This window comes from Roseateles toxinivorans, assembly GCF_004362525.1.
In the GTDB taxonomy this organism is placed as follows: Bacteria; Pseudomonadota; Gammaproteobacteria; order Burkholderiales; family Burkholderiaceae_C; genus Paucibacter; species Paucibacter toxinivorans.
The window spans coordinates 564,008-620,072 of sequence record NZ_SNXS01000004.1; the positions used below are offsets into that span (position 1 = coordinate 564,008).

At 67.2% G+C, this 56,065-nt stretch carries 53 protein-coding genes (2 of these 53 cut by a window edge); 22 read left to right on the top strand and 31 right to left on the bottom strand.

Features of this window, described 5'->3' with window-relative positions; genetic code table 11:
• Both DES47_RS17690 and DES47_RS17695 read right to left on the bottom strand, forming a co-directional pair.
• Positions 1-915 carry the 5' portion of a glutamine synthetase family protein gene (locus tag DES47_RS17690; RefSeq protein WP_133702038.1) on the bottom strand. The gene continues 465 nt to the left of window position 1, outside the view, so the window shows 915 of its 1,380 coding nt (coding positions 1-915); the start codon lies at positions 913-915; the stop codon falls past the left edge of the window.
• 149 nt (positions 916-1,064) lie between these two features.
• The gene (locus tag DES47_RS17695) at positions 1,065-2,426 is read right to left on the bottom strand and encodes an amino acid permease (RefSeq protein WP_243748358.1); all 1,362 of its coding nucleotides are present in this window, start codon (positions 2,424-2,426) and stop codon (positions 1,065-1,067) included.
• A gap of 156 nt (positions 2,427-2,582) precedes the next feature.
• Here DES47_RS17695 and DES47_RS17700 point away from each other — a divergent pair, with 156 nt between their 5' ends.
• Positions 2,583-3,518, top strand: a complete 936-nt coding sequence (locus DES47_RS17700; protein ID WP_166652052.1) for a helix-turn-helix domain-containing protein — start codon at positions 2,583-2,585, stop codon at positions 3,516-3,518.
• Positions 3,519-3,524: 6 nt separating this feature from the next.
• Here DES47_RS17700 and DES47_RS17705 read toward each other — a convergent pair whose 3' ends face one another.
• From DES47_RS17705 to DES47_RS17720, 4 genes are all read right to left on the bottom strand, one after another.
• Entirely contained in the window at positions 3,525-4,628 is a 1,104-nt protein-coding gene (locus DES47_RS17705; RefSeq protein WP_133702040.1) for a 2-aminoethylphosphonate--pyruvate transaminase, read from the bottom strand.
• A gap of 55 nt (positions 4,629-4,683) precedes the next feature.
• Positions 4,684-6,390 carry a putative 2-aminoethylphosphonate ABC transporter permease subunit gene (locus tag DES47_RS17710; protein WP_133702041.1) on the bottom strand — a complete coding sequence of 569 codons (1,707 nt, stop codon included), beginning with the start codon at positions 6,388-6,390 and terminating at the stop codon, positions 4,684-4,686.
• Positions 6,387-7,466, bottom strand: coding sequence for a putative 2-aminoethylphosphonate ABC transporter ATP-binding protein (locus DES47_RS17715; RefSeq protein WP_133702042.1), 1,080 nt, complete (start codon positions 7,464-7,466; stop codon positions 6,387-6,389). The genes DES47_RS17710 and DES47_RS17715 overlap by 4 nt, the downstream gene beginning before the upstream one ends.
• 138 nt (positions 7,467-7,604) lie before the next feature.
• The gene (locus DES47_RS17720) at positions 7,605-8,645 is read right to left on the bottom strand and encodes a putative 2-aminoethylphosphonate ABC transporter substrate-binding protein (RefSeq protein WP_133702043.1); all 1,041 of its coding nucleotides are present in this window, start codon (positions 8,643-8,645) and stop codon (positions 7,605-7,607) included.
• 160 nt (positions 8,646-8,805) lie between these two features.
• Here DES47_RS17720 and DES47_RS17725 point away from each other — a divergent pair, with 160 nt between their 5' ends.
• The 11 genes from DES47_RS17725 (at position 8,806) to DES47_RS17775 (ending at position 21,973) form a co-directional block, all read left to right on the top strand.
• Positions 8,806-9,540: a phosphonate utilization associated transcriptional regulator gene (locus DES47_RS17725; RefSeq protein WP_133702044.1), complete on the top strand. Its 735-nt coding sequence runs from the start codon at positions 8,806-8,808 to the stop codon at positions 9,538-9,540.
• Positions 9,537-10,757, top strand: a complete 1,221-nt coding sequence (gene phnA / locus DES47_RS17730; RefSeq protein ID WP_133702045.1) for a phosphonoacetate hydrolase — start codon at positions 9,537-9,539, stop codon at positions 10,755-10,757. The genes DES47_RS17725 and phnA overlap by 4 nt, the downstream gene beginning before the upstream one ends.
• 75 nt (positions 10,758-10,832) lie before the next feature.
• The gene (gene phnY / locus DES47_RS17735) at positions 10,833-12,269 is read left to right on the top strand and encodes a phosphonoacetaldehyde dehydrogenase (RefSeq protein ID WP_133702046.1); all 1,437 of its coding nucleotides are present in this window, start codon (positions 10,833-10,835) and stop codon (positions 12,267-12,269) included.
• A 32-nt stretch (positions 12,270-12,301) separates the two neighbouring features.
• A complete protein-coding gene (locus DES47_RS17740) occupies positions 12,302-13,963 on the top strand; it encodes a Na/Pi cotransporter family protein (RefSeq protein ID WP_133702047.1) in 1,662 nt (553 codons plus the stop codon).
• Positions 13,963-14,511, top strand: coding sequence for a phosphonate degradation HD-domain oxygenase (locus DES47_RS17745; protein WP_133702048.1), 549 nt, complete (start codon positions 13,963-13,965; stop codon positions 14,509-14,511). Before DES47_RS17740 ends, DES47_RS17745 begins: the two co-directional genes overlap by 1 nt.
• Positions 14,511-15,398: an EamA family transporter gene (locus tag DES47_RS17750; RefSeq protein ID WP_133702049.1), complete on the top strand. Its 888-nt coding sequence runs from the start codon at positions 14,511-14,513 to the stop codon at positions 15,396-15,398. Before DES47_RS17745 ends, DES47_RS17750 begins: the two co-directional genes overlap by 1 nt.
• A 23-nt stretch (positions 15,399-15,421) precedes the next feature.
• A complete protein-coding gene (locus DES47_RS17755) occupies positions 15,422-17,845 on the top strand; it encodes a GcvT family protein (protein ID WP_133702050.1) in 2,424 nt (807 codons plus the stop codon).
• Positions 17,846-17,855: 10 nt separating this feature from the next.
• Positions 17,856-18,662, top strand: a complete 807-nt coding sequence (locus DES47_RS17760; RefSeq protein WP_166652053.1) for an NUDIX hydrolase — start codon at positions 17,856-17,858, stop codon at positions 18,660-18,662.
• Positions 18,649-19,770 carry an NAD(P)/FAD-dependent oxidoreductase gene (locus tag DES47_RS17765; RefSeq protein WP_133702052.1) on the top strand — a complete coding sequence of 374 codons (1,122 nt, stop codon included), beginning with the start codon at positions 18,649-18,651 and terminating at the stop codon, positions 19,768-19,770. The genes DES47_RS17760 and DES47_RS17765 overlap by 14 nt, the downstream gene beginning before the upstream one ends.
• Before the next feature lie 113 nt (positions 19,771-19,883).
• Complete coding sequence (locus DES47_RS17770) at positions 19,884-20,867, top strand: SGNH/GDSL hydrolase family protein (RefSeq protein ID WP_133702053.1); 984 nt, start codon at positions 19,884-19,886, stop codon at positions 20,865-20,867.
• Between the two features lie 62 nt (positions 20,868-20,929).
• Positions 20,930-21,973: an LLM class flavin-dependent oxidoreductase gene (locus DES47_RS17775; RefSeq protein WP_133702054.1), complete on the top strand. Its 1,044-nt coding sequence runs from the start codon at positions 20,930-20,932 to the stop codon at positions 21,971-21,973.
• Here DES47_RS17775 and DES47_RS17780 read toward each other — a convergent pair.
• Positions 21,928-22,851: a peptidoglycan-binding protein gene (locus DES47_RS17780; RefSeq protein WP_133702055.1), complete on the bottom strand. Its 924-nt coding sequence runs from the start codon at positions 22,849-22,851 to the stop codon at positions 21,928-21,930. The genes DES47_RS17775 and DES47_RS17780 overlap by 46 nt on opposite strands.
• Before the next feature lie 78 nt (positions 22,852-22,929).
• The gene (ppk2, locus tag DES47_RS17785) at positions 22,930-23,856 is read right to left on the bottom strand and encodes a polyphosphate kinase 2 (RefSeq protein WP_133702056.1); all 927 of its coding nucleotides are present in this window, start codon (positions 23,854-23,856) and stop codon (positions 22,930-22,932) included.
• Between the two features lie 72 nt (positions 23,857-23,928).
• Here ppk2 and miaA point away from each other — a divergent pair, with 72 nt between their 5' ends.
• Together miaA and DES47_RS28770 are read left to right on the top strand one after the other, a co-directional pair.
• Entirely contained in the window at positions 23,929-24,882 is a 954-nt protein-coding gene (gene miaA / locus DES47_RS17790; RefSeq protein WP_133702057.1) for a tRNA (adenosine(37)-N6)-dimethylallyltransferase MiaA, read from the top strand.
• Positions 24,883-24,948: 66 nt separating this feature from the next.
• Positions 24,949-25,116: a hypothetical protein gene (locus DES47_RS28770; RefSeq protein WP_166652054.1), complete on the top strand. Its 168-nt coding sequence runs from the start codon at positions 24,949-24,951 to the stop codon at positions 25,114-25,116.
• A gap of 61 nt (positions 25,117-25,177) precedes the next feature.
• Here the strand turns inward: DES47_RS28770 and DES47_RS17795 are convergent, their stop codons facing one another.
• Positions 25,178-25,648 carry a CreA family protein gene (locus DES47_RS17795; protein ID WP_243748359.1) on the bottom strand — a complete coding sequence of 157 codons (471 nt, stop codon included), beginning with the start codon at positions 25,646-25,648 and terminating at the stop codon, positions 25,178-25,180.
• Between the two features lie 154 nt (positions 25,649-25,802).
• Between DES47_RS17795 and DES47_RS17800 the strand changes: the two genes are divergently transcribed.
• Positions 25,803-26,225 (top strand): universal stress protein, encoded by a 423-nt coding sequence (locus tag DES47_RS17800; protein ID WP_133702058.1) that lies wholly within the window; start codon positions 25,803-25,805, stop codon positions 26,223-26,225.
• An 8-nt stretch (positions 26,226-26,233) separates the two neighbouring features.
• Here the strand turns inward: DES47_RS17800 and DES47_RS17805 are convergent, their stop codons facing one another.
• Together DES47_RS17805 and DES47_RS17810 are read right to left on the bottom strand one after the other, a co-directional pair.
• A complete protein-coding gene (locus tag DES47_RS17805) occupies positions 26,234-27,001 on the bottom strand; it encodes an arginyltransferase (RefSeq protein ID WP_133702059.1) in 768 nt (255 codons plus the stop codon).
• A 6-nt stretch (positions 27,002-27,007) separates the two neighbouring features.
• The gene (locus DES47_RS17810; RefSeq protein ID WP_133702060.1) at positions 27,008-27,745 is read right to left on the bottom strand and encodes a leucyl/phenylalanyl-tRNA--protein transferase; all 738 of its coding nucleotides are present in this window, start codon (positions 27,743-27,745) and stop codon (positions 27,008-27,010) included.
• Positions 27,746-27,857: 112 nt separating this feature from the next.
• Between DES47_RS17810 and DES47_RS17815 the strand changes: the two genes are divergently transcribed.
• The 3 genes from DES47_RS17815 (at position 27,858) to DES47_RS17825 (ending at position 30,328) form a co-directional block, all read left to right on the top strand.
• Positions 27,858-28,214 carry an ArsC family reductase gene (locus DES47_RS17815; RefSeq protein ID WP_133702061.1) on the top strand — a complete coding sequence of 119 codons (357 nt, stop codon included), beginning with the start codon at positions 27,858-27,860 and terminating at the stop codon, positions 28,212-28,214.
• Positions 28,215-28,380: 166 nt separating this feature from the next.
• A complete protein-coding gene (locus DES47_RS17820; protein ID WP_133702062.1) occupies positions 28,381-29,583 on the top strand; it encodes an ammonium transporter in 1,203 nt (400 codons plus the stop codon).
• 37 nt (positions 29,584-29,620) lie between these two features.
• Positions 29,621-30,328 carry a riboflavin synthase subunit alpha gene (locus tag DES47_RS17825; protein ID WP_133702063.1) on the top strand — a complete coding sequence of 236 codons (708 nt, stop codon included), beginning with the start codon at positions 29,621-29,623 and terminating at the stop codon, positions 30,326-30,328.
• A gap of 5 nt (positions 30,329-30,333) precedes the next feature.
• Here DES47_RS17825 and DES47_RS17830 read toward each other — a convergent pair whose 3' ends face one another.
• Positions 30,334-32,271 carry a sigma-54-dependent Fis family transcriptional regulator gene (locus DES47_RS17830; RefSeq protein WP_133702064.1) on the bottom strand — a complete coding sequence of 646 codons (1,938 nt, stop codon included), beginning with the start codon at positions 32,269-32,271 and terminating at the stop codon, positions 30,334-30,336.
• 274 nt (positions 32,272-32,545) lie between these two features.
• Between DES47_RS17830 and exaC the strand changes: the two genes are divergently transcribed.
• Positions 32,546-34,066, top strand: a complete 1,521-nt coding sequence (gene exaC, locus DES47_RS17835; protein WP_133702065.1) for an acetaldehyde dehydrogenase ExaC — start codon at positions 32,546-32,548, stop codon at positions 34,064-34,066.
• A gap of 125 nt (positions 34,067-34,191) precedes the next feature.
• Here the strand turns inward: exaC and acnA are convergent, their stop codons facing one another.
• The gene (acnA, locus tag DES47_RS17840; protein WP_133702066.1) at positions 34,192-36,939 is read right to left on the bottom strand and encodes an aconitate hydratase AcnA; all 2,748 of its coding nucleotides are present in this window, start codon (positions 36,937-36,939) and stop codon (positions 34,192-34,194) included.
• Positions 36,940-37,020: 81 nt separating this feature from the next.
• On the bottom strand, positions 37,021-37,479 hold the full coding sequence (locus DES47_RS17845) for a DoxX family protein (protein WP_133702067.1): 459 nt from the start codon (positions 37,477-37,479) through the stop codon (positions 37,021-37,023).
• A gap of 116 nt (positions 37,480-37,595) precedes the next feature.
• Between DES47_RS17845 and DES47_RS17850 the strand changes: the two genes are divergently transcribed.
• Both DES47_RS17850 and DES47_RS17855 read left to right on the top strand, forming a co-directional pair.
• On the top strand, positions 37,596-37,877 hold the full coding sequence (locus DES47_RS17850) for a hypothetical protein (protein ID WP_133702068.1): 282 nt from the start codon (positions 37,596-37,598) through the stop codon (positions 37,875-37,877).
• A gap of 180 nt (positions 37,878-38,057) precedes the next feature.
• Entirely contained in the window at positions 38,058-38,315 is a 258-nt protein-coding gene (locus DES47_RS17855; RefSeq protein WP_133702069.1) for a hypothetical protein, read from the top strand.
• Positions 38,316-38,380: 65 nt separating this feature from the next.
• Here DES47_RS17855 and DES47_RS17860 read toward each other — a convergent pair whose 3' ends face one another.
• The 9 genes from DES47_RS17860 to DES47_RS17900 are packed head-to-tail and all read right to left on the bottom strand — an operon-like array spanning position 38,381 to position 48,206.
• On the bottom strand, positions 38,381-39,202 hold the full coding sequence (locus DES47_RS17860) for a ProQ/FINO family protein (protein WP_243748360.1): 822 nt from the start codon (positions 39,200-39,202) through the stop codon (positions 38,381-38,383).
• A gap of 60 nt (positions 39,203-39,262) precedes the next feature.
• Positions 39,263-40,702, bottom strand: coding sequence for an N-acyl-D-amino-acid deacylase family protein (locus tag DES47_RS17865; RefSeq protein WP_133702070.1), 1,440 nt, complete (start codon positions 40,700-40,702; stop codon positions 39,263-39,265).
• Complete coding sequence (locus DES47_RS17870) at positions 40,702-41,598, bottom strand: MurR/RpiR family transcriptional regulator (RefSeq protein ID WP_133702071.1); 897 nt, start codon at positions 41,596-41,598, stop codon at positions 40,702-40,704. Before DES47_RS17870 ends, DES47_RS17865 begins: the two co-directional genes overlap by 1 nt.
• Before the next feature lie 7 nt (positions 41,599-41,605).
• A complete protein-coding gene (locus DES47_RS17875; protein ID WP_133702072.1) occupies positions 41,606-42,868 on the bottom strand; it encodes an amino acid deaminase in 1,263 nt (420 codons plus the stop codon).
• A complete protein-coding gene (locus tag DES47_RS17880) occupies positions 42,865-43,842 on the bottom strand; it encodes an ABC transporter ATP-binding protein (RefSeq protein ID WP_133702073.1) in 978 nt (325 codons plus the stop codon). Before DES47_RS17880 ends, DES47_RS17875 begins: the two co-directional genes overlap by 4 nt.
• Positions 43,839-44,864: an ABC transporter ATP-binding protein gene (locus DES47_RS17885; RefSeq protein ID WP_425057449.1), complete on the bottom strand. Its 1,026-nt coding sequence runs from the start codon at positions 44,862-44,864 to the stop codon at positions 43,839-43,841. Before DES47_RS17885 ends, DES47_RS17880 begins: the two co-directional genes overlap by 4 nt.
• Positions 44,864-45,697: an ABC transporter permease gene (locus DES47_RS17890; RefSeq protein ID WP_425057450.1), complete on the bottom strand. Its 834-nt coding sequence runs from the start codon at positions 45,695-45,697 to the stop codon at positions 44,864-44,866. The genes DES47_RS17885 and DES47_RS17890 overlap by 1 nt, the downstream gene beginning before the upstream one ends.
• Positions 45,697-46,638 carry an ABC transporter permease gene (locus DES47_RS17895; RefSeq protein WP_133702074.1) on the bottom strand — a complete coding sequence of 314 codons (942 nt, stop codon included), beginning with the start codon at positions 46,636-46,638 and terminating at the stop codon, positions 45,697-45,699. The genes DES47_RS17890 and DES47_RS17895 overlap by 1 nt, the downstream gene beginning before the upstream one ends.
• A 14-nt stretch (positions 46,639-46,652) precedes the next feature.
• Positions 46,653-48,206 carry an ABC transporter substrate-binding protein gene (locus DES47_RS17900; protein WP_133702075.1) on the bottom strand — a complete coding sequence of 518 codons (1,554 nt, stop codon included), beginning with the start codon at positions 48,204-48,206 and terminating at the stop codon, positions 46,653-46,655.
• 153 nt (positions 48,207-48,359) lie between these two features.
• On the opposite strand from DES47_RS17900, the gene DES47_RS17905 reads away from it, so the two are divergent.
• The gene (locus DES47_RS17905; RefSeq protein WP_133702076.1) at positions 48,360-48,746 is read left to right on the top strand and encodes a RidA family protein; all 387 of its coding nucleotides are present in this window, start codon (positions 48,360-48,362) and stop codon (positions 48,744-48,746) included.
• Positions 48,747-48,782: 36 nt separating this feature from the next.
• Here the strand turns inward: DES47_RS17905 and DES47_RS17910 are convergent, their stop codons facing one another.
• From DES47_RS17910 to DES47_RS17940, 8 genes are all read right to left on the bottom strand, one after another.
• Complete coding sequence (locus tag DES47_RS17910; protein ID WP_133702077.1) at positions 48,783-49,262, bottom strand: BON domain-containing protein; 480 nt, start codon at positions 49,260-49,262, stop codon at positions 48,783-48,785.
• A gap of 24 nt (positions 49,263-49,286) precedes the next feature.
• The gene (locus tag DES47_RS17915) at positions 49,287-49,832 is read right to left on the bottom strand and encodes a hypothetical protein (protein ID WP_133702078.1); all 546 of its coding nucleotides are present in this window, start codon (positions 49,830-49,832) and stop codon (positions 49,287-49,289) included.
• A 143-nt stretch (positions 49,833-49,975) separates the two neighbouring features.
• Positions 49,976-52,060, bottom strand: a complete 2,085-nt coding sequence (locus tag DES47_RS17920) for an AsmA family protein (RefSeq protein WP_133702079.1) — start codon at positions 52,058-52,060, stop codon at positions 49,976-49,978.
• Positions 52,061-52,120: 60 nt separating this feature from the next.
• Entirely contained in the window at positions 52,121-53,023 is a 903-nt protein-coding gene (locus DES47_RS17925) for a YihY/virulence factor BrkB family protein (RefSeq protein ID WP_133702080.1), read from the bottom strand.
• Positions 53,024-53,026: 3 nt separating this feature from the next.
• Entirely contained in the window at positions 53,027-54,343 is a 1,317-nt protein-coding gene (locus DES47_RS17930; protein ID WP_133702081.1) for an AI-2E family transporter, read from the bottom strand.
• The gene (locus DES47_RS17935) at positions 54,340-55,716 is read right to left on the bottom strand and encodes a phospholipase D-like domain-containing protein (RefSeq protein WP_133702082.1); all 1,377 of its coding nucleotides are present in this window, start codon (positions 55,714-55,716) and stop codon (positions 54,340-54,342) included. The genes DES47_RS17930 and DES47_RS17935 overlap by 4 nt, the downstream gene beginning before the upstream one ends.
• Positions 55,717-55,720: 4 nt before the next feature.
• Entirely contained in the window at positions 55,721-55,897 is a 177-nt protein-coding gene (locus tag DES47_RS28775; protein WP_166652056.1) for a hypothetical protein, read from the bottom strand.
• 23 nt (positions 55,898-55,920) lie between these two features.
• A protein-coding gene (locus DES47_RS17940; RefSeq protein ID WP_243748361.1) for a ferritin-like domain-containing protein crosses the window boundary here: on the bottom strand, positions 55,921-56,065 show its 3' end. Its footprint extends 368 nt past the window's final position; 145 of the gene's 513 nt are visible here — the last part of the coding sequence; its start codon lies off the right edge, out of view — the gene reads right to left on this strand; it ends in the stop codon at positions 55,921-55,923.

Genomic DNA, 56,065 nt, shown 5'->3' on the forward strand with positions numbered 1-56,065 from the left:
CTCCATCAGGCACTGCACCTGGCCGGCCAGATAGCTTTCGAACAGCTGACTCATGCCCCTGCTGGCCTTGCCTCGATGGGCATCGAAGAAGACGTTCTGCTTGCCGTCCGACAGGCTCTGGTGGATGTGGCCGCTGCAGCCGGGGTAGTCCTTGCTCCACTTGGCCATGAAGCTGGGCATGATGCCGAAGCGCTGGCCTATCTCCTTGGCGCCGGTCTTGAACAGGATGGCGCGGTCGGCCTGCTCCAGCGCCTCGCTGAAGGCGATCGCCGCCTCATAGACGCCCGGTCCGGTCTCCGTGTGCAGACCCTCGATCGGCACGTTGAAGGCGGCCATCTGGTCCATCAGCGCATTGAAGAAATCGCGGTTGCCGTTCATGCGCAACAGCGAATAGCCGAACATGCCCGGCGTCAGGTTGGTGGGGCCTACGCCCTTCTTGTCGGCCCAACTCTGCGGTGTTTCGAGGAAGTTGAACCACTCGAACTCCATGCCGGTCATGACCTGCAGCCCCAGGGCCTCGGCACGTTTGAGCACGCGCTTCAGGATCTGGCGCGGGCACACGGGGAAGGGCGTGCCGTCGGCATTGATGAACTCGCCGAGGAAGAAGGGCACGCCATCGTCCCAGGGCACGTGGCGGGCGGTGTTCAGGTCGATGCGGGCCAGTGCATCGGGGAAGCCATGCTGCCAGCCGGTGACCTCCGTGTTGTCGTAGCACTGGTCGCCCGAGTCCCAGCCGAACACGACGTCGCAGAAGCCGAAGCCGGATTCGGCCGCGCCGAAGAACTTGTCGCGATGCAGCAGCTTGCCGCGCAGGACGCCGTCGATGTCGCTGACGGCGACCTTGACCTTGCCGGTGTTGCTGGCGCGCACGGCGGCCAGGGCCGGGTGCTCGGAGGGGGAGTTGCGTGTTGCCATCTGATCCTGCCGATGTCAGTGTTGAAGGGACTTCAGGCCTGCGTTTGGCGGGCCAGCTGCTGGGCGAACTCTTCCTCGGGCGAGAGTATCAGGTGCTTGCGGCCGACCAGTGCAAAGTAGGTGATGCCGATCGCAAACCACAGCGCCACTCACAGCACGCCATCGCGGTACAACGGATCACTGAGCTGAAAATACAGGGTCACGACGGCGATGGCAACCGTCAGCGCTGCGCCGGGCACGCCCAGCGGGCTGCGGTAGGGGCGCTCCATCTGCGGCAGCTTGCTGCGCAGCCGGATGAAGGACAGGGCCTGCATGATGTAGGAGAACATCGCGCCGAACACCGCCATATTCAGCAGTGTGCCGCCGATCACCGCCGCGCCCTTGTCGGCGCCGAGGGTGAACCACAGTACGAACATCACCGCCAGGGCCAGCACCGAGCCCAGCATCATCGCCAGGTGCGGCGTCTTGCGGCTGCCGTGCGTGACCGACAGCACCGAGGGGAAGTAGCCGGCGCGGCTCAGCGAATAGATCTGCCGCCCCTTGGCGAAGATGATGGTGTGAAAGCTGGCCACCAGGCCCAGGACGGCCACCAGGGCCAGGGCCTTGGCGATGCCGTCGCCATAGATCGCCTTGAAGCCGTCCAGCAGCGGCTCGCCCGATTTGGCCAGCTGGTGCGATCCAATGCCGGCCACCGAGGGGTTGAGCCACAGAATCATGAAGGCCGAGACGATCAGGGTGAAGATGCCGGCCAGGATGCCGCGCGGCATATCGCGCTTGGGGTCGACCGACTCTTCGGCGGCCAAGGGCAGCTGCTCGATGGCCAGGAACAGCCAGACGGCAAAGGGCAGGCAGGCCAGCACACCGCTCAGGCCCAGCGGCAGCAGCGGCCCGCGGCCCTCGGGCAGCAGCGCGCCGCCTTCGCCCACATTCATTGCCCAGCGCGCGAAATCGATATGGGGCAGGGCACTGACCCAGAACACCACCAGGCAGGCCAGGGCCAGCAGGGTGATGACCACGGTGACCTTGAACGACAGCTCGACGCCGACGATGTTCAGGCCCACGAAGACGATGTAGAAACCCACCCACCACAGCGGCAGATAGGCTGGCGCGGTGCCGAAGATGCCGGCCATATAGCTGCTGATGAAATAGACGATCACCGCCGGCGTCAGCACGTATTCGACGTTCTCCGACAGCCCGGTCAGAAAGCCGCCCCAGGGCCCCATCGCGGTGCGCGCGAACGAATAGGCACCGCCGGTGTGCGGCAGGGCTGGCGACATCTCGGCCAGCGAGAAGGTCAGGCCCAGGTACATCACGGCAATGATGATGGTGGCCATCAGCATGCTGCCCCAGCCATTGGCCAGGCCCAGGTTCCAGCCCGAGAAATGGCCGGAGATGACGGCGCCGACCCCCAGCGCCCACAGCGACCAGACACCGGCATAGCGGCGCAGACCGCGCTTGTCGAAATAGCCCTGATCGACCTTGTTGTAGCTCACTCCCTGTGTGTCCGACATGCAAGCCTCCTTGGCGTTTTTAGCAAATAGGAATCGTGTCCGGGTCAGTTTGGGTCGTCGTGGCGGCCGGCGCTATCCCATTTCGGCAATCGACTCGGCAACTCGGTGTAAACACTGCGCACGATGCCTCCCCGCTGTTCGCACAATGGCGCTCTTATGCACGCAGCTCAGCTTCAGCAGGCACGACCCGGCACCGTGGCGCCGCTGCGGGAGGCCGTGTATGGCGATGTGGATGAGCAGGCGGCGGCGCTGAGTGGTTGGAACCAGAGCTATCTGCAGCTGCAGGCCGGCGGTTTCAGCGGCCGCATCCGCCGCATCGATCTCGGCGGCATGCGCCTGTTCATCGAGGATCTGCAGGCCTCTGTGCTGCAGACCGGCTGCCTGGCCGAGGGCGTGCTGGCCCTGGGCGTGCCACTGCGCAGCAGCGCGCCAGGCCTGTTCTGCGGGCGGCCCAGTGGCGAGGATGCGCTGCATGTGTTCTCGGGCCGCTCCGGCTTCGAGTTTCGCTGTGCGGGTGATCACCAGATGCTGGGCATCGAGTTGACGCCGACCGAGCCGGGCCTGAACTTCGGCAGCCAGGCCGGTTTGCGCAATGCTGCACCGCATGCGCTGCGCAGCCTGCTGCTGAGTGTGTTCGAGACGGCGCAGGCACGGCCCCAATCGCTGGCCGAGGCCGCCGTGCGCGCGCGCATGAGCGACGCCTTGCTCGATCGCATCAGCGTGCTCAGCGATGCGCCTGCCGACGAAGACGCCTTGCCCGACAGCCACTGGCTGTGGGTCAGCCGGGCCCGCGAGCTGATCGCCGCCGACCTGCAGCAGCCGCCGACGGTGGCCGAGCTGTGCGAGCAACTGGGTACCAGCCGCCGCAGCCTGCAGCTGGCCTTCCAGCGCGTGCTGGGGGTCAGCCCCCTGGCCTATCTGCGTGCGGCCCGGCTGGGCGCCGCCCGGCGCAGCCTGAAGACCGCTGCATCGGTGACCGAGGCAGCCACCCAGCTGGGCTTCTGGCACTTCGGCCATTTCGCCAAGGACTACCAGGCGATGTTCGGCGAGCTGCCATCGCAGACCCACCGGCGGCATCAGCTGCCGGATTGACGAGTATCAGCTTGCGATACCCATCTCGGCCAGCACCTCGGCCACCGCATTGACCGCCTGCTGCATCTCCATGCGGCCGATGGCCCCGATACAGCCGACGCGGAAGGTCTCCACCTGGGTCAGCTTGCCCGGGTAGAGCAGAAAACCCCGGTCCTTGGCCGCCTGGTAGAAGCGCTTGAAGTCATAGGCCGGATGCTGCGGCGCGTGGAAGGTGACGATGATGGGCGCCTGCACCTCGGGCGCCAGGAAGGGCTTCAGACCCAAGGCCTTCATGCCGGCGATCAGCGTCTGGTAGTTGTCGACATAGCGGGCCAGGCGGGCAGGCTGGCCGCCTTCCTCCCGGTACTGCTCCATCGCCTCGGCCAGCGCCACCAGCACATGGGTGGGCGGGGTGAAGCGCCACTGGCCGGTCTTCTCCATGTACTGGTACTGATCAAACAGGTCCATCGCCAGCGACTGGCTGTTGCCGGCGCATTGCTCCAGCACCGCCTTGCGCAGCAGCACAAAGCCCATGCCGGGCACGCCCTCCAGGCACTTGCCGCTGGCGGCGATCAGCGCGTCGATGCGGCTGCTGCGGCAGTCGATGGGCAGGGCGCCGAAGCTGCTCATCGCGTCCACGATCAAGCCCTTGCCGCGCTTCTCGCACACGGCCGCCACCTCGGGCAGCGGGTTCAGCACGCCGGTGCCGGTCTCGCAGTGGATGAGGATCACGTGGGTGATGCTGGTGTCGGCCTCCAGCCTGGCTTCCAGCGCCTGTGGGGACACGGGAGACTCTTCCGGGAACTCCAGCACCGTGGCGCGGCGGCCCATCAGCTGGGTCAACCTCGCGGCGCGTTTGCAGTAGGCGCCGTTGTCCAGTATCAAGACATGGCCCTCGCGCGGCACGACGGTGGCCACCGCGGCCTCGACGCTGAAGGTGCCGCTGCCCTGCAGCGGCACGACGACATGGCTGTCCTGGCCATGAACCACGTCCAAGAGACCGGCGCGCACCTTGGCGGTGACGGCGATGAAATCACCGTCCCAGGAGCCCCAGTCCTTGAGCATGGCCAGCTTGGTGCGCAGGGTGGTGGTCAGCGGGCCGGGGGTGAGGAGAATGCGGTCTCGGTCCATCGATGTCTCCGAATGGGGTAGGTAGCCCGGATGAAATCCGGGATGCAAAGCGGGTTCAAGCTCTCCACGCCTGAGTACGCCTGTTGACGAACCAGCCCAGCAGCATGAACAGCAGGGTGGCGGTGGCGCAGACGATGGCAATCAGCACCGCCATCGCGGCGGCGGCGCCGGTCTCGCCGGCCTCGTCGAGGTTCAGGATGGCGATGGACGCCACCTTGGTCTCGGGCGAGTACAGGAACACCATGGCCGAGATCGTCGTCATCGCATTGACGAAGAAGTAGCGGGCGATGTCGATCAGGGCCGGCGTGCAGATCGGCAGCGTGACGCGCCAGAAGGTCGTGTAGAAGGGAACCTTCAGCGAGGCCGAGACCGATTCGAACTCGCCGTCCAGGCTCTTCAGCGCCGTCACCGCCGTCAGGTGGCCGGTGGTGTAGAAGTGGACGATGGTGGCCAAGGTCATCAGCGCCAGCGACTGGTACATCCAGTTCAGCGGATTGCCGGGCTTGTTGAAGAAGAAGATATAGCCCAGGCCCAGCACCAGGCCGGGCACGGCCATCGGCAGCATGGCCAGCAGGCGCACGACGCCGCGCACGCTGTCCAGCCCCTTGGTCTTCTCCAGCATATAGGCGGCGACGAAGACCAGGGCCGTGCCGAAGAACGCCGTGCCCGCCGCCACCTTGAGGCTGTTGATGAAGCCCACGCCGACCTCGGCGTCCACCAGGCCCATCACATAGTGGCGCCAGCTGGGGCTCAGGTCGTAGGGCCAGAAGGTGGCGAACGAGGCGAACACCGCCATGCCCAGCACGGCCAGTATCAGCAACGAACTGCCCGTGCAGTAGGCCGTCATCAGCGCATCGAACACCGGTGCCTTCTTGGGCTTGTAGGGCACGGCGCGGGCGCTGAGCATGGCCGTCTGCTTGCGCTGGATGAAGTGATCGACACCGAAGGTCAGGAAGGCCGGGGTCAGCAGCAGCAGGGCGACGACGGCGCCGCGCTGGAAGTCCTGCTGGCCTATCACCAGCTTGAACACATCGGTGGCCAGCACATTGAAGTTGCCGCCGATGACCTTCGGTATGCCGAAGTCGGTGATGACCAGGGTGAAGGTCACCAGGCCCGCCGAGATCAGCCCGTATTTGGCGCCGGGCAGGGTGATGGTGAAGAACTTGCGCCGTGCCGAGGTGCCCAAAGCATCAGCGGCCTCGTAAAGGCGCGCGTCGGCCAGGCTCAAGGCGGTGATCAGAATCATCAGCGCATGGGGGAAGACGCTGAACACCTCGGCCAGGACAATACCGGTGGCGCCGTAGATCTGATCGATTCCAACCGCCGTGAGCCAGCTCTTCAACACGCCCTGGTTGCCGAACCAGTAGATCAGCGAGATGGCCGACAGCAGCGAGGGCGCCAGCAGCGGCACCAGGGTGATGGTGCGGAAAAGCGGCTTGAATCGCATGCGGCTGCGCGTCAGCGCGTAGGCGAACAAGAAGGCCAGCGGCAGTGTGATCAGCGTGACAAGACCCGACACCCAGAGGCTGTTCCACAGCGAGTCGAGCAGGGCGGGCGTCTGCGCGTAGGCGATGAAGTTGGCCAGGCCGACATACTTTTCGCTGGTGTCCTGCACCGACTGAAGCAGGATGGTCAGCAGCGGTGCGGCCAGAAAGGCCAGCAGCAGCAGCAGCACGAGCAAGAGCGTCAGGTGGGCAATGCGCTCGCTCCAATGCGTGCGCTGCCGCACCTTCGGCAGCAAAGGGCTCAGGCTGGCGCTCATTGAAAAACCCGCATCCGCTCGGGCAGCAGGCGCAGCGGCAGGCGGCCACCGACCTCCAACTGCTGCTCGGCCAGGAAGTTCAGCGACAGATAGACCGTCAGCCGGTGTTCGCCCAGGGCGGCACTCTTCACCCGCACCAGACAGAACGAGCCCATGAACTCGATCTTGTCGATCTCGGCGTCGAAGACATTCGAGTCGCCCGCTGCAATCGGCCGCGCCAGCACATCCTCGGGCCGCAGATAGATCTTCACCTCATGGCCGCCGGAGCCATTGATGTCGCCTTCATGCCGGCACTCGAAGCTCTGCTCGCCGATGCGCACGCGCCCCGGGCCTTCGAGTCGCGCGGGCAGGGCGTTGATGCGGCCCACAAAGTCGGCCACGAATAGCGAGCTCGGGTCGCGATACACATCCATTGGCGTGCCAACCTGCTCGATCGCACCATGCTTCATCACGACGATGCGGTCGGCCACCGACAGCGCCTCCTCCTGATCGTGCGTCACCATGATGGTAGTCACGCCCAGCTTGCGCTGCAGGCTGCGGATCTCCTGGCGCAGGCGCACCCGCTCCAGCGCGTCCAGCGCCGACAGCGGTTCGTCCAGCAGCAAGAGGCCCGGTGCGGTGGCGAGAGCACGGGCCAGCGCGATGCGTTGCTGCTGGCCGCCCGACAGCTGGCTGGGATACTTGGCTTCGCTGCCCGGCAGGCCGACCAGCTTGACCAGCTCGGTGACGCGCTCGCGTATCTGCGCCCGTGGCTGGCGGCGGTTGACCAGGCCATAGGCCACGTTGTCGGCCACGCTCAGGTTCGGAAACAGCGCGTAGGACTGGAACACGATGCCGTAGTCGCGCCCCGCCGGTGGCAGCAGCGAGATGTCGCGCCCGGCCTGGGTGATGGTGCCGGCGCTCTGCACCTCCAGCCCGGCGATGATGCGCAAGAGGGTCGTCTTGCCGCAGCCCGAGGGGCCGAGAAAGCAGATGAACTCACCCTTGTGGATGTCGAGATTGACGCCCTGCAGGGCGGTGAAGGCGCCGAATTCCTTGCGAATGCCGGACAGGCGCAGATAGGGTTCTGGGTTCAAAGGGCGGGCCCGGAAAAACAACGATCAAAGGCGTAGCCCGTATGGAGGCCGCAGGCCGCAATGCGGGGTCTGCCGGCTTCACACAAACCCCGGATTGCGCTGCGCTTCATCCGGGCTACGACTGGCTGGCGAAGAGACTTACTTCTTCGGCTCGGACTTGGCGTTGTAGCGGCGGGTCCACTCGGCCAAGATGCGCTCGCGGTTGCTGGCGGCCCAGTCGAAGTCCATCTTCACCAGTCGTTGCTCGTAGTCCTTGGGCACATTGGCCAAGGGCGCTGCCACGCCCGGCTGGGCGGTAATGGCGAAGTTCTTGCCGTAGAGCAGCATCGCGTCCTTGCTCGAGGCCCAGTCGGCCAGCTTCTTGGCGGCGTCCAGCTTCTTCGTGCCCTTGTGAATCGCGAAGGCCTCGATGTCCCAGCCCAGACCCTCCTTGGGGAAGATCAGCTCGATCGGCGCACCCTTGGCCTTGTTGGCATTGGCACGGTACTCGAACGAGATGCCTGCCACGAACTCGCCGCTGGCTGCCATATTGCAGGGCTTGGAACCGGAGTGGGTGTACTGCGCGATGTTCTCGTGCAGCTTGTCCATGTACTCCCAACCGCCGCCCTTGCCGTCCTTGTCGCCCCACAGGGTCAGCCAGGCGGTGACGTCGAAGTAACCGGTGCCGGAGGACGCCGGATTGGGCATCACGACCTGACCCTTGAACTCGGGCTTCAGCAGGTCCTTCCAGGTCGTCGGCACCGGGATGTTGCGCTTCTTGGCCTCTACCGTGTTGAAGCACACGGTGGCGCCCCAGATGTCCATGCCGAACCAGGCCGGCGGGTTCTTCTTGTCACGGTACTGACTCATGATCGCGTCAAGATTCAGCGGGCGGTAGGCCTCCAGCATGCCCTGCTTGTCCATCAGAGCCAGGCTGGTGGCCGCCACACCCATCACCGCATCGGCCTGGGGGTTGGCTTTTTCGGCCAGCAGCTTGGCGGTGATGACACCGGTGGAGTCGCGCACCCAGCGGATGTCGATGTCTGGATAGGCCTTGTTGAAGCCTTCCTGGTAGGCCTTGAGCTGGTCGGTCTCCAGCGCGGTATAGACCAGCAACTGGGTCTTTTGCGCCTGGGCTGCGCCCGCAATGGCCAACAGGGCGGCCAGCGTGATCAGCTTCTTGTAACCCGGTGTCTGCATGGAGAACTCCTAGCGATGTTGTAGTGGGACAGAGAAACAGCGAGCGTGCCAAGGCGTTGTGACATGGCGATGACGCGAATCTATGCTTGACCACAATTGACTGTCAATCGTATTTTCCAGATTGTTGACAATTTACATTCCATCCGATTCAATCCGGTGCATGAACATGGATCCCCACCACAAGATCGCCCTGTTGCAGTCCAGTTCGCTCACCACCGTGGTGCAGCAGGAGATCGAGCGCACCATACTGAGCGGGGAGCTGGAGCCGGGCGCCAAGCTGATCGAGGCGGCGCTGGCCGAGCGCCTGGGCGTGTCGCGCGGGCCGGTACGCGAGGCCTTTCGCATGCTCGAGGAGGCCGGCCTGGTGCGCCAGGAGAAGAACCGCGGTGTGTTCGTGCGCCATATCCCACTCGACGAGGCGATGGAAATCTTCGAGATGCGCGCGATGATGGACGAGGCGGTGGGCCGCAAGCTGGCCGCCGCCGTGACGCCCGAGCAGATGAAGCAGATGAGGGCCATGGTCGACGAGATGGAGCGGGCGGTGAAGGCCGGCGACGTCGATGCCTACCACCTGCTGAACCTGCAGTTCCATGACCGCCTGGTCGAGTTCTCCGGCAACCGCAAGCTGATCGCGCTGTACCGCAAGCTGATCAACGAGCTGTCGCTGTTCCGCCGTCTGAACCTGTCGGACGGCAAGCAGCTGCCGCAGTCGGCCCAGGAGCACCGCGCCATCCTGAAGGCCATTGCCTCGGGCGACCCCGACCTGGCCGGCCAGGCCATGCGTGCCCATGTGCAGGACAGCCAGCAGCGCACGCTCAAGAACAACAGTCACCACACCGAGACCGCGGCCCCCGCCAAACGCCGCGCTCCAGCCAAGAAAGCGACCCCAGCATGACGATAGAAGTCAACCAGCGCAGCTACAAGCTGCCCAGCCACCCGACCGTGGTGGTCTGCATAGACGGCTGCGAGCCCGACTACTTCGCCCAGGCCGTGGCCGCGGGCGACATGCCCTGGCTCAAGCACACGCTGCACGATGACACGGCGCTGATCGCCGACTGTGTGATCCCCAGCTTCACCAACCCGAACAATCTGTCCATCGTCACCGGCGCGCCGCCGTCGGTGCACGGCATCTGCGGCAACTATCTGTTCGATGTCGAGAGCGGCACCGAGGTCATGATGAATGACCCCAAATGGCTGCGCGCGCCCAGCATCCTGGCGGCGCTGTCCAAGGCCGGCAAACGCTGCGCTGTGATCACCGCCAAGGACAAGCTGCGCAAGCTGCTCGGCCACGGCATGCAGGGCGGCATCTGCTTCTCGTCGGAGAAGTCCGATGCGGTGACCATGGAGGAAAACGGCATCGCCGACGTGCTGGGCCTGGTCGGCCGGCCGGTGCCCGATGTGTACAGCGCCGAGCTGTCGGAGTTCGTGTTCGCCGCCGGCGTGCAGCTGATGCGCCAGCAGCGGCCTGACTTCATGTACCTGTCGACCACCGACTACATCCAGCACAAGCATGCGCCGGGCACGCCGGGGGCCAACGCCTTCTACGCGATGATGGACGGCTATCTGGCCGAGCTCGACGAGCTGGGCTGCGTGATCGTGCTGACCGCCGACCATGGCATGAATGCGAAGACGCGCATGGATGCCAAACCCGATGTGATCTATCTGCAGGACCTGCTGGACGGCTGGCTGGGCGCGGCCGCGACCCGCGTGATACTGCCCATCACCGACCCCTACGTCGTCCACCATGGTGCGCTGGGCTCGTTTGCCACCGTCTATCTGCCCGCCGGCACCGACGACCAGGCGCTGTGTGATCGCTTGCTGAAGCAGCCCGGCATCGAGCTGGCCCTGCCGCGTGCGGAAGCGGCCGAGCGCTTCGAGCTGCCGGCCGACCGCATCGGCGACATCGTCATCGTCTCGGAGCGCTCCACGGTGCTGGGCACCTCGGCCGCGCGCCACGACCTGACGGCGCTGGAGGTGCCGCTGCGCTCGCACGGCGGCGTGTCCGAGCAGCGTGTGCCGCTGATCATGAACCGCAAGGCCCCGGGCCTGGATCCGCTGCGCCGCTGGCGCAATTTCGATGCCTTCGAGCTTGCGCTGAACCATGGCCAATGAGTTTCGTAGCCCGGATGCAATCCGGGTGCAATTGATGACGGAACCCCGGATTGCATCCGGGCTACCTGAGGGGAAATGACTGTGCGGATTGAATCCTTGCGCATCGGTGGCGAGAAGGTCGGTGCAGACCGTCGCGGCGACCGCGTCATCGCGGTGCGCAACCCCTATAGTGGCGCGATTGTCGGCACCGTCCCGAAGGCCACGCTGGAGGAAGTGCGTCAGGCCTACGAGATCGCCCATGCCTACAAACCGAAGCTGACCCGCTTCGAGCGCGCCAACATCCTGAACAAGGCCGCGGCCCTGGTGCGCGAACGCACGTCCGATATCTCGGCGCTGATCACCTCCGAGGCGGGTCTGTGCGTCAAGGACTCGACCTACGAGGCCGGCCGTGTAGCCGATGTGCTGACCTTCGGCGCGATCGAGGTTCTGAAAGACGACGGTCAGACCTTTTCGTGCGACCTGACGCCCCACGGCAAGAAGCGCAAGGTCCACACGCTGCGCGAGCCACTGCTGGGTGTGATCACCGCCATCACCCCGTTCAACCATCCGATGAACCAGGTGGCGCACAAGGTCGTGCCGTCAATTGCCACCAACAACCGCATGGTGCTCAAGCCATCGGAGAAGGTGCCGCTGTCGGCCCTGCTGTTCGCCGACATCCTCTATGAGGCCGGCCTGCCGCCCGAGATGCTGGCCGTGATCACCGGCGACCCGCGGGAGATCGCCGACGAGATGCTGACCAATCCGCGTGTCGATCTGATCACCTTCACCGGCGGCGTGGCGATAGGCAAGTACATTGCGTCCAAGGCCGGCTACCGCCGCGTGGTGCTGGAGCTGGGCGGCAACGATCCCATCATCGTGATGGAAGACGCCGACCTGGATGAGGCCTCGACCCTGGCCGTGCAGGGCTCGTACAAGAACTCGGGCCAGCGCTGCACAGCCGTCAAGCGCATGCTGGTCCATGCCAGCGTGGCCCAGCGCTTCACCGATCTTGTGGTGGACAAGACCCGGGCCTGGCGCTTCGGCGACCCGGCCGATGCCAAGCAGGACATGGGCACGGTGATCGACGAGGCGGCCGCGCGCTTCTTCGAGTCCCGCGTTGACGAGGCCATCGCCCAAGGGGCGCGGCTGCTGCAGGGTCACACGCGCGTGGGTGCGCTGTTCGCACCGACGGTGCTGGACCGTGTCGATCCGTCCATGTTGCTGGTGCACGAGGAAACCTTCGGCCCGGTCTCGCCCATCATCAGCTTCGCCAACATCGAAGAAGCCATTCAGATCAGCAATGGCACGGCCTACGGTCTGTCGTCGGCTGTGTGCACCAACCGGCTCGACTACATCACCCGCTTCGTCAGCGAACTGCAGGTGGGCACCGTCAATGTGCGCGAGGTCCCTGGCTACCGATTGGAGCTGACCCCATTCGGGGGCATCAAGGACTCGGGTTTGGGGTACAAGGAGGGGGTTCAGGAAGCGATCAAGAGCTTCACGAATACCAAGACCTACTCGTTACCTTGGTGACGAGACCTGTCCCCGATAGCCTCGAGAGCTGAATGCAACATCTGCTGAATTTGCTGGCCGCAATTGCCCTGCTGGTGTGGGGCACGCATATCGTGCGCACCGGGGTGTTGCGCCTTTTTGGCGCCAACCTGCGCCAGGTCTTGCGCCAAAGCGTCAGCAATCGTTTGTATGCGGTGCTCGCCGGCATCGGCGTGACCAGCGTCGTGCAGTCCAGCACGGCCACCTGCCTGATCGTGGCCTCCTTTGTCGGCAGCGGGCTGATCTCCACCGCGTCTGCGCTGGCGGTGATGCTGGGTGCCGATATGGGCACCTCGCTGATGGCGGTGGTGTTCTCGTTCGACCTGTCCTGGCTGTCACCGCTGCTGATCTTCGTCGGCGTGGTGATGTTCATCTCTCAGGAGAAGAGCACCTCGGGGCGGCTGGGTCGGGTCTTGATCGGCCTGGGTGTGATCACCTTGGCCCTGCAGCTGATCGTCGGCGCCACCAAACCCCTGACCGCCTCGCCGGCGGTGCAGACGCTGCTGAAGGCGCTGCCCAATGAAATCCTGCTGGACATCATCGTCGGCGCCGTTCTGGCCGTACTCAGCTACTCCAGCCTGGCCATCGTGCTGCTCAGCGCGGCGCTGGCCGGCTCGGGCATCCTGCCGGCCACGGTGGGCCTTGGCCTGGTGCTGGGCGCCAATCTGGGCAGCGGCATTCTGGCCGTCATCACCACCTCGCAGGCCAATATCGCCACCCGGCGCCTGCCGTTGGGCAATCTGCTGTTCAAGATCACCGGCTGCATGATTGCCATCCCGCTGCTGCCGGCCGCCCATGTGCTGCTGCAGGAGTACATAGGCACGGTGCACCAGCAGGTGGTGGTGTTCCACCTGGTCTTCAACACCGCCCTGGCCCTGCTGTTCATCTCCTTCACCGCGCCGGTGGCCTCGCTGCTGGAGCGCTTCATGAAGGCTCCCGCGGCGCCGCCGTCGAGCCGCCCGCGCCATCTGGACCCGCTGGCCTTGGGCACGCCGTCGCTGGCCATCAGCTGCGCCACCCGCGAGGCCCTGCACCAGGCCGATGTGGTGGAGACCATGCTGCGCGGTCTGCTGACGGTGATCAAGACCAATGACCTGGCCCTGGCCGAGCAGCTGCGCAAGCTGGACGACACCGTGGACGAGCTCTACTCGGCGATCAAGTTCTACCTGACGCAGATCTCGCGCGAGGCGCTGTCAGAGAAGGAGGGCCGGCGCTGGGCCGACATCGTTTCGTTCACGATCAATATGGAGCAGATCGGCGACATTGTCGAGCGGCTGATACTCGATGTGGAAGACAAGGCGATACGCAAGAACCGCAAGTTCTCCGAGGCCGGCATGGGCGAGATCTCGCACCTGCACGAACGCCTGTTGGCCAATCTGCGCCTGGGCATGAGCGTGTTCCTCGACGGCCATGTGCGCGACGCGCGCAAGCTGCTGGAGGAGAAGGCCCACTTCCGTGACCTGGAGCGCGAGTACGCCAACTCGCACATCACGCGCTTGCAGGACCACACCGCGCAGAGCATTGAAACCAGCGCGCTGCACCTGGACATGATCAGCGATCTGAAGCGCATCAACGGCAATATCTGCTCGATCGCCTATCCGATCCTGGATGCCGCAGGGGTGCTGGCACAAACACGGATTCGTCCTTCGCAAATGATGGGTTTGGATGGCAACTGATGGCACTGACTCTTGCTGATATCTCCAAGCTGTTCCACGAAAAAGGCGGCGAGCAGTACAGCGGCGAGCCGGTCACCCAGCTGGAGCATGCGCTGCAAAGCGCCGAGCTGGCCGAGGGCGAGGGCGCCGACGATGCGCTGATCACCGCGGCCCTCTTGCACGACCTCGGCCACCTGCTGCACGACCTGGGCGACACCCCGTCGCTGCGCGGCGTCGACGACGTCCACCAGTACTTCGCGTTGCCCTTTCTGCGCGGCCTGTTCCCGGACCGTGTGCTCGATGCGATCAAGCTGCATGTGGACGCCAAGCGCTATCTGTGCGCCACCCGGCCCGGCTACTGGGAGGCCCTGTCGGCCGACTCCAAGCGCAGCCTGGTCCTGCAGGGCGGGGTGTTCGAAGGCGAGCAAATTACCGCCTTCGAGGCCCTGCCGCACGCGCAGGACGCGGTCCGCCTGCGCCTGTGGGATGACCTGGCCAAGCAGGCCGAACATCGGACGCCCGCGCTGGAGCACTACATGACCATCGCGCAGCGCTGTGCGTTGAAGTGATGTCGGGACCCGAACTCGCACTGACCTGGCCCATCGTGCTGCTGGTGCTGGGTGGGGCGGTGCTCCATGCCTCCTGGAATGCCCTGGTCAAGTCCAGCGGCGACAAGGAGGTGGATACCTCGCTGGTACATTTTCTGGGCGCGCTGGTGGCCCTGCCGATGCTGCTCTACACCGGTCCGCCGCCCTGGGCCGCCTGGCCGTACATCGCCGGCTCGCTGTTCATCCACATCGGCTACTACATCGCCCTGGTCGGCGCCTACAAGCACGGCGACCTCGGCCTGACCTATCCGATCATGCGCGGCTTCGCGCCGCTGCTGGTGGCGCTGGGCAGCGGCTTTTTCATCGGCGAGGCACCCCCCGCCATGGCCTGGTTGGGGATTGCCGGCATCACGGCCGGTGTTGCCCTGGTGGGCCTGTCCAGGCCCGGCGAGGCGCTGCACCATGGCAAGGCCCTGGTGTTCGCCTTCAGCAACGCGGCCATCATCGCCATGTACACCATCGTCGACGGCATGGGGGTGCGCAGCGCCACCCAGGGTGGGGCGCTGGCGATGCAATACGTGCTGATGCTGTTCGTGCTCGACGGCATTCCCTATCCGACCCTGGTGCTGCTGAGGCGAACCTCGCAGCAGCGCCGCGAGATCTGGGCCTATGCCAAGAAGCGCTGGCCCTTGGCGGCCCTGGGCGGCAGTGCCTCGATAGGCTCTTATGCCATTGCGCTGTGGGCGATGACCAAGGCGCCGGTGGCCTCGGTTGCGGCCCTGCGCGAGACCTCGGTGCTGTTCGCCGCGCTGCTGGGCTGCTGGTTGTTGAAAGAGAAATTCGGCAAGCAGCGCGCGCTGGGCACCATCGTCATCGTGGCCGGGGTGATGGCCCTACGTCTGGCTTAGTCTTGCCTATTACCAAGAAAACCATGTCACTTCCGACCCACGCTCAAACCATCATCATTGGCGGCGGCATCGTCGGCTGCTCCACCGCCTACCACCTGGCTCAGATGGGCCGCAGCGATGTCCTGCTGCTGGAGCAGGGGCGCCTGACCTGCGGCACGACCTGGCACGCCGCCGGCCTGGTCGGCCAGCTGCGACCCAACCGCAATATGACGCGGATGAGCCGCTACGGCATCGAGCTCTACAGCCGGCTGGAGGCCGAGACCGGCCTGGCCACCGGCTGGAAGCAGTGCGGCAGCGTCACCGTGGCGCGCACCGTTGAGCGGATGCAGGTGCTGCGCAAGCAGGTCGGCCTGGCGCGGGGCTTCGGCGTCGAGTGCGAGCTGATCACCCCGGCCGAGGCGGGCAAGCTCTATCCGCTGATGCGTACCGATGACCTGCAGGGCGCGGTCTGGATTCCCGGCGACGGCAAGGCCAATCCGGCCGACTTGACGATGTCGCTGGCCAAGGGCGCGCGCAACCGTGGCGTGAAGATTGTCGAGGGCGTCGAGGTGCTGGACGTGCTGGTGGAGCAGGGTGCCTCCGGCCCGCGCGTGGTGGGCGTATTGACGAACCAGGGCGAGGTGCGCTGCGAGGTGCTGGTCAACTGCGCCGGCCAGTGGGCGCGCCAGCTGGGCGCCAAGGCCGGTGTCAATGTGCCGCTGTACTCGGCCGAGCACTTCTATCTCGTCACCGGCCAGATCCCCGGCGTGCATCCGATGCTGCCGGTGCTGCGCGACCCCGATGGCTACATCTACTACAAGGAAGAGGTCGGCGGCCTGGTGATGGGTGGCTTCGAGCCGGTGGCCAAGCCCTGGAAGATGGACACCATTCCTTCGACCTTCCAGTTCGAGCTGCTGGGCGAGGACTGGGACCAGTTCGAGATCCTGATGACCAACGCCATGCACCGCACGCCCTGCCTTGACACGGCCGAGATCAAGATGCTGCTCAACGGGCCGGAGAGCTTCACGCCGGACGGCAACTTCATCCTCGGCGAGGCGCCCGAGCTGCGCAATTTCTTCGTCGCGGCAGGCTTCAATTCGGCCGGTATTGCCAATGGCGGCGGCGCCGGGCGCTTGATGGCGGAGTGGATCATCGGCGGCGAGGCACCCACAGATTTGTGGGATGTGGACATACGCCGCTTCGGCCCGTTCACCGCCAACAAAAAGGCGCTGCACGACCGCACGGCTGAAACCCTGGGCCTGCACTACGCGATGCGCTGGCCGCGCCAGGAGCTGCAGGCGGCGCGCCCGCTGCGCACCTCGCCACTGTACGACGCGCTGCAGGCCAAGGGCGCCGAGTTCGGCAGCAAGAACGGCTGGGAGCGGGCCAACTACTTCAGGCCCGAGGGCGCGGCCGCGCCGGCCTACGGCCTGGGCAGGCCCGCCTGGCTGCCCTGGATGCAGGCCGAGCAGCGGGCCACCCGCGAGGCGGTGGCGCTGTACGACCAGAGTTCGTTTGCCAAGTTCTTGCTGCAGGGGCGCGACGCCCTGGAGGTGCTGCAGCGCCTGTGCGCCAACGAGATGGACGTGCCGGTCGGCAAAATGGTCTACACGGCCCTGCTCAACGAGCGTTGCGGCTTCGAGAGCGATCTGACGGTGATACGCGAGGCGTCGCAGCGCTTTCTGATCGTCACCGGCTCGGCGCAGAGCGTGCGCGACGCCGACTGGATCAGGCGTCACATTGCCGCGGACGAGCACGCGATGCTGACCGACGTCACGGCGATGACCTGCGTGCTGTCGCTGATGGGGCCGCATGCCCGTGAGCTGCTGGCGCGGGTCAGCCCGGCCGACCTGTCGCCGCAGGGCCTGAAGTTCTCGTGGACCGTCGAGATCGACCTCGGCCATGCCCGGGTGCGCGCCGCGCGCATGAGCTATGTCGGCGGGCCCGGCTACGAGCTCCATGTGCCGGTGGAGATGACGCGCCATGTCTACCAGACCCTGATGGCGGCCGGCGCCGATCTTGGCCTGCGGGATGCCGGCTACTACGCGCTCGATGCGCTGCGCATCGAGGCGGGCCGCCGCGCCTGGGGCGCCGAGCTGGGGCCGGACGAGACACCGTTCGAGGCCGGGCTGGAGTACGCCGTCAAGCTCGACAAGCCGACCGACTTCATCGGCAAGGCGGCCCTGCTGGCCGCCCGTGGCCAGCCGCTGCGCAAGAAGCTGGTGACCCTGGTGCTGCAGGACGAGCGGGCCTACGCCTGGGGCGGCGAAGCGATCGTGCTGGGCGGCGAGACGGTCGGCGAGATCTCGTCGGTGGGCTGGAGCCCGCGCGCCGGTGCCTGCGTGGCGCTGGGCTATGTGCGCGGCGCGGCGGCCCAGCAAGCCCACGCCGGCACGCCGGCCAGCATCGACCTCTGGGGCCAGGCTACCGCGGTGACGCTCCATGACACTTGGCCACCCAAGCCCTGAGCAACGGGCATTGCTGATTCAGCTGCTGGCCGGGGCACGCCGCCCGGTGCCAGGCGACTGGCTGCCGCTGCATTTGGGCGGGCAGGCCATAGGCGTGCTGGCACCGCAACGCGTTGCTCCGCTGCTGGCGGTGCTGCAGGGTTGCAGCGTGCAGGGCCGGCGCCTGGTCTGGGCGGCACAAGGGCTGACCCCGGAGCAGCGCTCGCAGCAGATCCAGCAGGCGGCCGAGCGGCTGCGCGAGCTGGGCTTGATCACCGGCTGGCGCAACGAGGCCTATCGCTGCGAGGTGCCGGTCGGTGATCCGCTGCTGGAGCAGGGCACCGAGTTGTTCCGGCTTGAACGAGCCGCCTTCCGCTTCTTCGGTCTGCGCAGCCGGGCCGTGCACATCAACGGCTTCAGTGCCGAGGGTGGTTTGTGGTGTGGACGGCGCGCGCTGAGCAAGGCCACCGACCCGGGCCGGCTGGACAATCTTGCCGCGGGCGGCCTGCCGGCCGGCGAGGCATTCGAGGACTGCGCCGTCCGCGAGCTGGGCGAGGAGGCCGGCGTGGCCGAGGCTGTCGCGCGTGGCATCGTCGCGGGTGGTGCAGTGCGTTGCACCCGGGTCGAGCCCGAGGGCCTGCATGACGAGGTCGTGCACATCTACAACCTTGCCCTGCCGGCGGGCTTTCAGCCACGCAACCGGGATGGTGAGGTGGCCGAGTTCCTCCACCTTCTCCCGGATGAGCTGATGACGCGGCTGCAGGCCGGTGAATTCACCGAGGATGCGGCCGCCGTCATCGCCACGGCCGGGGCAGAATATCCCGATGGAACAAATTGATGTCGCCGTGATCGGTGCCGGTGTGGTGGGCCTGGCCGTCGGGCGGGCGCTGGCGCGGCGGGGCCTGGAAACCATTGTGCTCGAGCGCGCCAATGCGATCGGCACGGGGGTGAGCTCGCGCAACAGCGAGGTCATACACGCCGGGCTGTACTACCCGGCAGGCTCGCTGAAGGCCCGTCTCAGCGTACGTGGCAAGGCGCTGCTTTACGCCTATTGCGAGCAGGCCGGCGTGGCTCACCAGCGCTGCGGCAAGCTGGTCGTGGCCACGCAGGAGGCACAGTTGCCGGGCCTACAGCAATTGCTGGCCAAGGGCCAGGCCAACGGCGTTGACGATCTGCTCTACCTCAGCCCCGCCGAGGCCCTGACCCTGGAGCCGGCGCTGCGCTGCGTCGGCGCGTTGCTGTCGCCGTCCACCGGCATCATCGACAGCCACGGCCTGATGCTGGCCCTGCAGGGTGATCTGGAGCGGGCCGGCGGCATGTTGGCGCTGTGCTCGCCGGTCGAGTCCATTTTCACCGGCCCTCAGGGCCACCGCCTGCAGGTCGGCGGCGATGAGCCCATGGAGTTGCAGGCCCGGCATGTGATCAATGCGGCGGGACTGTACGCGCCGCAGCTGGCCGCGCGCACGCAAGGTCTGGCCCCGGCACACCAGCCACGTGCCTACTTCAGCAAGGGCAACTACTTCGCCTTGGCCGGCCGCGCGCCGTTCAGCCGCCTGATCTATCCGGTGCCGCAAGACGCCTGGCTGGGCGTGCACCTGACCCTGGACCTGGGCGGCCAGGCCCGCTTCGGCCCGGACGCCCAGTGGCTGCCCGAGGTCAGCGAGCCCGGACAGATCGACTACACGGTGGATCCGCGACGGGCCGATGGCTTCTATGCCGATGTGCGCCGCTACTGGCCCGGCCTGGCCGACGGCGCACTGCAGCCGGCCTACAGCGGTGTGCGGCCCAAGCTGCATGGGCCTGATCAGAGTGCACCGGACTTTCGCATCGACGGCCCGGCCGAGCATGGGGTGCCAGGACTTGTCAATCTGCTGGGCATCGAATCTCCCGGGCTGACCAGCTGTCTGGCCCTCGCCGACGAGGTGGTGCAGCGGCTGGGCGTTTGAGCCGATTGACAGGCCGGTGACCACGCAAGCATGCTTGCGTCGCCAAATGCACGGTGGGCCGCACCAATCTGCCCTGGTCACCGCGCAATGGCTCATACAACAGGGAGTAATGAATGAAATCGACGCATTGGTTCGCCGGCCTTGTGGCCTCGGCAATGATCATGCTTGCGCCCGCGGCGCAGGCCTACTCCAGTCTCTACATCTTCGGCGACAGCCTGTCGGACAGCGGCAATAATGCGGTGGCCATAGGGGCCACCTTGCCGCCGCAGCTGCTGCCGGGGGGCGGGTGGTTCTCGACCATTCCCTATGCCTCCGGCACCTACAGCAACGGCCCGGTCTGGTCCAGCAGCTTTGCCGCCTCGCTGGGGCTGAGCGCCGCACCGTCGCTGCTGGGCGGTGGCAACTATGCGTTCGGCGGCGCGCAGACCGCGGCACCGGGCGTGGAGACGTCCGATGGCTTCCCGTACAGCCTGAAGCGGCAGACGGAGTTCTTTCTTGCGGCGCACGGGGGCGCGGCGCCCAGTGACGCGCTCTATGTGCTCGAGAGCGGCGGCAACAATGCCCGCGACGCGCTTGGCGCGATGCTGCTCGGGGCCAATCCGTCCACTGTGATTGGCGCGACTGCGCAGCAATATGCGATCGACACCGGCATGCTGATCGACAGCCTGCAGGCCAAGGGCGCCCAGCACATCGTGGTTTGGAACACGCCCAACCTTGGCCTGACGCCGCTGGCCGCCAGCTACGGCGCGATGGGCATGAGCCTGGCCAGCGATCTGAGCGCCAGCATGAATGCGGCTTTGGCCGCTCAGCTTCAGGGCCGCAGCGGCGTGACCCAGTTCAATGTCTTCGACCTGATGACACAGGCCACGCTGAACCCCGCCGCCTTCGGCCTTGGCAATGTCACCGATGCCTGCGGCGCGGTGCTGGGCTGTGATGCCAACAGCTATCTGTTCTGGGACGGCATACACCCGACTGCCCGTGGCCACGAGTTGCTGGCGGCAGGCATGCTGGCCGCTGTGCCCGAGCCGGCCAGCTATCTGCTGCTGCTGGCAGGGCTGCTGCTGCTGTCCGGCGCTGCGCGCCGTCGCCGGTACTGAAGGCTCCTAGCGCACAAGCCCTTGCCGCAGCACGGGGCGGGTTCATGTCCTAGGATCAGGGCATGAACCTGCCCCTTTCCGTCCTTGATCTCGTTCCCGTCAGCTCCGGCGGCAGCGCCGCCGCCTCAGTGCATCGCAGTGGCGAGCTGGCCCAGCTGGCCGAGCGCCTGGGCTACCGGCGCCTGTGGTACGCCGAGCACCATGGCATGCCCTCGGTGGCTAGCGCTGCGCCGGAGGTCTTGATCGCCCACGCGGCGGCGCTGACCCGCAGGCTGCGCATCGGTTCCGGCGGCGTGATGCTGCCCAACCATGCGCCGCTGCGCGTGGCCGAGGCCTTTCGCACCCTGTCCGCGCTGTACCCAGACCGCATCGACCTGGGCCTGGGCCGGGCGCCCGGCTCGGATGTGCAGGCCTCGCGGGCGCTGCGTGCCTTCGACGGCGAGCAGTTTCCGCAGCTGCTGTCCGAGCTGCTGACCTGGTCGGGTGTCACGCCGCTGCCCGACGGTCATCCGATGAGCGCGCTGAAGGCCATGCCCGACGACGCGCCCTTGCCGCCGATCTATATGCTGGGCTCCAGCGGCGCCAGCGCGCAGATGGCGGGAGCGGCCGGCATGGGTTACTCCTTTGCCAGCCACTTCAGCCCGACGCCCGCCGCGCCGGCCTTCGAGGCTTATCGCCAGGCCTTCGTGCCCTCGGCGCAGTTCGAGCGGCCACACACCATCCTCGGCGTGTCCGCCGTCTGCGCGCCGACCGAGGAGGAGGCCCAGTTCCTGGCCGCGACGATGGACCTGGCCTGGGTGCGCATACGCAGCGGCCGCTTTGCCCCGCTGCCCAGCCCCGAGGAAGCGCTGCGCTATGCCTACAGCGACGCCGAGCAGGCCCTGGTACGGGGCTTTCGCCGCCTGGTGGTGGTGGGCACGCCGGCTTCGGTGCGCGAGCAGATAGCCGCCAAGGCCGAGGCCTGCGAGGCCGACGAGGTGATGATCACCTCCAATATCCACAGTCACGCGGCGCGGCTGCGCTCCTATCAGCTGGTGGCTGAAGCGTTCGGGCTCGTCCCTCAGGCGGCGGGTACCTCGGCCAGCCCCCAGGACGCCAGCGTGTAGTTGGCCCCATTGGCCAGGCCCGTGCCCTGGGCGATGGTGGTCTTGCGCCTGCGCACGTTCTCCTGCCAGCGGGGCAGGGCGCTGTCGGCCACCGCATTGGCCAGCAGCAGGCGGCGCTGTGCCTCCGGGGTATCGGCCTGCAGGCCGGCAGCCAGCGCAAAGGCCTTGGGCTTGAAGCCGCCGTTTTGCACATGCACATCGAAGGCCAGGGCGACACCCAGCTCGGAGGTCAAGCCCAGCCTGCGGGCGGACGCCGCGGCCGGTACAAAGTATTTGTCGAATGCCCGCTGCATCTGGATGCGCTTGATGATGGGTTCGTCGCCGAGTCGGGCAAAGGCCTTCAGCCAGGCGTCCGGCACCCGCTCCTTGGTCGGGCCGCTGCTGATGCTGTCGGCCCAGGCGATCTGCTCTTTCAGCGGCTTGGCGCAGACGCCCAACCAGACCGGCGCCAGATCCTGGAAGGTGCGCGCCAGCACGCCCGGTGCCAGGGCCTCGGCCTCCTTGGTGATGGCCTGGATCTCGCCATTGCTGAGGGTGAAGCCTATCACCCCCCAGGTCAGGCCGGCACCGTCGAAATTGCCCTGCACCAGGCCGAAGCCATGGCCCTCGAAGGCGGCGGTCAGTCCCAGGCAGCGCTCGTACAACGAGGGCAGGGGGTCGGGCGTCAGCTGCGACCAGGTGGCCTCATCCACCGAGCCGGTGACGGGCAGCGAGCGCCGTTGCTGCAGCGCCTGCAGCGCGGCCGTCGTGTTGCCGCCGAAGTCACCATCGACGAACTTCTCGGCCGCGCCGGCAAAAATGCCCTGGCGCAGCAGATCGGTCTGGATGCGGCGGGCAATCATGCCCTTCAGTCCCTTGGCGAAATAGACACGGCCCATGGCGGCTCCCGGCGGTTGGATGGCGCAATCTACGCCCGCGGGTGACGGCTGGCTACTCTGCTCCTTAGGGATGCGGGGTCAGTAGATCTCGGGCACCAGCATCTGCGGCGGCACCGGCTGGCGCGCATAGTCCTCGCTGCGCTCGCGCGCGGGCAGGGTCACCGGCGCGTGCTCGACCTCGTGATAGGGCATCTGCGCCAGCAGGTGCGCCATGCAGTTCAGGCGCGCCTTCTTCTTGTCATCGGCCTGCACCACCCACCAGGGCGCCTCGGCGATATGGGTGCGCTCCATCATCACTTCCTTGGCCTTGGTGTAGTCCTCCCAGCGGCGGCGCGACTCCAGATCCATCGGGCTGAGCTTCCACTGCTTGAGCGGGTCGTGGATGCGGCCCAGAAAGCGGGTGTGCTGTTCCTCGTCCGAGATCGAGAACCAGTATTTGATGACCTGGATGCCGGCGCGCACCAGCATCTTCTCGAACTCGGGCACGGTGCGGAAGAATTCCTCGTACTCGGCGTCCGAGCAGAAGCCCATCACGCGCTCGACGCCGGCGCGGTTGTACCAGCTGCGATCGAACAGCACGATTTCGCCGCCGGCCGGCAGATGCGAGGCATAGCGCTGGAAGTACCACTGCGTGCGCTCGCGGTCGTTCGGCGCGGGCAGGGCGGCGACGCGACACACGCGCGGGTTCAGCCGCTGGGTGATGCGCTTGATCACGCCACCCTTGCCGGCGGCGTCGCGGCCTTCGAAGATGATGACGGCCTTGTGCTTGCTCGCCACCACCCAGTCCTGCAGCTTGACCAGCTCGCCCTGCAGACGGAACAGCTCCTGGAAATAGGCGCGGCGCTCGCGGCGCTGCGCCTCGCTGCGCGCCGCGGCGGGGTCGTCGAAGGCGCGGTCATCGATCTCCATCTCCAGCTCTTCGTCATAGCTGTCGATCAGATCGGCCTGCAGGCGTTGCAGCAGCTCGGCCTGCTCCTGGGCGTTGTCGGGTGGGTTGAGGCTCATGGGCGCAGAGCGTGCCTGGGGCCGGTGACAGGCCCATGACAGACAATGCCGGCCATGACGACGCCTGCCGCTATGGACTCAGCTTCTCCCTTGCCCTGCATCTGCCTGGCCGGCCCCACCGCCTCAGGCAAGACGGCGGCATCGCTGGCCATCGCCGAGGCCTTGCAGGCGAGCCGCCCGGTCGAGATCGTCAGCGTCGATTCGGCTCTGGTCTACCGCGGCATGGACATCGGCACGGCCAAGCCCAGTGCCGCCGAGCAGGCCCTGGTGCCCCACCATCTGCTGGACCTGATCGACCCGCTGCAGAGCTACTCGGCGGCCCGCTTCGTGGCCGATGCCACCCGGCTGATCGGCGAGATCCGTGCCCGTGGCCACACGCCGCTGCTGGTGGGTGGCACGATGCTCTATTTCAAGGCCCTGTTCGAGGGCCTGGACGAGATGCCGGCGGCCGACCCAACAGTGCGTGCCGAGCTCGACGCGCTGGCACAGCGTGGGGGCCTGGCCGCCCTGTACGCCGAGCTGGCCCGGGTGGACCCGCCCACCGCCGCCCGGCTCAAGCCGGCCGATAGCCAGCGCATACAGCGGGCGCTGGAGGTCTACCGCATCAGCGGCAAGCCGCTGTCTGCCTGGCACAGTGACAAACCGGTGCGCGCCACACCCGCGCTGATTTCACTGGAGCCGCAGGACCGCGCCTGGCTGCACCAGCGCATTGCCCAGCGCTTCATGCAGATGCTGGACATGGGGCTGGTGGACGAGGTCAAGGGCTTGATGGCGCGTGGCGACCTGAACCCCGATCTGCCTTCGATGCGCTGTGTCGGCTACCGCCAGACCTGGGAGGCGCTGGAGGCTGGCGATCTGTCCGCACTGGCCGAGCGCGGCATCGCCGCCACCCGCCAGCTGGCCAAGCGCCAGATCACCTGGCTGCGCAGCATGCCGCAGCGGCAGGTCGTGGCCTGCGATGCGGCCGATGCGACCAGCCGGGCGGTGCACCTTGCGGTGGCGGCGGCCAGGGATTTGCCACCCTGAATCCGGCCCGGTCTGGATGTGCGGGATAATCGGCGCCGTTTTCATCCACATTCACCGGAGTCATCCATGGCAAGAGCCCCCCGTACCGAAGCCGAGCGCCGAGCAACCCCGCGTCCCGTCGCCCCCAAGGGCGTGACCTTCACCGCCCCGCGCGGCCAGATGCGCAGCCTGGAACGTGGCACGGCCACCAACAACAAGAAGAACCCGGGCAAGCGCGCCAAGAAGGGCGGTTGAATCCGGTCAGCTCGCTTCACCAGCAGCAGCGGCGCCTCGGCGCCGCTATTTTTTTGTCGACTCACTTCACCGGAATGGCCGTTGCCCGGTCGACGGCCACCGCCGTCACGCTGTTCTGCGGCGAGCCTTCGATGACGCGGTCGGCATAGGTCAGATACACCAGCGTGTTGCGTTTGACGTCCACCATGCGCACGATGCGCAGCTTCTTGAACACCAGCGAGATGCGCTCGTTGAACACCTCCTCCTGCTGCGCTATCGGCTTGGCGAAGGAGATCGGCCCCACCTGGCGGCAGGCGATCGAGGCCTCGGACTTGTCCTCGGCCAGGCCCAGGGCGCCCTTGACGCCACCGGTCTTGGCTCTCGACACATAGCAGGCCACTCCCTGCACCTTGGGGTCGTCATAGGCATCGACGACGATCTTGTGGTCGGGGCCGATGAACTTGAATACCGTGTCCACCTCGCCGACGGTTTCGGCATGGGCCGTGGCGGTGATCAGGCAGGAGGCGAGGGTCAGGGCGAGGCGATTCTTCAATGAGGGCTCCCGGATGCAGGTAAATGGCGATGGGGGCAAGCCTACCCGAATCGGTCTGTGCCCCCTGGGCCGGCGACTTGATGACCGTCAAGCCAGGACCCGTTTCCTGTGACAGACTGTGGGCTCATGCAAGCAGAGTTCAACAGGAGTGCAAATGAAGATTCTCGTCGCCGTTGATGGCAGTTCGTTCACCAAGCGCATGCTGGCCTACCTGACGGCGCATGACGAATGGCTGGGTGGCACCCATGCCTACACCATCCTGCATGTGGTGCCCGCGATTCCGCCGCGCGCCGCCGCCGCCGTGGACAAGGAAACCTTGAAGGCCTACTACGATGACGAGTCGGAGAAGGTGCTCAAGCCCATCCGCAGCTTTTTCACCAAGCAGGGCATCAAGGCCGACTACGTCGGCAAGGTCGGCCACGCCGCCGATCTGATCGCCGCCACCGCCGACAAGGGCAAGTTCGACCTGCTGATGATGGGCTCGCACGGCCACAGCACGCTGGGCAATCTGGTGATGGGGTCGGTGGCCACCAAGGTGATGGCACATTGCGGCGTGCCGGTGTTGACGATCCGCTGAGCTGACGCTCAGGCCGAGGCCAGTGCCGCCAGCATCTCATCGCTGGTGCGCTGCCAGCGCCCGTCCACCAGCAGCTCGGCCGGCCGGAACTGTGCCTTGTAGGCCATCTTGCGGCTCTGCCCTATCCAGTAGCCCAGATACAGATGCGGCAGGCCCAGCTCTTTCGCCTGGGCAATCTGCCACAGCACGTTGTAGGTGCCGTAGCTGGCTTCGTCGCCGGGCTCGTAGAAGGTATAGACCGCCGACAGGCCGTCGTTGAGCACATCCAGTATCGACACCATCTTCAGCACGCCCAGCGTGCCGTCGGTGGCGGGCTCGCGGAATTCGACCAGGCGCGAGTTGATGCGGCTTTGCAGCAGGAACTGGGTGTATTGGTCGACGCTGTCGTGGTCCATGCCACCGCCTACGTGACGGCTGGCCTGGTAGCGCAGATAGAGCTCGTAATGCTCGGCCAGAAATCCCAGGCGCAGCACACGCACCTGCAACTGCTGATGGGCTTTTTGCGCGCGGCGCTGGCTGCGCCTTGGCGTGAATTCCTCCACCAGCACACGCAACGGCATGCAGGCCTTGCAGGCATCGCAGTGCGGCCGGTAGGTGAACAGGCCGCTGCGCCGGAAGCCGGCCGCCACCAGGTTCGAGTAGGTGTCGGCGTGTATCAGATGGCTGGGCGTGGCCACCTGCGAGCGGGCCAGGCGGTCCGGCAGATAGCTGCACGGGTAGGGCGCCGTGGCATAGAACTGCAGGGATGACAGCGGAAGCTCTTTCGGATGCGTCACGTGGGCTCAATCGGAGGACTTCAGGCCCAGATGCTGCCACAAGCTCGGTTCGAAGGCCCAGTGCTGAGGCGCCGGCTGCGGCACGGATTCGGCCAGATGCCGCTCGAACGCATCGCGCGTGACCTCGAAGGCGCCCATCGACGCCAGGTGCTTGGTGTTCTGCTGGCAGTCGATCCAGCTGATGCTCATCTCGCGGCACAGGCAGATCAGCGCCGCGAGCGCGATCTTCGAGCCGTCGCTGCGGCGGCTGAACATCGACTCGCCGAAGAACATGCGGCCCAGCGAGATGCCGTACAGGCCACCGGCCAATTCGCCGTCGACCCAGGTCTCGATGCCGTGCACGCAGTTCCAGCCGGTATAGGCCTCCAGCATCTCGGGCACGATCCAGGTGCCGTTCTGGCCCTCACGCTGGGCGCCGGCGCAGCAGCGCATGGTGTCGGCGGGGTCGCGATCGACGCGGATCTCGCAGCCTGGCGTGCGGGCAAAGCGGGCCACCGTCTTGCGCAGCGAGCGCGACAGCTTGAAATGCGCCGTCTGCAGCACCATGCGGGGGTCGGGGCTCCACCACAGCACCGGCTGGCCCGGCCCATACCAGGGGAAGATGCCACGCGAATAGGCTTCGCGCAGCCGCCACAGGGTCAGCTCGCCTCCGGCGGCCAGCAGGCCCGGCGCGTCGGAGTCCTGTCCCAGCGCCTTGGCCGTGGGCGGAAAGGGCTCTTGCGGGTCTTGCAGCCAGGGAACCATGGAGCGGGTGAGATCAGCCTTGAGTGTGCGCAATGTTAAGGCTTGCCATCGCCCGGGCATTGGGCGCAGCATGACAATCCGTTCATCAGCGACTTCTGCTCCTACCTTCACCATGATCAAGCTCTACGGCATTCCGAATTGCGACACCGTCAAGCGCGCCCGCCAGTGGCTGGACCAGCAGGGCCTGCCCTATGAATTCCATGACTACAAGAAGGCCGGCGTGCCGGCCGCCGAGCTGCCCCGCTGGATGGCCGAACTGGGCTGGGAGCGCCTGGTCAACCGCGCCGGCACGACCTGGCGCAAGCTCGACGAGGCCACGCGCGAGGCGGTGGTCGATGAGGCCAGCGCCGCCGCGCTGATGCAGGCCCAGCCCAGCGTGATCAAGCGGCCGCTGGTGCACTGGTCCGACGAGCGCCTGAGCGTGGGCTTCTCGGACGAGCTGTTCACCAACCATCGTCCGCGGGCCTGAGTCGGCCGGCATCGCCATATTGGTGCGCTTGACGCACCAACAGCGCGCGTTGCGCCGCATGGCGGTGCGCGCACCTGCCGTTTCACCGCCCCGTGTTGGGCACTGTTCTTGCTGTTCTGGTGCGCGCCGGCCTCATGCCGGTGCGCCGCAAAAGCAAAGGACGGTCGTGGAGAACTTCAAGCAGGGCGCTGACGCGCTCTTTATCTTGCTCGGCGCCATCATGGTGCTGGCCATGCATGCGGGCTTTGCCTTTCTGGAACTGGGCACGGTGCGCAAGAAGAACCAGGTCAATGCCCTGGTCAAGATCCTGGTGGACTTCGCCGTGTCCACCGTCGCCTACTTTCTGATCGGCTACACGGTGGCCTACGGCACACACTTCTTCACCGGCGCCGAGACGCTGGCGGCAAAGAACGGCTACGAGCTGGTCAAGTTCTTCTTCCTGCTGACCTTTGCGGCGGCGATTCCGGCCATCGTCTCCGGCGGTATTGCCGAGCGGGCCCGCTTCGGCCCGCAGCTGGCGGCCACGGCGGTGATCGTCGGCCTGATCTATCCGGTCTTCGAGGGCCTGGCCTGGAACCAGGCCTTCGGCTTCCAGCCCTGGCTGAAGGCGCGGTTCGGCGCCGAGTTCCATGATTTCGCCGGCAGTGTCGTCGTCCACGCCGTGGGCGGCTGGATAGGCCTGGCCGCCGTGCTGCTGCTGGGCCCGCGGTTGAACCGCTACCGCAAGGATGGCGCCATCAGCGCCCATCCACCGTCCAGCATCCCCTTTCTGGCCCTGGGCGCCTGGGTGCTGGCGGTGGGCTGGTTCGGCTTCAATGTGATGAGCGCGCAGACGCTGGACAAGCTCAGCGGCCTGGTGGCCGTCAATTCGCTGATGGCCATGGTCGGCGGCACGCTGGTCGCCACGCTGCTGGGCCGCAACGACCCCGGTTTTGCCTACAACGGCCCGTTGGCCGGCCTGGTGGCCGTCTGTGCCGGCTCGGACCTGATGCACCCGGTCGGCGCGCTGGTCGTGGGCGGCGTGGCCGGTTTCATCTTCGTCAAGCTGTTCACCTTGACGCAGAACCGCTGGAAGATCGACGACGTGCTGGGCGTCTGGCCCTTGCATGGCCTGTGCGGTGCCTGGGGCGGCATCGCCTGCGGCATCTTCGGCCAGTCGGCGCTGGGCGGGATCGGCGGGGTCAGCCTGTGGTCGCAACTGCTGGGCACGCTGGCGGGCGTGGCCTGGGCCTTTGCCGGCGGGCTGGTCGTCTATGGCCTGCTGAAGAAGGCGGTGGGCCTGCGCCTGAGTCAGGAGGAGGAGTTCGAGGGTGCCGATCTGTCCATACACAAGATCGGCTCGACACCGGAGCGCGAGGTCAGCTGGTAAGCTGTCCGGCTTCTCCGCATTTGCATCCAGACCGTCCATGTTCACCGGCATTGTTCAAGGCGTGGCCTCCGTGGCCGCCATCACCGACCGCCCCGGCCTGCGCAGCTTCACCTTGCAGTTTCCGGCGGGCTTTTGCAGCGGCCTGGAGATCGGCGCCAGCGTGTCCTGCGACGGCGTCTGCCTGACCGTCACGGCCTTGCATGAGGGCGAGCGCGCCGATTTCGACGTGATGCAGCAAAGCCTGTCGCTGACCACCTTGGCCGGGCTGGGCCAGGGCAGCCCCCTCAATGTCGAACGGGCCGCGCGCGACGGCGCCGAGATCGGCGGCCATCCGCTGTCGGGCCATGTGGATTTCATGGGCACCATCGCTGAGATCCGCCGCCCCGAGAACAACCATGTGCTGCGCATCGCCGTGCCGCAGCGCTGGATGCGCTATATCTTCGCCAAGGGCTATATAGCCATCAACGGCGCCAGCCTGACGGTGGCCGAGGCCGACCGTAAGGCCGGTTGGTTCGAGGTCTGGCTGATCCCCGAGACCCTGCGCATGACGACCTTCGGCGACAAGGCCGAGGGCGCGAGCCTGAACATCGAGATCGAGCGCCAGACGCAGGTGTTCGTGGATACCGTGCGGGATGCCATCGACGAGCGACTGGGGCCCCTGTTGCCCGCGCTGCAGGCGCTCCTGGCCCAGCAGGGTCTGAGTGTCGAGGACCTGGCGGAGCCGGTGCAGCTGCCGCGCAGCTGATTGGTTCAGGCGGCGGCAGTCTTCAGCTTGCGATACAGCGTGTTGCGGCTGATGCCCAGCCGCCGCGCCGCCTCCGACAGATTGCCGGCGCAGGCCTGCACCGTGCGGGTGATCAGCTGATCCGACTGCAGGCGCAGATCGGCGTCGGTGTCTGCCACGGCTTTTGAAGGCGCGTCGGCGCTCAAGTCTTCCGCCAGATCATCCGGCAGATGGCCCCAGCCCAGCTCGGTCTCGTCATCGGCCATCAAGGCGCAGGCGGTCTGCAGCGCGTTGTGCAGCTGGCGCAGATTGCCGGGCCAGCGATGGCCGGCGAAGGCGCGGGCCAGATCGGGAGCCAGGGCAATGCCGCGGCCGGGCGCGATGCGGGCCAGCATGGACTCGGTCAGCGCGGGCAGGTCCTGGCGCTCGCGCAGCGCCGGCAGCTGCAGGATCAGGCCGTTGATGCGGTAGTACAGGTCTTCGCGAAAGCGTCCGGCCTGCATCTCGTCGCGCAGCCTGCGGTGGCTGGCGCAGATCAGCGCAAAGTCCACCGCCACCGGCTTGCCGCCGCCCAGCGGCGTGACCTGGCGCTCCTGCAGCACGCGCAGCAGCCGGCCCTGCACGGCCAGCGGCATGTCGCCGATCTCATCGAGAAACAGCGTGCCGCCCTGGGCCTCGCGGATGCGGCCGGGCGCGCCATCGCGATGGGCACCGGTGAAGGCGCCGGCGCGGTAGCCGAACAGCTCGGCCTCGATCAGGCTCTCGGGCAGCGCGGCGCAGTTGACTGCTACCCAGGGCGCGTCACGCCGTGGGCCGCTGGCGTGGACGGCGCGCGCGAACACCTCCTTGCCGACACCGGTCTCGCCCTGCAGCAGCAGGGCGATGGGCTTGCCCAGCACGCAGCGGGCGCGGGTGATGGCGGCTTGCATCAGCGGATCGCCGCTGTCGAGCTCGGCCAGCGCGTCGCGGTGGACGACCGTTGCCGGTTTGGCTGACAGCGGCGCGCGGCCAGGCATCTGCCGGCCCGGCTCGATGCGTGCCCAGACCGCGCGGCCGTCGCCGAGCTTCAGACTGCGCGGCGCGCTGCTGGGACGCAGACACCAGCCGTGCAGCGTGTCGGCGTCGAGCGCCAGCACGCGGTCCACCATGATCTGGCCGATGTCGGCCTGGTGCAGTCCCAAAGAGCCCAGCTGGGTCAGCGCCTGGGCATTGGCGCCGACGATCCAGCCCTCGGGCGACACGGCCAGCAGCATCTCGGTCAGGGTGCCTATGCCCTCGGCCTGGCTGTGCAGTCGAAGGCGCAGGCCGCCGCCGTGGCGGGTGTCGAACAGCCGGTGCTCGATCATCCGTGCCGCCGAGCGCACCAGGCCCAAGGTGTGCGGGTGATAGCCGCGATGGTCGCCCGAGACATCGAGCACGCCCAGCAGCCGGCCGGTCGAATCGACGATGGGCGCGGCGGTGCAGGTCAGAAAGCCATTGCGCGCCAGATAGTGCTCGCCGCCGTGGACGACCACCGCGGCCTGCTCGGCCAGCGCCGTGCCGATGGCATTGGTGCCGCGCCATTGCTCATGCCAGATGGCACCGGGCCGCAGCGCGACCCGCTCGGCACGGTTGACGAAGTGCGCATCGCCCAGCGCCTGCAAGAGCATGCCCTGCGAATCGGCCAGGATGACCATGCTGTCCGAGTCGCGGGTCTGCTCGAACAGGAATTCCATCACCGGACGGGCATGGCTCATCAGCTCGCGCTGCGCGGCCTGGGCCCGCTGCAGCTGGGCCGCCGAGGCATGGGGCGCATCGGCCACACGGCCGGTGCTGGGCAGGCCGTAGCCCAGGCTGCGCTGCCAGGAGCGCAAGAGGCCCTGGTGGCCGGGGCCGTCGATGACGGCGCCGGACTCCAGCAGGGCTCGACGCGCCTCGCGCAGCCAGGCGGGCGTGGCGCGTGCCGCCACCGGTGATGCAGCCATGGTTGTCTCCAGATGGCGGTTGCTTCTGCTTTGCTGTTCAGCTTAAGGGCGGGCCGCAGCCCCGCAAGCGCTTCAGCATAAACAGCGCAGCTGACTGTCCTCTTTCGTGACAGTGCACTGCGCGCGGTACAGCGCCGTGACAGCGCGGTGCCGTCTCGGCCGCCCATTCGCCCCGGGAAATGGCGCTTTCCGGGCCGAACCGCGCTGGCACAGGCCGTGCGAAGGGCGGGCAGGGGCAACCCTGCACAAACCACCCACCGGAGACAGAAAAATCATGCTTTACGCCAACCCGAACACCCCCGAGGCCAAGGTCCAGTTCAAGGCCCGCTACGACAACTTCATCGGCGGCCAGTTCGTGCCCCCGGTCAAGAGTCAGTACTTCGACGTCATCACGCCTATCACCGGCAAGGCCTACACACAGGCCGCCCGCTCGGGCGCCGAGGACATCGAGCTTGCACTGGACGCCGCCCACAAGGCCGCGCCGCAATGGGGCCGCACGGCGGCCGGCGAGCGCGCCAACATCCTGCTGAAGATTGCCGACCGGCTGGAGCAGAACATCGAGAAGCTCGCCTATGCCGAAACGGTGGACAACGGCAAGCCGATGCGCGAAACGCTGAACGCCGATGTGCCGCTGACCGTCGACCATTTCCGCTATTTCGCCGGCTGCCTGCGCGCGCAGGAAGGCGCTTTAAGCCAGATCGACGAGAACACGGTGGCCTATCACTTCCACGAGCCGCTGGGCGTCGTCGGCCAGATCATTCCCTGGAACTTCCCGCTGCTGATGGCCGCCTGGAAGCTGGCGCCGGCCATAGGCGCGGGCAACTGCGTGGTGCTCAAACCGGCCGAGAGCACACCGATCAGCATCCTGGTGATGGCCGAGCTGATCGCCGACCTGCTGCCTGCGGGCGTACTGAACATCGTCAACGGCTACGGCCGCGAGGCCGGCATGCCGCTGGCAGAGAGCAAGCGCATTGCCAAGATCGCCTTCACCGGCTCGACCGCCACCGGCCGGGTGATCGCCCAGGCGGCGGCGACCAACCTGATTCCGGCCACCTTGGAACTGGGCGGCAAGAGCCCCAATATCTTCTTCGAGGATGTGGCCGCGGCCGACGACGCCTTCCTCGACAAGGCCATCGAGGGCCTGGTGCTGTTCGCCTTCAACCAGGGCGAGGTCTGCACCTGCCCCTCGCGTGCGCTGATACAGGAATCGATTTACGACAAGTTCATCGAGCGCGCCCTCAAGCGCGTGGCCGCCATCAAGCAGGGCAGCCCGCTGGACACCGAGACGATGATGGGCGCCCAGGCCTCGGCCCTGCAGATGGACAAGATCATGACCTATATGGCGCTGGGCAAGGAGGAGGGCGCCAAGCTCTTGATCGGTGGCGACCGTGCCCAGCTGCCCGGTGATCTGGCCGGCGGCTACTACATCCAGCCCACGCTGTTCCAGGGCAATAACCAGATGCGCATCTTCCGCGAGGAGATCTTCGGCCCAGTGCTGGCCGTGACCACCTTCAAGGACGAGGCCGAGGCGATGCAGATCGCCAACGACACGCCCTACGGCCTGGGTGCAGGCGTCTGGACCCGCGACGGCAGCCGCGCCTACCGCTTCGGCCGCGGCATCCAGGCCGGCCGCGTCTGGACCAACTGCTACCACGCCTATCCGGCCCACGCGACCTTCGGCGGCTACAAGGAGTCGGGCATCGGTCGCGAGACCCACAAGATGATGCTGGACCACTACCAGCAGACCAAGAACCTGCTGGTCAGCTACTCGCCGGACAAGCTGGGGTTCTTTTGATGAGTGCCTGACCGCGTTCGGGGTGGCATTGCGAGCCGGTGTCGCCGCCACCCCGAACGGCGCGCCGCACTGAAGCCCGGCGGCTGGCGGGGCTGGGCCTGCGCCGCCACCAACCGTGAAGCACCTCAAGCCGCCAGCAACTGCCTCAGCACAAACGGCAGGATGCCGCCGTGGCGGTAGTACTCGACCTCGATCGCCGTGTCGATGCGCAGGCGCAGGGTCACGGTCTTCACGCTGCCATCGGCGCGGGTGATGCGCAGCAGCGCGTCGGCCTGCGGCCTGATGTCGTCGCCGACCTCGATGTCTATCAGCTCGTTTCCGGTCAACCCCAGCGTCTCCCAGCTGTCGGAGCCCAGGAACTGCAGCGGCAGCACACCCATGCCGACCAGGTTGGCGCGGTGGATGCGCTCGAAGCTGCGCGCCACCACGGCCTTGATGCCCAGGAGCTGCGTGCCCTTGGCGGCCCAGTCGCGGCTGGAGCCGGTGCCGTATTCCTCGCCGCCGAAGACCACCGTCGGTGTGCCATCGGCGATGTACTGCATCGCGGCGTCGTAGATGAAGCGCTTGTCGCCGGTGGGCTGGAACAGGGTGTAGCCGCCTTCCTCGCGGCTGCCGTCCGCCTTGGGTGGGATCATCAGATTCTTCAGCCGCACATTGGCGAAGGTGCCGCGCATCATCACCTCATGGTGGCCGCGGCGCGAGCCGTAGCTGTTGAAGTCGGCCTTGGCCACGCCGCGTGACAGCAGGTACTGGCCGCCGGGCGAGGCCTCCTTGATCGCGCCGGCCGGGGAGATGTGGTCGGTGGTGATCGAGTCGCCGAACAGGGCCATCAGGCGGGCGCCGGTGATGCGGGCCGCGCCGCCTTTGGGCTGCATGTCGAAGCCCTGGAAGAAGGGCGGCTCGGCGATATAGCTGCTGACGGGCCAGTCATAGACCTGGCCTCTGGTGCTGTTGATCTGCTGCCAAAGCTTGCCGGGCTTGCTGGCCACGCGGGCGTAGTTCTCGCGGAAGGCCTTGGGCCGCATCGCAAAACGCATCAGCTTGTGCACCTCCTCGCTGCTGGGCCAGATGTCACCCAGGTACACGTCGCGGCCGCCCTTGCCCTTGCCGATGGGCTCGGTCATCAGATCGCGGGTCACGCTGCCGGCCAAGGCATAGGCCACCACCAGCGGTGGCGAGGCCAGGAAATTGGCCTTGATGTTCGGGTGGATGCGGGCCTCGAAGTTGCGGTTGCCCGACAGCACGGCGGCGCAGACCAGGTCGTGCTGGACGATCGCCTCATTGAACTCCGGTATCAGGTCGCCGGCATTGCCGATGCAGGTGGTGCAGCCGTAGGCGGCGACGTTGAAGCCAATCTTTTCCAGATAGGGCAGCAGGCCGGCATTCTCCAGGTACTCGGTGACGATGCGCGAGCCCGGCGCCAGCGAGGTCTTGATCTTGGGGGAGACCTTGAGCCCGGCCTCGACCGCCTTCTTGGCCAGCAGGCCGGCGGCCAGCATCACGCCAGGATTCGACGTGTTGGTGCAGGAGGTGATGGCAGCGATCAGGATGTCGCCGTGACGCAGCTCGATGCCGTTGCTTGTCGTGACCCTGGTCTGCAGCGCGTCGGCTGGCTGGTTGAAGCCATTCTCGGCGGTGGGCTTGCTGAGCAACTCGCCGAACTGCCTCGACAGATTCGTGATCTCTATCCGGTCCTGCGGGCGCTTCGGCCCGGCCAGCGAGGGCACGACCGTGCCCAGATCGAGGCTGACCACGCGGGTGTAGTCCACGGTGCCCTTGAATTGCGGTGTGCCCGGAATGCCGAACAGCTCCTGCGCACGGAAATAGGCCTCGAAGGCCTCAATCTCGCGCTTGGTGCGGCCGGTGCCCTCGAAGTACTCGATCGTCTTCTCGTCGACCGGGAAGAAGCCCATCGTCGCGCCGTACTCGGGCGCCATATTGCCAATCGTCGCGCGGTCCGGCAGGCTCAGGCGGGCCACGCCGGGGCCGAAGAACTCCACAAAGCTGCCCACCACCTTCTCGCGGCGCAGGATCTCGGTCACCGTCAGCACCAGGTCGGTCGCGGTGACGCCCTCGCGCAGCGCGCCCGTCATCTCGAAGCCCACCACATCGGGCGTCAGGAAATAGACCGGCTGGCCCAGCATGCCGGCCTCGGCCTCGATGCCGCCCACGCCCCAGCCGACCACGCCAATGCCATTGATCATCGTCGTGTGGCTGTCGGTGCCGACCAGGGTGTCGGGGTAATAGGTTTTGTCTTTCGACTTGTGCACGCCGCGGGCCAGATACTCCAGATTGACCTGGTGGACGATGCCGAAGCCCGGGGGCACGACGCCGAAGGTGTCGAAGGCCTGCATGCCCCATTTCATGAATTCGTAGCGCTCGCGGTTGCGCTCGAATTCCAGCTTCATGTTCAGGTCCAGCGACTTCTTCGTGCCGAAGTGGTCGATCATGATCGAGTGGTCGACGACCAGATCCACCGGCACCAGCGGCTCGATGGTCTTCGGATCCTTGCCCATGCGGGCGGCCACATTGCGCATTGCCGCCAAATCGGCCAGCAGCGGCACGCCGGTGAAGTCCTGCAGCACCACGCGGGCCACGACGAAGGGGATTTCCTCGGTGCGCTCGGCCACCGGCGCCCAATTGGCCAGCTGCTGCACATGCTCGGCCGTGACCTTCTGGCCATCGCAATTGCGCAGCACCGACTCAAGGACGATGCGCAGCGACACCGGCAGGCGTTTGATGTTCGGGAACTGCTGGGCCAGCAGCGGCAGCGACCAGAACTGCCCTTTTTGCCCCGCGGCCGGTGCAAACGAGGCCAGCGTGCTGGCAAAGGCGTGGGGCACTACCGGGCTTGCTGATGGCTTGGCGGGCATGGCTGGACTCCTGACGTTGCGCTTGGATCGGCCATTGTGTCAGGGCGTTGTTGACACAGGCAAGACAAAGGTCAACAGCGGTCAGGCCAGGCGCTTGGCCCACCAATGGTCCAGGGTCAGGACTGAAGGGCGGGTGACCATCATCACGGCCAGCATCAGGCCCCAGACCAGGTGCTGCTCCAGCGCGGCCGGCGCATCCTTCAGCACATGGTAGTAGGACAGCACGGCGACGACGTTCAGCACCGACAGGCCGGCGGCCGAGAAGCGCGTGGCCAGGCCCAGCAGCAACAGCACCGGCAGCACCAGCTCGCCGCCCGTGCCGCCGAGTGCCGCCAGGGCCGGCGGCAGCAGGGGCACCTGGTATTCGTCGGTAAACAGCCCGATGGTGCTGTCCCAGTCACGGATCTTGGTCAGGCCGGACAGGAAGAACACCTTGGCGAGGTAGACACGCATGGCCAGATCGGCCAGCGGCGCCAGCGCATCGAACAGGCGGGCTATCGGCGCCCAGAGTCGGTTGAGGGCTTGCAGAGGCTGGGTCATGGGGCGTCCTGGCTTTGTTGGATGGAGGACAGTCGCGCCGGGCGCCGTAAAACTTACAGTGCTTTCGCTGCTGCTGGCTCCGCGCGACAATCCCGCCCTTGTTCGCAGGAGTTGGAATGATTGTTCGAATCGATATCGATGGCAATGACATCGCGCTGTATGACTACCGGGTCAGCTATCAGTCCGAAGACCTCTACGCCGACAGCGGCCTGAGTTCGGTGCTGGAGGCCCTGGTGGCCGCCGTCGAGGGCCTGGCGCCCAGTGTGGTGGGGGTCGAGGTCTGGTACCGCGGCGTGGTCTCGGGCACCTATCCGCTGACCGTGGTGGCGATGAGCCCCGACCAGATCACCGAGCACGCGCAGAACACGACGGCGGCGATTGAGGAGGCGATGCAGTGACCGCCAGCAAGGCGCTGGCTTGTCAACCACTCAAACCAATGTGGTAAAAATTGCAAATACTGCGCTAGATCACCCCCTTTTGGGGGTGTCGAGTCATACTGAAGGGGGATGTTGCAGAGCGGCGCCAAAGCAGAAGATCCGCTCCAGCTGGCTGCGGTAGGCCAGAACAAGGATGACTCCATGCATTTCGATGAACGTAACGAAGGTGACTATCGGATCTATGCCGGTGCGATCGAGGCACCCTCTGGCGATGGCTATCTGGCCGCCGTGGTCGTGAAACGCATCCGCGGCGAAACCACGCACACGGGGGCCGAGGCCTATCGCGATGAAAGCCTGGCGTGCGGCCATCGCTGGGCCGAGCCGGAAGGCGCGCTGGCCTATGCCATCACCAAGGCGCTGAAGCTGATACGCAGCGAACCGGCGGCCCTGCGCTGCTGAGCCTGCATTTGCGGTGAGCACCGCAGGCACCATGAAAAAGAGCGGCCGAGGCCGCTCTTGTCACATCATCGAGGCCCCGCCTTGGGCGGGCGGCCATCGCGCCGGGGTTCGCCGCGCGGGCCTGCCGGGCGCGGGCCCGGACGCTGGCCGGGGCGCTGTTCGGCGCGGGGGCCGCGGTTGTCGCGTGGTTCACGCTGCTCGCGGTTCCCCGGCGGGCCGCTGCGATGCGGTGCCGGCGCCTGCAGCGCGCGTTGCTCGGCCTCCTTGCGTGCCAGGGCCAACAGGCCGTCCAACTCTTCCATCGCCACGCCCTTGAGCGCGCAGAAGTTGGCCGGTGTCAGGGTCGTGGTCTCGAAGGCACGCAGCAGATTGAAGCGGCTACGGCGCTGTTCTTCTTCCTGCGCATGCTGGGCCATCTCTTGAGCCCGCACCGCCTCGTGGTTGGCGCGGCGACGGGCCAGCTCCTGCACGGCGATCTGGCGGTGCTCTTCGCTCATCTCGCCGGCCTCGGCACCATCCAGGTCATAGCGGTGCTTGGCCTTGCTGGCGGCGATCAGGTAGGAGGTGCTGCCGGTGTAGCGGCGGAAGAAGGCCGACAGCACCTGCTTGCTGAACTGCCCGGGCGCACGCTCCTGGATATCGGCCTGGATGCGCAGTTTCAAGGGCTTGGCTGCGCCGGCAAACAGCGCCGGGAACAGTGCCTTCAGCTGCTGGGCACAGGCGGCAGGGCTCATCGCTGGCGCTTGGGCGGCTTGCGGCGCGGCGGCGGGTGCGGCCTCGGCAGGTACTTCGGCGGCAACGACTGCCGGTACTTCAAACTCAGCAGCGGGCTCGGCGGCGTCGGTCGAAACAACTTCAACCGGCGGCAGGGAATCGTCAGAAGACATGGGTCGGGCAATCAGCGGGAAAGGGGTCGATTGTGCCAACTTTGTGAGTGGCACCTGAAATCAGGGCTGACGCTTCAGCAGGCGACCCGCACGGCCAGTGCTGGTTTGCGTCGCGCCGACATAGCTTTGCACCCCGTTGACATAGACGAAGGCGATGCCCTCGGACACCTCCAGCGGCTGTTCGTAGCTCGCGCGGTCCTGCACACGCAGCGGGTCGAACACCACCACGTCGGCGAACCAGCCGGGCTGCAACTGGCCGCGCTGATGCAGGCGGAAGTTGCGTGCCGACAGGCCGGTCATCTTGTAGACGGCCTCTTCCAGCGGGAACAGCTGGCGCTCGCGGCAGTAGCGGGCCAGCACGCGGGGGAACGCGCCCCATAGCCGCGGGTGCGGGTGGCGGTCGTGCGGCAGGCCGTCGGAGCCGATCATCGTCAGCGGGTGGGCGACGATGCGCTCGACGTCATCCTCGTGCATCTGGAAGTAGCAGGCGCCGCCGGGCTGAAGGCGGCGGCAGGCTTGCTGCTGAGTGATGCCCCAATCGGCGGCAATGTCGGCCAGCAGCCGGCCCTCCTGCTCGGGGTGCGGGTCCGACCAGGTCAGGCGCACATCGATCACGCCATCGACCAGATCTTCGCGCAGCACGGTGGAGCCGGCGAGGTAGGGGTAGACGTCCATCGCCACCGCCTGGCGGGCGGCCAGTTGCTCGATCAGCGGCAGGGTCTCGCGCGTGCGGCCCCACTGGCTGGGCCCGGCGCATTTGTGGTGCGAGATGACCAGCGGCACGCCGGCCTCGAAGGCCGTGTCACCGGCCTCGTGCAGCGCCTCAATGATGGCCTGCATCTCGCTGCGCAGATGGCTGGTGTAGACGCCGCGGTGGCGGGCGACGACGCGGGCCAGCGCCAGCACCTCATCGGCCGGCGCGGCAAAGGCCGGCTCATAGAACAGGCCGGAGGACAGGCCGATGGCGCCATCTTGCAGGCTGGCATCGAGCAGCGCTTCCATCTTTGCCAGCTCTTCTGCGCTTGCAGGCCGTGTGAGGTCATCCATCGCTGCGAAGCGCAGGGTCGTATGGCCGATCAGCAGTGCCACATTCAGCGCCGGCTCGGCGGCCTCGAAGGCTGCGCGGTAGTCGGCCATCGTGGCATGGCGGAACGAGTCCGCGCCCAGCAGATTCAGCGGCGGCTGCGGCGCGGCGGTGACCAGCGGCAGCAGCGAGATGCCGCAGTTGCCTGCGATCACCGTGGTGATGCCCTGCGAGATCTTGGGCCGCATCTGGGGCTGCTGGAGCAGCATCGCGTCGTCATGCGTGTGCACGTCGATGAAGCCCGGGGCAATGGCCTGGCCCCGGCAGTCAACGACCTCGACACCGCTCATGTCAATCTGATCGCGCAGGTCGGTGCCGATCAACTCGATACGGTCTCCGGCCAGCAGCACATCGCCGATGAACCCCGGCGCGCCGCTGCCATCGAGCACCAGCCCGCCTTCCAGCAGGGTTCGCATCAGGACTCGCCCCAGTTCAGCAAGGGGTGGTGGCGCGTGTCCAGCCCGTGGGTGGACAAGACCTTGCGCACATCGGCCAGTCGCTGCACGACGCTGTCGCCCAGGCGCTGGGCGATCAGCACCGTCAGCACCTCCAGCACCGTCAGATGGGCCAGATAGGCTTCGGTGCCGACGTGCATCACCGGATCGTCGGGCACCTGGATGGCGATGACGATGTCGGCGAGTTTCGCCAGCGGCGTGCCGGCCTGCGTCAGCGCGATCACCGTCGCGCCCTGGCCTCGGGCCACCTCGACGGCCTCCAGCAGCGAGGGCATGCCGCCGACGTGCGAGATCGCGAAGGCGACGCTGCCGGCCTGCAGCGTGGCGGCCGAGACCAACTGCAGATGCTGGTCCAGATAGGCGTTGGCGACCAGGCCCATGCGGAACAGTCGGGCCTGCATGTCGGCGGCCATGAAGCTGGAGGTGGCGCCCACGCACCAGCAGTCCACCCGCTGGGCGGCGACGAAGGCATCGGCCGCCGCCTCCAGCGCCTGCGGGCTCAGCTGGGCCTGCACGCCGTTGACGGCCGCCGCCGCGCTCTTGATCACCTTGGAGACGACCTGGGCCGTGTCGTCATGCAGCTGCACGCGGCGGTGCAGCGGCGAGCCGCTGACGGCCAGCTCCTGTGCCAGCGCCAGTTTGAACTCGCGCAGGCCGGCAAAGCCCAGCTCGCGCACCGCCCGCATGATGGTCGGCACCGAGGTGTTGGCCCGCTCGGCCAAGGCCTCGAAGCTCTCGTTCAGCGCCCGCTCGGGGTCGCTCAGCACGATCTGCAGGGTCTCGCGGCGCGCCGCGGCCATCGTGCCGCTGCTGTCGGCCAGCAGGTCGGCGATCTGTTTCAGCACCGGTGTCGTCATCGTGGTCTCAGAAGCAGGTGACAAGGGCGTCGATGACGCGGTAGTCGGCATCGACCACCGGCATCCAGCGCCATTTGTCGAAGGTGGTGCAGGGGTGGGACACGCCCAGCGCGACGCGGTCGCCGACCTGCAGGCCGGCGGGCTGCTCGCCCAGCCGCAGATAGGCATGCTGGTCGTTCATGCCGCTGATCGTCCAGCCGGCCGGCGTGGGCTGCGGTGTGCGACTGCTCAGCGCGCACAGCGCGATAGGCACCGGCAGGTCGAGGTCGTAGGAGATGTCGCGCTTGCCGACGGCCAGGATGGCAAGACCCGGCTCCGGCAGCGACTGCACGGTGGCCCAGACCTCCAGCGCCGCCTGCAGGCCATTGCCGCAGCCCAGGCGCTGGTTCACCACCGACACCATGCGCTTGTAGAAACCATGGTCGTGGGTGATGTAGCAGCCCGAGCGCAGCAGGCCGATCAGCGGACGATTCAGGGCAGGGCGCAGCGCCGGCACGACCAGATCGAAGATCGCCGAGCCGCCGGCCGAGACGATGATCTCGTCGGCCTCGAACAGACCCTCCTGCTCGCATTGCAGGGCGATGGCGGTGACACGGTCCATCAGTGCCTGCGCGAAGGGCACATCGGCGGCGCTGTCGCCCTTGGCGCCCAGGCCTTCGTAGCATTCGATGCCGACAAGTACAACGGCGCTGCTGGCGCGGGCAGCGCGTGCCAGTTCAATCGCTTCATCGGCGCTGCGGCAACCGGTGCGGCCGCCGTCGGTGCCGAGCTCCAGCAGCACTTCGAAAGCCTTGGCCGGCGCGGTGGCTTCGATCAGGGCCAGCTGTGCCGTTGAGTCGAGCAGGAACAGCACGCGCAGATCAGCATGCGTGGCCAGCAGCGCCTGGATGCCGCGCAGATCGCCGGCATCAAGCACCTGGTTGGCAATCACGCAGCGGCGCGCGCCGGCCTGCACGCCGATGCGCAGCTGGGCCACCGTGGCAAAGGTCAAGCCCCAGGCACCGGCGTCGAGCTGGCGCTGGAACAGCTGGGGCGACATGGTGGTCTTGCCGTGCGGCGCGAAGCGCACGCCCGAGTCATTGGCATAGCCTTGCATCCAGCCGAGGTTGTGGTTCAGGCTGTCGGCGCGCACCACGGCCAGCGGCAGCGGCAGATCGCCGTTCAGCACATTCCAGCCCTGGGCGGCAATCTCGGAGCGGCGCAGCGCCGGCGCGTGGTGCGGATAGCCTTTTTGCGAGGCGTCCAGCAAGGGGTCGATCAAGTTGTTCATGCCTGAGTTTCCATCAGTTCGCGCCGGATGCAGGCCACCCAGCGGCCGGGGCGTATTTCTTCGAGCTCGGGTCGGGCATCGGCGCAGGCGGCCACGGCCTGAGGGCAGCGGGTGCGGAACACGCAGCCGGACGGGGGATCGATGGGGCTCGGGATGTCGCCCTTCAGGACGATGCGCTCGGTCTTGATCTCGGGGTCGGGCTTGGGTGAGGCGGCCAGCAGGGCTTGGGTGTAGGGGTGCAGCGGGCGCTCGAACAGCTCCTGCGTGCTCGCCACCTCCATCACCCGGCCGAGATACAGCACGACGACGCGGTCGCACAGGTACTCGACCACATCGAGGTCGTGCGAGATGAACAGCATCGTCAGCCTCAGGCGCTCGCGCAGATCGCACAGCAGGTTGACGACCTGGGCCTGTATCGACACGTCCAGTGCCGACAGCGGCTCGTCGGCGACGATGAACTCGGGTTCCACGGCCAGTGCGCGGGCCACGCCGATGCGCTGGCGCTGGCCGCCGGAGAACTCATGCGGGTAGCGGCTGGCATGCTCGGGCCGCAGGCCCACCAGGTCCAGCAGCTCGGCAATGCGCGCCGCGCTCTGACCAGGGCCCTGCGCCAGGCCGTGAGTGGCCAGCGCCTCGCCGAGGATGTCACGCACGCGCATCTTCGGGTTCAGGCTGGCATAGGGATCCTGAAAAATGATCTGCAGCTTGCTGCGCAGCTGGCGCATGCGCTTGGACGTGGTCGTGCCCAGGTCCTCGCCGCGGTACAGCACCTGGCCGCTGCTGGCGTCGATCAGCCGCAGCAGCGTGCGGCCTATCGTCGATTTGCCCGACCCGGACTCGCCGACCAGGCCCAGCGTCTCGCCGGGCTGTATCGTGAACGACACATCATCGACGGCGCGCACCGGCCGGGCGCTGCTGCCGAAATAGCGCTTCAGTTGTTTGACTTCGATCAGTGGCTGTTGCGTGCTGCTCATGCGGCCTCCTGGGTGGCTTCGGTCAACACGCAACGTGTCTGGCGGCCGGCGCCATCGGCCAGCAGCTCGGGCATGGCCTGATCGCATCGCGTCAGCGCCTTGTCGCACCGCGGTGCGAACGCGCAGCCGGGTGGCGGTGCCAGAGGGCTGGAGACCTGGCCCCGGATCGCGTAGAGCCGCCGCGGGCCGGTGCCGCGATGCGGCGGCTGCTTGCCCGGCAGGCAGGCCAGCAGGCCCTGCGTGTACGGGTGCCGCGGCGCAGCGAAAAGTTCACGCACCTTTGCTACCTCGACGATGCGGCCGGCATACATTACCGCCACCTCGTCGGCATGGTGGGCAACGACGCCCAGGTTGTGGGTGATGAACAGGATGCTGGTGCCCATCTCGCGCTGCAGCTTGCGCATCAGCTCGAGGATCTGCGCCTGTATCGTGACGTCCAGCGCGGTGGTCGGTTCGTCGGCGATCAGCAGCGTCGGGTCACAGGCCATGGCCAGGGCGATCATTACCCGCTGGCGCATGCCGCCCGACAGCTGGTGCGGGTACTCGTGCAGGCGCTGGCCGGCGGCCGGGATCTCGACCAGGTCGAGCATCTGCCTGGCGCGGGCCAGTGCCTCGGCATGGCTGGCACCCCTGTGCAGGCGCACGCTCTCCGCGATCTGCTCGCCAATCGTGAAGACCGGGTTCAGGCTGGTCATGGGCTCCTGGAAGATCATCGCGATCTGGTTGCCGCGCACGCCACGCATCTGGCGCTCGGGCAGGCTCAGCAGATCGACGGTCTGGCCGGAACGATCAACGAACAGGGCGGAACCTGCCACCGTGGTGCGCGCCGTGCGGGGCAGCAGCCGCATCAGGGTCAGGCTGGTGACCGATTTGCCCGAGCCCGATTCGCCGACCAGGGCCGTGGTGCGGCCGGGCAGGATGTCGAAGCTGACGTCGGCCACCGAATGCACGGCGCCCTCGTCGGTGTGGAACGTGGTGCTGAGATGGCGCACCTGCAGGCGTGGGGTGGTGTTCGTCATCATCACATCGACTTCTTCAAACGCGGGTCGAGCAGATCGCGCACGCCATCGCCCAGCAGTTGCAGCGACAGGGCGGTCAGGATGATGGCCAGGCCTGGATACAGCACCACGCCCAGCGACTGATGCGCGTACTGCTGGCCGCCGGCGACCATCGTGCCCCATGTCGGAATCTCGGGCGGCACGCCGACACCCAGAAAGCTCAGTGCCGCCTCGGCCAGGATGGCGTAGGCAAAGATGAAGGAGGCCTGCACCAGGATGGGCGACAGCAGATTGGGCAGGATGTGGCGCCACAGAATGCGCCAGGTGGCAATGCCCAGCGCCCGTGCCGCCTCGACGAAGAGCAGCTCGCGCACGACCAGCGTGGAGGCGCGCACCACCCGCGCAACCCGCGGCGTGTAGACCAGCACCAGGGCCAGCACCACATTCAGCAGCGAGGGGCCGAGGATGGCAACGAGGGCGATGGCCAAGAGGATGTCGGGCAGCGACATCATCGCGTCGACGATGCGCATCAGCGGCGCATCGAGGCGGCGGAAGAAGCCCGCGACCAGGCCCAGCAGCGTGCCCCCGAGGATGGCACCTGTCGCGGTCAGCGCCGCAATCGCCAGCGAGTAGCGGCCGCCGAAGGCAATGCGCGAGAACAGGTCCCGGCCCAGCTCGTCGGTGCCGAGGTAGTGAGCGGCACTCGGCGCCTTCAGCCGCTCCAGCACCGCCGTGTCGTTGGGGTCGTAGGGCGTGACCCACTGCGCGGCCATGGCGATCAGGGCCACGGTCAGCAGCACCAGCGCGGCCAGCAGCACGATGCGGCGGCGGAACAGTTTCTTCAGCAGCAGGCCCATCAGTATTTCACCCGTGGGTCGACGGCCATATAGAGCAGGTCGACGCAGAAGTTGATGACCACGTAGATGGCGGCAATGACCAGCAGCGCGCCCTGTATGACCGGATAGTCGCGGCGCAGCACCGCGTTGACGACCAGGCTGCCGACGCCGGGCAGGCCGAACACCGTTTCGGTGACGACGGCACCACCAATCATCAGCGCCACCGTCAGGCCGATCACGGTGACGATGGGCACCAGCGCATTGCGCAGTGCATGCTTCAAGACCACCGGCCACTCGCCCAGGCCCTTGGCGCGGGCCGTGCGCACATAGTCCTCGCCAAGCACGTCCAGCATCGAGGCGCGGGTGAAGCGGATGATCAGCGCCGAGTTCAGGAGGCCCAGCACGGTGGCCGGCAGCACCAGATAGTGCAGGCGGTCGGCCAGGGTCGCACCCGGATCGCCATAGCCCGAGACCGGGAACCAGCCCAACGACACGGCGAACAGCTGCATCAGCACCAGGCCCAGCCAGAAGCTGGGGATGCTGGCGCCCAGCATGGCCAGCGAGGTGAAGACCTGGTCGATGATGCGGCCGCGGAACACCGCGCCGACGATGCCGCAGGGCACGCCTATCACCGTGGCGATGGCCACCGCCATCAGCGACAGCAGGGTGGTCGGCTCGGCCCGCTCGGCCAGCGCCTGCAGGACCGGGCGCTGCAGAAAGATCGAATCGCCCAGATTGCCCTGAGCGAGTTCTTTCAGCCAGTAGAGGAACTGCACCGGCAGCGGTCGGTCCAGCCCGTACTGGGTCTGCACGCGGGCGATGTCGGCGGCGGTGGCCTGGTCACCGAGCAGCACCGAGATCGGGTCACCGGAGGCGGCGCGCGTCAGCACGAACACCAGCACGGCGACGATGGCCAGCACCAGCAGCATGCCGGCCAGGCGCGAGGCGAGATAGCGCATCACGGTGGCGGCTCCGTTCAGGGCTTGAGCTTGACGTTCCAGAAGAAGGGCCAGGTGGCCGGCTGGTAGCCGTCCAGACCCGGCGCCCGTGCCGACAGGCTGCTGAACTTGCCGACAACGATATAGGGCACCTCGTCATAGACCAGGGCCTGGACCTTGCCCCATAGCGTGGCGCGCTTGGCGGCATTGGTCTCGGCATTCAGCGCGGCCAGGGCGGCCTGCTTGGCCGGCGTGCTCCACCAGCCCGGCGCGCCTTCGCCGAGCTGCGGCGGCGACAGCATCGGTTCGGGGAACTGCGGCGAATGGGTGATGTAGATGTCCCACAGCTTGGCGTCGTTGCGGCGCTGCACCAGCGTCGCCCAATCGACCACGTTCAGATCGACCTTGAAGCCGGCGCGCTTGAGCTGTTCGGCCATCAGCAGGGCCATGTTGTAGTGGAAGTCGTACTGGCGGCTGGTCAGCACGCGCACCGCCTCGCCTTTGTAGCCGGCTTTCTCGGCCGCGGTCTTGGCCTGCACGGCATTGCGCTGGTTGTAGGCGGCTGTGCCGGCATCGGAGTAGAACGGCGTGCCCTTGGGGAAGTGATTGCCCTCGACGCTGAAGAAGCGGGTGTCGCCAAAGCCGGCGGCCAGCATCTCGCCCTCGCCGATGGCCATCTGCAGCGCGCGGCGCAGCGGCGTCGAGGCCAGCACGCCCTCCTTGGTGTTCAGCACCAGGTAGGGGAAGCCGAAGGCCTGGGTCATCACCGGCACGGTCTTGGCGGTGGCCTTTTCGAGTCGCGGCAGGGCCTCGATCGGCAGCAGGTCGGCATAGTGGAACTGGCCGGCCAGCGCGCCCTCGACGCGGGTGTTGGCATTGGGCACCGGCATGAAGCGCAGCTCCTCGACCAGGGCCTCGCGCCTGCCCGCATAGCCGCTGGCGGCTTCCTTGCGCGGGGCGTATTGCTCGAAGCGGGTCAAGAGCACGTACTGGTCCGGGCGGCGCTCCTTGAAGCGGTAGGGGCCGGTGCCGATGAACTGGGTCAGCGGCTGGGCGACGGCCTCCCTGGCCATGATGGCGGCCATGCCACTGGGCAGGGCCAGCTGGGGCAAGAGCGGGGCATAGGGCTGCTTGAGCACGATCTCGACGCCATGCGTGCCCTTGGCCGTCAGCGAGGCCACCTCGGCGGCCACCGCCTTGCCGCGCGGCGCCATCTCCATCCAGCGCTTCAGGCTGGCGACCACATCGTCTGCATGGAGCTCTCGGCCGCTGTGCAGCATCACGCCCTTGCGCAGGGCGATGGTGTAGCGCAGGCCGTCCTTGGAGATCACCGGCATGCCTTCAGCCAGCAGCGGCGCGATCGCCCATTTGGCGTCGAAGGTGTACAGCGGCTCGTAGACGTGCTGCATGATGGTGCCCACCAGATCGGCGGTGGAGGCCATCGGGTCCAGCGTCTGCGGCTCGCCGACCATGGCCAGGTTCAGCGCCGACTTGGGCGCCTGGGCCAGCGCGCCGGGCGCCGTCCATATCAGGCTGGAGGCCAGCGCCGTGAGCGTCAACAGGCGGCGGCGTGAGGGGGTGAGAGGGCGCATGGGGAATCTCCGTTTTGAAATGAAATTTCAATGACGGCACGATATTCCCGCAGAATTCGCCAAACAATCGGGTAAACCCGCAGTATATGGGTTTTGATTGAAATGTAATTTCACAAAAGCGACAATCAATGCCTGATCAACAGGAGCCTCAACATGCCGCTCGAATTTCTGGGCAATCCGCCCCTCGCCTCCGACCGCCAGGTGCGGCCGTTCTCGCCTGCCGTGCGCGCCGGCGACTTCGTCTATGTCTCGGGCCAGGTGCCCGCCAACGAGGCCGGTGAAATTGTGGCCGGTGGCATCGAGGCGCAGACGCGCCAGGTGTTCGTCAATCTCAAGAAGGTGTTGGCGCTGGCCGGGTGCACGCTGGATGACGTCTGCAAGGCCACGGTGTGGCTGGACGATGCGCGCGATTTCGGCGCCTTCAACCGCGTCTATCTGGAGCAGTTCCCCGGCAACAAGCCGGCCCGTTCGACCACCGAGGCGCGCCTGATGGTGGACGCCAAGGTCGAGATCGACTTGGTCGCGTACAAGCCGGCCTGACGCGCGAGGCGTCGGCCGGCTTGGCTGAACTTCATGTCAAGTCTTGGGGTCGATCGCCAGCTGGTTATCGACGCTGGAGACGCCGCTCACCGAAGCAGCCAGGCTGGTGGCGCGCTCACGGGCGGCGGCGTTGGGTGCCTTGCCCTTCAGCGCGACCCGGCCCTGCAAAGTGTCCACATTGATCTTCAGCGCGCTCAGCTGAGGATCACGGGCCAGTTCGGTGTTGATGCGCGTGGTGATCGCCGCATCGGCCACCGCGTCGGTCACCTTGTCGGCGGCCTTCTTGCTGGCCGCCTTGGCGTCCTGGGCGACTTCCTTCATCGCCTGCTTGGCCTCGCCGGCCTCCTTGCTGGCCTCGGCCTTGGCGGCCTCGGACTTCTGCTCGGCGGTGGCGATCGCGCCGTCCAGCTTCTGGCCGGCGGTACGCTCGTCATCCTTGGCGCCGCAGGCACTCAAGCCCAAGGCCATCAGGGCCGCAAGGCTCAGCATTTTCATCGAAGTGTGGGTCTTGATCATGATGTGCTCCTTGCAGCGCTGGGCTTACTTCTGGCCGAATTTGGCCTTGGCGGTGTTGACACAGCCGGTCTTGGCGTCGCCGGCCAGCGCATCGCACTTCTCGGCGGCAACCTTGTAGTCGGCGTTGCGCTTGGTCTCGTTGGCATCGACCACGGCGGCGTGGATTTCCTTGCTCATCTTGGCATCTGTGACGCCCTTGGTGTGAGCAGCCTTGGCTTCCTTGACGCAGACGTCCTTGTCATTGCCGGCCTTGTCGTCGCACATTTCCTTGGCCACGGCATAGGCGGCATCGGACTTGGCAATGGCCAGCTTGGTGGCATCGGCCGACTTGCCGCTGAACTGAAACTGCAGATCGGCCAGCGCAACCTTCTCCACGCCCTTGGCCTGCTCGACGCAGATGTCCTTGGCGTTGCCGGAATTGGTGTCACAGGCCTTCTTGGCGGCCTTGTAGTCGACGCTGATACGGTCCTTGGCGGCGCTGTGGTCGGCCTTGCTCATGGTGGCCGAGAAAGCCAGCGAGGAGCTCAGCAGGGCGGCGGCGATCAGGGTGGTCTTGAGTGTGGTTTGCATGGATGACTCCGTGGGGTTGTTGAGAAATGGAAAGGCTTGGTCTGGCATGCCGCTCATTCAACGGTGCAGGCCATGGATTCAGTATGCGAACATGGTGGGGGCGCTTACAGCAGACGAGGGCGCGTTGTCACGTAGCCCATGTCCTACAGCGCCGGCTTGGTCGGCCTGGTGGATGGCCCGGCCACGCGCGCGGCGCGCTGCATCAGTGCCTGGCAGGCGGCCACGGTCCTCTTGCTGTCCTCGTCGCCGCCCTGGTCGAGTAGCGGCAGGATGGCGGCCAGCGGGTTGATCAGCGCCAGCAGGGCTGCCGGCAGCAACTTGCGCATCAGCGGGCCGGACTCCAGCGAGAGCTTGGGCTCGGCCAGGGTGCCGCCCACCAGCACCGGCGTGCGCAGGGTCAAGGGGCTGAAGTCCTTGGGCGAGACGCGCAGGCGCAGTGCCAGCTGTTCGGTGGCCAGCGACATCGAGCCGTCAACCCAGATCGTCGAGTCGCTGGTGTCCACCAGCATCACCTTGGGCACGACCTGGCCCTTGGTCAAGCGCAGATCGGCGGCGCCGCAACTCACCGGCAGAGGGCGGTCGCCGCGTATCAGCACCCCCAGCGTCTGCGCCAGGTCTATGCCGGCCTGCTCGACGATCAGGTGCGACAGGCTGCCCTCGGTCCAGTAGACCAGCGCATTGCCGCTGGCGCTGCCCAGCATCTCGGCGCTGGAACGGCCGGTGCCGTCGAGCTTCAGTCGTCCGCCCAGGCGCCCGCTGACAAAGGGTGGAGCCCCCGCTGCGCTGCGCGGCTGGCGTATCCACTGCTCCAGGGTCAGGCCGGACCATTGCAGCGCAGCCTGCCACAGGGCGATGTCGGCGCGGCCGTCCAGCATCAACCGGCCGCCTATGCTGCCCTTGGCCGTGCGTGCGGCGATGTCTTGCAGGGTCAGCACCCCATCGCTGAGCAGCAGGCGGGCGTTCAGGGGCACGATGGCTTCGGCAAAGGCCGCGCCCAGGCTGACGCGGTCCAGCTTGACGGCGATGTCGGCGTCCATGGTGCGCAGTGCCGGCAGGTCGAAGCGCCGGTCGGGCAACAGCTTGCCTCCTGCGCGGGGTGGTTCGGCGGCATCTGCCGGGTTGAGGCCCACGGCCGGCCCGAGATCCTGGATGGCCAGATTCTTGCCGGCCAACTGCCCGGTGAGCAGCGGGCGCGCGGGCCGGGTGTCATAGACGAAGCTGCCGCGCAGATCGCTCTGCCCCACCGTCAGGCGGGTCAGCTCCGTCGTCCAGCGGGTCTGTTCATGAACCAGCCGGCCCTGCGCGCGAAAGCGTGCCGTGGTCGGCAGGGTCAGGCCCAGCGGTTTGCCCAGTGCGGCCAGCGACGGCCCGTCGATCACATAGTGGCCGCGCAGGCCCTGCAGACCCAGCAGATCGCGCAGCTGTCCGACAAAACTCAGCCGCGCCTGGCCCGAATGGGCTTGCAGGCGCACGTCGATCGAGGGGCCATCGTCCCCGCCGCTGATCCAGGCCAGCGGGGCGCTCGATTGCAGGCTGGCGGTCAGCGGGTTGCCACGGTAGCGGCCGCTGGCCCTCGCCTGCAGGCCCTGGCTGGGCATTGTTGTGGGCGCTGACGCGGATGCCGATGCCGCCGTCGCTGGCATGGCGACCCCATCCAGCAGCGCAAAGCTGATGAAGGCGTCCAGCGCCAGCGGGTCGTCCAGTACGCCGATCTCGCCGCGTTTGACCTCCAGTCGCTCCAGCGCCAGACCGCCCATGGGCTGGCCGGCGACAGGGTCGGCATCGGTGCCGAAATCCCAGCTGGCCCGGCCATCGGCGCGGCGCTCCAGCGCGGCATTCAGCTGCTCGGCCACCAGTGACTTGATGCGCAGCGGCGCGCCCTGGCGCAGCGCCCACAGATCGCTGTAGCGCAGGCTCATCTGCACGCCGCTGGCGCGCAGCGTCGGGCGTTCGGCATTCCAGCTCGGGCCCGCCACCCACAGATGGTCGCTCTCCACGCGCACGCCGCCCAGCAGATGGATGCGCAGGCCCTGGCGCGTGCCGTTGGCATTCAGCTTCACCTCACGCTGCAGGCGCTGGCTCAGGCGCTGCTCGAGCGGCTCGGCCAGCCAGGGCCAGGCCATCAGCTCGCCAATGGTGAACAGACCGGCGAGCAGCAATAACAGGCCGGCGGTGACAGCCAGGGCCCGGCGTGCTGAGCGGGGCGGGAATGCGGCTGCGGAGGTCATGGCGTGGCGAACAGGGATCGGAGCATGGCCGATCGTGGCATCGCGACAGGCACTTGACGATCAGCCGGCAGCGCGCAGCGGCGTGGGCGCCGTCCTACCCGCCAGTGCGCTGTCGCGCAGGGCCACAGCCCAGGCCGCTCCGAGCAGAAAGATCTGGCTGGACCAGTAGATCCAGACCAGCAGCGCCGCGAAGGAGCTGGCCGCGCCCAGCGCGGACTTCGAGGCCGTGCCGGCGACGTAGAGGCTGATGCCCCAGCGGCCCAGCATGAACAGGCTGGCGGCCAGTAGCGCGCCGCCCAGCGCCCAGCGCCAGCGCAGGCGGCCATCGGGCAGCCAGCGCAGCATGACGGTGAACAGGGCGGTGATCACCAGCCAGGACCAGCCCAGCTCGGCGCCCGCCAGCAGTGGCGCCAGCAGCGGCCAGCGTGCGGCCATGCCGTTCAACCCGACCAGAGCCAGCCCCTGCAGCACCATCGCGATGGCCAGCAGAAAGCCGCAGCCCAGCACCACGCCGACGGCGATCAACCGCGCCTGCAGCAGATAGCGCCAGCCAAACGGTGGCTCGGCCTCGTCCAGCATGTTCTGCAGCGAGGAGCGCAGCTCGACGAAGACGCCGGTGGAACCCAGCAAGGTTGTTGCCAGCGCTACCCAGGAGGCCAGCGCACCCGAACCCAGGCTCAGCGTCAGTGCCGGGCGTTCCAGCAGCATCGCCTGCAGCGTGAGCGCCTCCTGCTCGCCGAGCAATTGCCGGACCGAGCCCAGCAGGGCCGCCTGGGCCTGGGCGTCACCCAGCAGCCAGACCAGCAGCCCGGTCAGCACCACCAGCAGCGGCGCCATCGAGAAGGCCGCATAGAAGGCCACGGCGGCGCCGGAGCGCATGCCGTTGACGCTGGCAAAGCGCTCCAGCGCCAGCCCGGCGATGCGATAGGCATGGACAGCATCGGCCGAGACCCTGTCGAGCACCGATCAGCCTCTCAGCAGCAGGGCCAGGCGCTGCGCCGAGCGGCTGTGCTCGGCCATCACCTTCATCAACACGATCAGCACAGGCCCCAGGAACAGGCCCCACAGCCCCCACAAACCGCCCCACAGCACGACGCCGATGAACACGGCAGCGGCATTCATGCGTGCCGCGCGACCCTGCAGAAAAGCGGTGATGACGGTGCCGATCAAGGTGGAGCTGACCAGCAGCAGGCCGGCGATGGCCAGTGCCGCCGAGCCGCTGTCGAAGGCCAGAAAGGCCTCGGCCGCTCCCAGCCCGGTCATGATGACCATGCCCAGATAGGGCACCACATGCAGCACGCCGGCGGTCACTCCCCAGCCCGCCGCGTCCGGCAGGCCGGCCCAGCTGAACATCAGCCACACGGTCAGGGCGATCAGCACATTGGTGAACAGCAGCACGCCTGCATAGAGACGCACCTGGCGGCCGCATTCGCGCAGCGCATTGGCGGCGGCCAGACGCCGTCGCGGATCATTGCCCCACTGGCTGATCAGCTTGCGGCTCAGCGAGGGGGCGCCGGTGAGCACGAAGAAGGCCACCAGCATCAGGATGGTTGCATCGCTGCCGAACTGCAGCAGCATGGTGGTGCCCGACATCGCCGTGGCCCGCAGCGCGGTGCCGGCGTCTTCGGTCAGCGCCGACGGGGCCGAGGCGGCCGGCGCCGCCACCGCGGCCGCGGGCGCCGGCCTCGGGCGGCTGCGCGCGAGCGGAGCGACCGGGCGGCCGGAGTCGGTCAGGCGCGAGGCTGCGGCGTCGAGCTCGCCCAGTGCGCGGCGCACCCGGGTGGTCAGCGACTCGGTTTGCGGATCGATCTCGCGCACCCGCTGGGCGGCCAGGGTGATCATCTCCGGCACTCGCTCGGCGGTGCGCAACAACTGGCCCCCGAAACCATAGCCGGCCAGCATCACCACCGCCACCACGCCGGTCAGCGCCAGCGGCACGGCCAGGGCACGCCAGCGAAGGACCCGCTGCAAGGCCAGCACGGCCGGCTCCACCAGCAGGGCCAGCAGCACCCCGCCGGTCAGCGGTATCAACACGCTGCGACCCCACCACAGGGCCACCATGCAGGCCAGCACGGCCAGCACCAGCATCGGTGCGCTGGCGCGGGGCTGCACGGCCAGACCGTCGCGGCCCTGCGCCGCCAGCCGCAGCGACTCGGCCGCCGACTCCGAGAGTGCGGTCACGCGGCGCAGGCGATTGGCACGCTCGGCGGCGCGCAAAGAGCCACGCGTGCTGTCCCCCCGCCGCAGGGCCAGGCGCAGAGCGATGCTCGGGTCCGGCTTCACCACCAGCTCTCCAGCAGGCGTGCGGCCTGTTCCTTGGCGCGTTGCAGCCAGGGCCGGGCCTGCCATTGCGCCAGGGTCACCGGCGCCGAGGCGGCCAGGTCGCGGCGGAACATCGCCTCCATCTCCTGGCCGAAGTCGTCGCCAATCATCACCGCGTTGATCTCGTTGTTGCCGACGAAGCTGCGCCAGTCCATATTGCTGGAGCCCACGGTCGAGAACACGCCGTCGATCACCGCCGTCTTGGCATGCAACACCGCGCCCTGCAGTTCATGGAGCTTGACGCCCGCCTGCAGCAGCACCTCATAGTGGCTGCGCCCGGCATGCAGCACCGGGGCAAAGTCGCTCATCGAGGGCAGTATCAACACCACATCGACGCCGCGCTGCGCGGCCTCGGTGAGTGCCGCAATCATGTCGGCGCCGGGCGCGAAGTAGCCCATGGTCAGGTGCACGCTGCGCTGTGCGCCGTCGATGGCCGTCAGCAGCGCGGCGTACATGCGGGCCTCGTTGCCATCGGCGCCGGACGGAATGATCTGTATCACCTGCGTGCCGGCCGCGGTGCTTGCCGGCGCAGCGGCGGGGCCGGGCAGACTGCCGCAACCCTGCGCCGACCAGGCCTCGCGCACCAGCGTATCAAGTGCTAGCACGGCCGGACCGCGCAGCTGCACCTGGGTGTCCCGCCAGCCGCGTTCGGCGCTGCGCGATTTGCGCCGCCCGAACGAGCCCGAGGCATAGACCTCGCTGATGTTGATGCCGCCGACAAAGGCCACCGCGCCATCGACGACCAGGATCTTGCGGTGGTCGCGCTGCGTCAGGTCCCAATGGCCCGGGCGCGTCAGCGGGTTGACCGGGTTGAAGGCGCAGACGGCCACGCCGCCGGCGCGCAGCGCATCGAAGTAGGCGGTCGCCGTTGCCACGGACCCCAGCGCGTCATAGAGCACATGGGTCTTCACGCCCTGGGCCTCTTTGCGCAGCAGCAGCTCGGCCAGGCGCTGGGCCAGGCCCTGGTCTTCGAGGATGTAGGTTTCCAGCAGGATGCTGCTGCGCGCCTGTTCCAGCTCGGCAAACATGGCGGCAAAGGTGGCCGGCCCGTCGATCAAGAGCCGAGCCTGATTGCCGGTATAGAAGGGCAGGGAGCCGGCCTGGGTCAGCAGTGCCAGGTGGCGGCTGCTCAGATCGGCCTTGCCCTCGGCCGCCAGCTGGGCCAGCACACGCTGGCGCGCCTGCGGCGCCATGGGGCCCTTGACGCCGTGCAGCGCGGGCCGTGATGGCACGGCCGCTGCGGCTGTCGACAGTGGCGGGCGCACCGGCAGCATCGAGCAGGCCTGCAGACCGAGCAGCGACAGGGCTATCAGCAGGCCGCTGGTCTTGCGCATGGACTCAGTCGTGGCGATGGGGTGGCACCGGTGCATCGTCGCCTTCGTCCGGCTGCGGACTTGCCGCCAGAAAGGGATAAGCGGCCTCGTAGCCCAGGGTGAGTTCGGCCGAGTCCGGTGCGAGCACCGGATCTCTGCGCTCCGCGAAACCGAGGCGGCGTGCCAGTTCGGTGGTGGTCATCGAAGTCTCCTTGGGCACGGGTTTCAAGCGTCGAGCATGTCCTTCAACTCGTCGGCATGCTCTTCCTCGTCGGCAAGGATGTCTTCGAGCATGCGGCGGGTGGTGGGGTCCTTGTCGCCGATCAGCACGATCATCTGGTGGTAGGCCTCGACGGCGATGCGTTCGGCC

Bases quoted from the DNA above. Each gene is read 5' to 3' on its own strand.
- DES47_RS17920 (WP_133702079.1), bottom strand. From the start codon at position 52,060: ATGACCTCCGCAGCCGCATTCCCGCCCCGCTCAGCACGCCGGGCCCTG.
- DES47_RS17885 (WP_425057449.1), bottom strand. From the start codon at position 44,864: ATGATGACGAACACCACCCCACGCCTGCAGGTGCGCCATCTCAGCACC.
- DES47_RS17815 (WP_133702061.1), top strand. From the start codon at position 27,858: ATGATCAAGCTCTACGGCATTCCGAATTGCGACACCGTCAAGCGCGCC.
- DES47_RS17825 (WP_133702063.1), top strand. From the start codon at position 29,621: ATGTTCACCGGCATTGTTCAAGGCGTGGCCTCCGTGGCCGCCATCACC.
- DES47_RS17880 (WP_133702073.1), bottom strand. From the start codon at position 43,842: ATGAGCAGCACGCAACAGCCACTGATCGAAGTCAAACAACTGAAGCGC.
- phnY (WP_133702046.1), top strand. From the start codon at position 10,833: ATGACTGTGCGGATTGAATCCTTGCGCATCGGTGGCGAGAAGGTCGGT.
- DES47_RS17710 (WP_133702041.1), bottom strand. From the start codon at position 6,390: ATGAGCGCCAGCCTGAGCCCTTTGCTGCCGAAGGTGCGGCAGCGCACG.
- DES47_RS17755 (WP_133702050.1), top strand. From the start codon at position 15,422: ATGTCACTTCCGACCCACGCTCAAACCATCATCATTGGCGGCGGCATC.
- acnA (WP_133702066.1), bottom strand. From the start codon at position 36,939: ATGCCCGCCAAGCCATCAGCAAGCCCGGTAGTGCCCCACGCCTTTGCC.
- DES47_RS17860 (WP_243748360.1), bottom strand. From the start codon at position 39,202: ATGTCTTCTGACGATTCCCTGCCGCCGGTTGAAGTTGTTTCGACCGAC.
- DES47_RS17900 (WP_133702075.1), bottom strand. From the start codon at position 48,206: ATGCGCCCTCTCACCCCCTCACGCCGCCGCCTGTTGACGCTCACGGCG.
- DES47_RS17890 (WP_425057450.1), bottom strand. From the start codon at position 45,697: ATGGGCCTGCTGCTGAAGAAACTGTTCCGCCGCCGCATCGTGCTGCTG.
- DES47_RS17700 (WP_166652052.1), top strand. From the start codon at position 2,583: ATGCACGCAGCTCAGCTTCAGCAGGCACGACCCGGCACCGTGGCGCCG.
- DES47_RS28770 (WP_166652054.1), top strand. From the start codon at position 24,949: ATGGCAAGAGCCCCCCGTACCGAAGCCGAGCGCCGAGCAACCCCGCGT.
- DES47_RS17830 (WP_133702064.1), bottom strand. From the start codon at position 32,271: ATGGCTGCATCACCGGTGGCGGCACGCGCCACGCCCGCCTGGCTGCGC.
- DES47_RS17720 (WP_133702043.1), bottom strand. From the start codon at position 8,645: ATGCAGACACCGGGTTACAAGAAGCTGATCACGCTGGCCGCCCTGTTG.
- DES47_RS17750 (WP_133702049.1), top strand. From the start codon at position 14,511: ATGTCGGGACCCGAACTCGCACTGACCTGGCCCATCGTGCTGCTGGTG.
- DES47_RS17865 (WP_133702070.1), bottom strand. From the start codon at position 40,702: ATGCGAACCCTGCTGGAAGGCGGGCTGGTGCTCGATGGCAGCGGCGCG.
- DES47_RS17800 (WP_133702058.1), top strand. From the start codon at position 25,803: ATGAAGATTCTCGTCGCCGTTGATGGCAGTTCGTTCACCAAGCGCATG.
- DES47_RS17725 (WP_133702044.1), top strand. From the start codon at position 8,806: ATGAACATGGATCCCCACCACAAGATCGCCCTGTTGCAGTCCAGTTCG.
- DES47_RS17870 (WP_133702071.1), bottom strand. From the start codon at position 41,598: ATGACGACACCGGTGCTGAAACAGATCGCCGACCTGCTGGCCGACAGC.
- DES47_RS17765 (WP_133702052.1), top strand. From the start codon at position 18,649: ATGGAACAAATTGATGTCGCCGTGATCGGTGCCGGTGTGGTGGGCCTG.
- DES47_RS17845 (WP_133702067.1), bottom strand. From the start codon at position 37,479: ATGACCCAGCCTCTGCAAGCCCTCAACCGACTCTGGGCGCCGATAGCC.
- DES47_RS17810 (WP_133702060.1), bottom strand. From the start codon at position 27,745: ATGGTTCCCTGGCTGCAAGACCCGCAAGAGCCCTTTCCGCCCACGGCC.
- ppk2 (WP_133702056.1), bottom strand. From the start codon at position 23,856: ATGAGCCTCAACCCACCCGACAACGCCCAGGAGCAGGCCGAGCTGCTG.
- DES47_RS17910 (WP_133702077.1), bottom strand. From the start codon at position 49,262: ATGATCAAGACCCACACTTCGATGAAAATGCTGAGCCTTGCGGCCCTG.
- phnA (WP_133702045.1), top strand. From the start codon at position 9,537: ATGACGATAGAAGTCAACCAGCGCAGCTACAAGCTGCCCAGCCACCCG.
- DES47_RS17905 (WP_133702076.1), top strand. From the start codon at position 48,360: ATGCCGCTCGAATTTCTGGGCAATCCGCCCCTCGCCTCCGACCGCCAG.
- DES47_RS17770 (WP_133702053.1), top strand. From the start codon at position 19,884: ATGAAATCGACGCATTGGTTCGCCGGCCTTGTGGCCTCGGCAATGATC.
- DES47_RS17745 (WP_133702048.1), top strand. From the start codon at position 13,963: ATGGCACTGACTCTTGCTGATATCTCCAAGCTGTTCCACGAAAAAGGC.
- DES47_RS28775 (WP_166652056.1), bottom strand. From the start codon at position 55,897: ATGACCACCACCGAACTGGCACGCCGCCTCGGTTTCGCGGAGCGCAGA.
- DES47_RS17780 (WP_133702055.1), bottom strand. From the start codon at position 22,851: ATGGGCCGTGTCTATTTCGCCAAGGGACTGAAGGGCATGATTGCCCGC.
- miaA (WP_133702057.1), top strand. From the start codon at position 23,929: ATGGACTCAGCTTCTCCCTTGCCCTGCATCTGCCTGGCCGGCCCCACC.
- DES47_RS17695 (WP_243748358.1), bottom strand. From the start codon at position 2,426: ATGTCGGACACACAGGGAGTGAGCTACAACAAGGTCGATCAGGGCTAT.
- DES47_RS17855 (WP_133702069.1), top strand. From the start codon at position 38,058: ATGCATTTCGATGAACGTAACGAAGGTGACTATCGGATCTATGCCGGT.
- DES47_RS17705 (WP_133702040.1), bottom strand. From the start codon at position 4,628: ATGGACCGAGACCGCATTCTCCTCACCCCCGGCCCGCTGACCACCACC.
- DES47_RS17935 (WP_133702082.1), bottom strand. From the start codon at position 55,716: ATGCGCAAGACCAGCGGCCTGCTGATAGCCCTGTCGCTGCTCGGTCTG.
- DES47_RS17775 (WP_133702054.1), top strand. From the start codon at position 20,930: ATGAACCTGCCCCTTTCCGTCCTTGATCTCGTTCCCGTCAGCTCCGGC.
- DES47_RS17915 (WP_133702078.1), bottom strand. From the start codon at position 49,832: ATGCAAACCACACTCAAGACCACCCTGATCGCCGCCGCCCTGCTGAGC.
- DES47_RS17740 (WP_133702047.1), top strand. From the start codon at position 12,302: ATGCAACATCTGCTGAATTTGCTGGCCGCAATTGCCCTGCTGGTGTGG.
- exaC (WP_133702065.1), top strand. From the start codon at position 32,546: ATGCTTTACGCCAACCCGAACACCCCCGAGGCCAAGGTCCAGTTCAAG.
- DES47_RS17875 (WP_133702072.1), bottom strand. From the start codon at position 42,868: ATGAACAACTTGATCGACCCCTTGCTGGACGCCTCGCAAAAAGGCTAT.
- DES47_RS17850 (WP_133702068.1), top strand. From the start codon at position 37,596: ATGATTGTTCGAATCGATATCGATGGCAATGACATCGCGCTGTATGAC.